Source organism: Exiguobacterium sp. s133, from assembly GCF_018618595.1.
In the GTDB taxonomy this organism is placed as follows: Bacteria; Bacillota; Bacilli; order Exiguobacteriales; family Exiguobacteriaceae; genus Exiguobacterium_A; species Exiguobacterium_A oxidotolerans.
In genome coordinates this window covers 57,672-115,342 of sequence record NZ_JACSMK010000005.1, presented here as the reverse complement: position 1 = coordinate 115,342, position 57,671 = coordinate 57,672, and the positions used below count along the sequence as shown (strand labels likewise).

The window sequence follows — 57,671 nt, the reverse complement described above, 5'->3', positions numbered from 1 at the left end:
ATGAATCTCAGAGAAGGTGACGAAGGCATTAGGTTCGACAGAAGAAACAATTTCCTGAAGACGAACGATTTCATTATTCTGTACGACGACATAAACCATCTTCTTTGTCCGGTTGGAATAGCCACCGCGCGCATCGAGAATCGTGACACCACGACCAAGTTCTTTTGTGATGACGTCGTTGATTTCATCTGCTTTTTCACAAATGATAATACATTGTTTAGAAGCAGAGTAAAAACTATAGACCGTTTGCAACGCCTTGGCGCGAACGAAGCTCATAATTAATGCATACATAACATGTTTTAAGTCGAAGACTAGCCAAACTAAGATATAGATCACTAAATCCTGCATTAAAAAAATACGCGGGAGCGGCCAGTTATGAAAGCGGGCATAAAAGAACTTTCCGAGGATGTCGAGTCCACCTGTCGAAGCGCCGCCAAAGAAGATTAATGCCATTGCGAGTCCGGAAACTAACCCTGCAAAAATGGAGGCGACGAGAGGATCGTTTAATGACTCAGGAACCACTTGTGTTGGAATCCAATCAATTAAAAATGAAGAAATAAGGACGATAATTCCTGAAAGTAGCATGAATCGTTTTCTTAAGAAGCGAAAACCAAGTAAGAAAAGCGGGATATTCAAGACAAGTTGGGTCAGTCCGATAGGCGTATTGAACAACTCTTGGAAAATAAGTGTGATTCCCATGATGCCGCCAGATCCAATGTCATTTGGAGATAATAAAAGGCTGATATAAAGGGAGTAAAGAAGTGTACCGATTAAAAGGAAACTGATTTTTTCTGTTCGTTTTTTCTTGCTCGTTTGTTTAGTCTTCATTGTGATTGATGAGAAATCCTCATGCTCCTCCTTTGTAAAGTATCTGCCTGCAAGAGTACGCCTATATAGCATTAAATTCAACCCCTCAACTGAAAAATATCGTAAAAAAAATGTGACGCGGGTCGAAAGGAATTGAGTGAATTGAAAAAAATCCTTTTATTTTTATGCTGTGCGCTCATTGGATTAAGCGCAGGTTCCGTTTTTATGTTGCATTACTCGAGGGAATCCCCTGACAATAAGTGGCGTGATGGAGCACTGGTCACCAGATATGTCGGAACATCGGTTACAAATACAAATGCAATGACAGGATTTATTGAACGATTTCCATTTTCAGACGCACTTAAACAAGTAAAGATTGAAGGGACTACCGTCTCCTTACGTTATGAAGTGACGGGTAAATCCAGAAAAGAATGGGTCGGGACAAATCATGAATGGATTGATCCGTCTACACCCTCTTTTATCAAAAGTCGATTTTCGCAACTCGTCATGCACCATACGCTGGCTCTTTTTTTAGCGATTCCTAATGTAATGACAGTTGAAATTCAATATACGGATCCTGTATCAATCCTTCAAATTAAAATCACGCGTAATGATTTTGAAGGGTATACACCACGCGATATTGAGCGAGCTTCGACGTCCACTAACCGCTTTAATCGTGTAGTTATTGACGACTATGTATTAGTTGAATCAAGACGAAAATCCTTTCTAGAATACTTCCGTTCACAACTCAAAATATACCCGTAAAGTAGTTGTATCTAGCAAGAAAAAGCTTTTTTCACAAACTTGACACAATGGTATCGTTTACATGTCATTCTTTCGTAAAAACCTTAAATAAGGGGTAGGCAGGGGTTGAACATCTTATAAGATGGAAGTATGATAATAAGTGAACAAACATTGTGAAGTGTTGAACAAGAAGAAAGCGAGGTTTCTACAATGAATGAAGTAGAAGCATTAGAAGGGCTAAGAAATAAAGCGGTTAAATCAACTAAAATGCTACAAATGCGTCCACTCGAATATTTAGTTCGTGCCATGCTTGCTGGGGTATTCATCGGTTTTGCTATCATATTTACACTCAAAGCAATCAACGGACTTTATCTAAATGAATCGGCTGCGATGACGCTCGTCGGTGGATTAACTTTTGGTGTTGCGCTTGTCTTAATTGTCTACGGCGGTGCAGAACTGTTTACAGGAAATACGATGTATTTTACTACGGCGACGATGCGTGGATACACTACAAAAATGGATACGTTTAAAGTATGGACGATTTGTTTGATTGGTAATGGTCTCGGAGGACTTGCCTTCGCGTTACTCTTTTCGCAAACTGGAATCATTCAAGAGTTAGGCGCAAACAACTGGTTGTTCGCTGTCTCTGAATCGAAAATCCATCACTCGACATGGGAAATTTTTACGCGAGCAATCTTCTGTAACTGGATGGTTTGTTTAGCGATTTTCATTCCGAAAAACATGAAAAATGAATTGGCACAAATCATGATGATGATGGTTTTAGTTGCTGTCTTCTTCGCATCAGGTTTTGACCATGTCATTGCCAATATGGCATTGTTCTCAATCGCGCTTGTCGTACCTCACCCAGAGGCGATTTCATTTGCCGGAGCAATCCATAACTTAATTCCTGCTCTCTTCGGTAACATCATCGGTGGAGCACTCTTCATGGGAATGGTTTACACGTGGTTGAATAAAGAAAAGCTAGAAGTGGATCAATCAAAACAACAAGCTGCGACAATCAACATCGCGACGAAAAAAAAAGCATAAAGAAAAGGTAAGGTAGCGACGGGTTTTCCCGCCTCCCTTACCTTTTTCTTTATTCGAGATGTTGGAAGCGATCGACATCTGCTGTGAGTTCTTCATAGATCGATTCGACGATTTGAGCATCATCGAACAGACCGAGAACATTTTCGTCAGGTAGTGCATCGACTGGGGAAGTAAAATAGAGCACAGCCGTCAATAATAATTGTTCTTGTTCTTCCTTCATCGAAAAACGTTTTTGATAAAGGGAACGTAACATCTCAAGTAACTGTTTAAGTTGGAAATACAGCACGAGTTCTGCTTCACGTTCGATATCAGACCCTTCTTCTGAAGCGATATCTTTTGTTAAATGTGCTAAGCCAACTTCTCCTCGAATCAATAAATCTTCCTGTGCTTTGTGATCTCCGACTAACGCCAATGCCTGACGGTGGAAATATGTGTAAGCGGATTTAAAATCTCCTGGTACGAATTCCATGTTCAACACTCCTTCTCTACACCTAGTTTCACCTTATTTCTTGCAAAATTGCAACTCTTTCGTGAAAATAAGAGTAAGAGACGAAAGGGGATTACATAATGCCGACTCAAGAACAACTCAAAAAGTATGCAGCACTCGCTGTACGTACAGGAATCAATTTGCAATCCGGTCAGCAACTAGAAATTCGTGCTGGCATCGAAAATGCACCACTTGTTCGTGAAATTACACGTGTTGCTTACGAAGTAGGCGCATCGAACGTTTACGTGCAATGGTCAGATGATGAAATGACGAAAATCCGTTATTTCGATGCACCGGAAGATTCGTTTGACGCATTTCCAGAGTGGTTAAAAGCACGGTTCGATCAGTTAGCTGATGAAAAGACAGCCTTCTTATCTGTCGTCAGTGAAGATCCAGATCTTTTAAACGGAGTCGAGTCGAGTCGTATCGCGCGCGCGAATAAAGCAGCAGGAGTTGCACTAGCCAATTGGCGTAAATTCGTCATGAGCGACAATGTAAGCTGGTGTGTCGTTGCTGCACCTTCAGATGCTTGGGCGGCTAAGGTATTCCCGGACTCGGAAAACGCTGTAGAAGAGCTATGGGAAGCGATTTTAAAGGCAACTCGTGTCGATCAAGCAGATCCAGTCGCTGCATGGGAGAAACATGATCACAATCTCCGTACGAAAGCGACATTCTTGACGGAGAAAAAATATAAAACACTTCATTACTCGGCACCAGGGACGGAATTATCGATCGAGTTACCAGAGCGTCATGTATGGCTCGGTGGTGGTGGACCGAATGCGGACGGTGTTGATTTCATCGCGAACCTTCCGACGGAGGAGGTCTTTACGTTACCGAAGAAGACAGGAGTCAACGGTCATGTCTCGAGTACGAAGCCACTCAGCTACAGCGGAAACTTGATTGATGGCTTTACGCTTTGGTTTGAAGATGGGAAAATCGTCAAAGCAGAAGCGAAACAGGGTCAAGCGGCATTAGATGAGTTGATTTCGCTCGACGAAGGAGCACGTTATCTCGGAGAAGTAGCTCTCGTGCCGCACCATTCACCAATCTCTGACTCGGGCATCTTGTTCTATAATACGTTGTTCGATGAGAATGCCTCATGTCACCTCGCGATTGGTCGTGCCTACTCGACGTGCCTTGAGAATGGACCAAGTTTATCGAATGAAGAATTAGCCGAGCAAGGGGCGAATGATTCGATGACGCATGTTGATTTCATGATTGGCTCAGCAGATATGGCAATCGATGGCGAATTAGCAGACGGTACACGCGAAGCGTTAATGCGTAACGGCAACTGGTCAATTTAAGGATGAGCCGAATGGAGGCTAAAAAAGTAACAGGAACGGGTATCCGTTCCTGTTACTTTTTTGTGTTTAAGGAAAGTATTCGTATTAAAGTTCTTCACCGATGATTTTTACTTCGGTCTCGAGGAGAATCCCGAATTTATCCTGCACCGTTTCTTGAACGTGGTGAATAAGCGAAATGTAATCAGTCGCCGTTGCATTTTCGATATTGACGATGAAACCGGCATGTTTTTGTGAGACTTCCGCTCCACCAATTCGTGTCCCTTGAAGTCCGCTGTCCTGGATTAACTTTCCGGCGAAATATCCTTCAGGGCGCTTAAAGACACTGCCGCAAGAAGGGTATTCGAGGGGTTGCTTCGTTTCACGCTTATTCGTCAAATCGTCCATGACTTCCTTGATGAGAACAGGATCCCCCTCCGTCAAAGAAAAACGTCCTTCGAGAATGATATATTCTTTTTTAGCGAAACAGCTTGTCCGGTATCCAAGTTCGAGTTCGTCGCGTGTGATGTTTAACAGCTCACCTTGGCGTGTTAAAACCGTCGCGCTCTGAAGACAATCTTTGACTTCCCCTCCATACGCACCAGCATTCATGATAAGAGCACCACCGACTGTGCCGGGGATTCCACAGGCAAACTCGAGACCACTCAATGCATGATCATAAGCGACGCGTGAGGCTTGGATGATGGCCGCGCCGCTTTGTGCGACGAGCTCATGTTCTTCGACCGAAATATCCGTTAATTTTTCAAATGATAAGACGATGCCACGAATCCCGCCATCACGTACGACGAGGTTCGATCCATTACCGAGTAATGTCAATGGGAGATCGTTCTCATAAGCATAGCGAACAGCAAAAGCTGTTTCTTCGTAAGAAGAAGGAATGATGAAAAGGTCGGCAATTCCTCCCATTTTCGTATACGTATGATATTTTAACGGTTCATTCACTAATACAGAGTCTTCGTTTAATCCCTCGTAAAGCCCAGTCAACAACTGTTCAGTCATATAAGTTCTCAGTCCTTTTTTTATGAATTCCATTCAGCGAAAGTACGCTCAAAATATATTTTACACTAATTACGTAATTGATGTTTAGCACATAGTTCCCAAAATACAGAGTTGACACGAAAAATGCAAGGTTTATCCGAAAACTGTCATCGCTTAGTAATGAAAATATATATCTGGAATTCCGAATTTCGAAAGGTGAACAAGACAAAATAAGGATTTAGGGTATGAATCGGTTAGAAAAGGGGGAATTATAAATACGTATATAGAAGGATGTTCGGAAAATTAGGAGGGGAATCGATATGGAGAGCGAACGTTTGAGAATGCGACCTTTTTCTCAGGAAGATTTCGACTTTTATAAAGAACTCGTTCAAAATGAATTGGTGATGCAGTATATTAACGGTGGTGTTTCATTGGATGAGACGGAGGCCCGTTTATGGTTCGACCAACAATTCGAGCGGTATGAAGATGATCGTCAGACGGGGTTTTTGCTGATTGAAAAAAAAGAGGATGAGGAACCAATCGGTTTTGCAGGACTCATCCTACAAGAAGTCGACGGAGTAGAAGAACTTGAAGTCGGATATTGGTTAAAGCCGAAGCACTGGAAAGTCGGATACGGGCGTGAAGCAGCGAAACGTCTGATGCGTGAGGCATTTGAACGTGGAAACGATCGTCTGATTTCAATCATTCATCCAGAAAATCATTCTTCTCAAAAGGTGGCTCGCGCCAACGGATTGGGTTGGGAAAAAGAAACGGTCTTTAAAGGGATACCCGTCGTCGTCTATTCATGCAGACTAACCCGTCTATTTAGAGGCTGAACATTAAAGCAGAGGAGTGTAATTCATGTATCATACAGAATTTATTCGGTTTAATCAGCTTGGTGCCTTGACGCTTTATCAGTTATTAAAATTAAGAACTGATATTTTTGTCGTTGAGCAGGAATGTGCCTATTCAGAGCTCGATAATCGTGATCAGGAGGCGATTCATGCACTTGCCTATGCAGATCAGCAGTTAATCGGTTGCCTTCGAGTACTCCCTAAAAATCAATCAGGTGCTGTAGCGATTGGTCGTGTCGCCGTCCACGCTGATTTTCGGTCGCACGGTATTGCACGTCGCTTGATGAATGAAGCAATCGAACACATCCGGACACAAGAAGAAACAGGGATTTATTTGCAGGCCCAGGCCCATCTAAAAAAGTTTTATGCATCGTTTGGGTTTGAAGAGACATCTGATGTGTATCTGGAGGATGGAATTCCACACCTTGATATGCATTTATCGCTTAAAGAAGAGTATTGAATGTTCCTTTACCTAGCAACTAAAGTTCTCATCTAGGTTGGGAAGACGTCTCTCCCTTGTCGTCCCAATGGTTGTAGACATGAGGAAACGCTTATTTTCGAGAAATACTTCAAAAAATAGCGGAGTGAACCGATGATGAGAGCAGAACGAATTTCATTCGGAGGTGAATCAGTCTATGAAAAAAGTACTGGTCATTCTCGCGTTAAGTCTGATTGGACTTTTATCTTTTGCGGTCGGAATTTCTTACGCAGAGCTTCAAAGCAGCCAACAGAACTCAGAAAAGCAGTTAAAGACGATGCTTGAAAAACATCATGGAATCAGTGAAGCATCATTTTTAGAAGTGAAGGCCTCGTTTTCCCTGCAACATCGACAGGTAATCCAGGTTCGATTGCGTGGAGAACCGGCCATTACTTATGAGTTCATTCAGCCGGAACAGACAATTGAATATAGCGGTTCAATTGGAACGAGTGTCGAAAAAGTCGGAAAGCAAGATGAGATTTTTCGATCGATGCCTTTAAAAGTAGGCGAGAATTGATAGATCCTGGTGGATTTCCTTATTGTGAGGAAGGCATCAGGATTTTTTTGGCTTTCAAGAAAAGATAATATTGCGTACACTACGAAGAGAAGCAGTATTCAGGGGGGCAAACCGATGATGAAACGATTTGTGAAAAATGAGGCAGTTGGTCAGGCAGTGCGTGCATTTAAAGAATTGAATCGAAAAGATTTTGAGTATTACAATGCTGAGTTGTCCGAACAAGAACGGGTCGCTTTAAATTTCGTGAAGCGAGCTTTTGACTTAGAGTCATCAGAGCACTTGGCGCTAGCGCTTGATACGAACCAACCAGTCATTGAACTCGATCGTCTGTTACTTAAGTTGGGGGCGATACAAGATAGAACGCTCTTTTTCCGTTTGTTGGTACAACATGGTGTAGATCTCAATCAATTAAAAGAGCTTGATGGACATCGTTCAATTGTCCGTCAACCGCTAGCATTTCCAGTCGGTCTATACAGTGCAATCAATCATGAACTTTTTCAATTGGCGATAGAGGCTGGTCTTGATTTAGACTACACGACATCCTTGCAACGGAGTGATCGTTTTTTAGAAACGCACGTGATTAATATGCTTGATCTCTATTTGTTGCTTGATTTAGAAGACGAAATGGACGTACGAAGCCTAGAATTTTTTACAGACCATCCGGCAACAATCGGTTTTGTTGAGCAGTTAAAGCGGTCGAATCCGTCAAGCATTCAGACAATCGTCGAGACTAAAAAATATCAAGTTGATTTTAAATATGCCAAACACTATCCACTCTTTTACGCGATGATCGGTCGGCATACAGAAGTATTTGAACAGTTGCTTGAAGCAGTTTTAAAAACGGAGAAGGAACAACTGCTTTTAGAAGATGCACTGTTAGCCTTTCATAACCACCAACCAGGTCAAGCGAGTGCGTTAGGAAATGACTATATCGACAGTCTATATCAGATGGGGGAGCAGCTAAGGATCCGAGCAAATATTGATTTCAAACAAGTGGAGGATGCCTACGTCCTGGCGGAATATCAAGAAATCGTTGAGCGGTTACGTAAAGATTCTCTAGAGTAAGTATGCCAGTGTGAGAAGAGTTGAATATCACAGAATGTATCGGGGTCATATAAACGAAGGGCTTCTTGATGTGTTGAAAAACAATACGTCTCGAATGTCCGAACTGTCGTGCGTTTTAATTTAGCTTGAAAGGTCTCAAGAATTCTTCGCCCGTATCCTTGATTCTTCAATTCAGGGATACACGTAATTTCGAGTAAACGAATCGTTTGCTTTTGTTTTTGGATGATGATTGTTCCGACGATTGTTTGTTGATCGTAGACAAGGTACGGCAATGCCCCCTGTTCAATCAAATATTCGATATGGGATACGTCATAGCTAAATAAAAAATGTGAGGATTGAATCGACTCGTTTCTGAGATTTAAGAACAAGGAACGGTTTCGGAGGGTAAGTGGCTTGAATTGAAGTGATGCGGCATGATCATTGATGAGACCGATGAAGCGAAATTGTTCAGAGGAGAGTGTATAACCGAGCGTGTTCCAAGTCGAGACCAACCCGAAGTCATGTGGTGGAATGATTTGAACGTCGATTTGATGAGGATGTAGAGAGAGCGCGTAATCATGGACGAAATGCGCCAAAGTGCGGAAAGCAATCAAGTCCGTGTAAGCGGCATTGATGATTTGAAGGGACGAGGCGAATTGGTTAAATCCTAATGTCGCGCAGACGGCATCACCCTTGATTAAAGCCCATTGATATTTTTCAGGTGGTTGGAATGAGAGGGACAGAGGAGATAAGCGGTTTTTTTGTAACAACTGATGGACGAGACGACGTTGACCGTGCGACAATTGCTCGTAACGTAAAATTTTCAAACGCTACACTTCCTTTTCTGATTAGGATGAAACAATATCTTAAGTATACTATAAGCAATAAAAGGAAAATAATAGTTTTTATCATAAAAGGTAAAAGTAATCTGGTAGAAACGGGGGAGGGATTAGATTGGGGAAAAAGTTTATCTATGTCTGCTTCTTTTTGTTTTTAAGTAGTATCCATCCCGTTCAAGCACAAGATTTAGATAAACAAGAAACGAGCGTCCGAGAAGCTGTGACGTATGGAAGCTATGGAACGATGGATGAACTCATCATTGATCGAAAAGAACCGACATATGATGGTTTTGACTCACCGAATGACATGGCATTTTTATTTGCCTGTATCGCACTGCTTGCAACTGTAGGACTTGGAATCGTCAATACATCAGATTGAAAGAGCCTCGGGAAACCTTTCCGAAGCTCTTTTTTTGTATTTAAAAATGAATATGTTTGGTTCGGCCAACGCGTTCAATCCGATCATGTTCTTCATCTAGACCCGCCTGTTCCAGCAAGTCGAGATAATAGCGAAATGGAGTCGAACGGTGTGAAAAATAAGGAATATATTCTGTGAAAAGCATCGTTTCGGCTCGTTCTAGTTCACGTAAAGCAATCAGGGCATGAAGTTCTGCGAAGCGAATCTCTTGATAGAGGATGAGCTTGTCTGCATCGATGCGAACGTTCATTTGAAGCTTTTTCGCATGCATGTTCAATAACGACAGGTAAGACTCACGCTCTTGTCGCGTTTCACAATGCTCGAGAACGGCAAGGAAAAGGTCACTGCGTTCTGTGTCGACGTCGATCGGTACCTTTAACGCCGTGTAGATAGCGCGCTTCATCCACGCATTATCGGATGTGTCGAGCTTGTAGTAACCAACGAGTTCTTGGAAGAGCTCAACTTGAGAGACTTTAATCAGTCGGAAGGGGTCGTTACTCAGGAAAAGAGGTTCTTCACCAGCGGCGGAAGACAGTAAAAAAAAGAATTCTTCGAAAGCAACACGCGTTCCGTTCTTTCGACCAACATAATGTCGCAGGTGTTTTAATAATCGTTTTGCTGTGACGTACCAGTTTTTTTGTTCGCGTACGGAAACGATTGTACTTGGTTCTAAATACTCACCATCGTAAGCGAGTTGAATGAATTGTTCAGTTTGCTCGATGGTTTGTTCGATTGTCGGTTGTTCTTGTTCTTTTTTTAGACCTTTATATTTTGCGAATTGCGACAGCATCAAATCTAATTCTTTATCTTCAATTGTTTGTTTAGGAAGTTGGCGATAGATCTCTACGATAATGTCGCGAAGGGTAGTATCGCCATATTGCTCCAGTAAAAGACGTAATTTTCGAATTCTCATGATCGCCCTCCTTCGACAAAAACACAGCACTTCATTATTCATTTCCCGATTTTTTCATAAAACGAACATCTTTCATTTGCTCTTTTACACAATCATTGCCTATTTTTAAAGGGAAAGATTAATTTAAGGGAGAGATTCAGATGAATGAAACGATTGAACATTTATTAAACCACCGCTCGATCCGGAAATTTAAGGAACATCAACTCGACGAACAGACGATTGAACTATTAATCCAATCTGCCCAGGCTGCTTCGACGTCTTCTTATCAACAAGCCTACGCAATTGTCGGAATTGAGGATTTAGAAAAAAAACAGCAACTCGTAGAAGTAGCGAGTGGACAAAGTTATGTAGCAGATAATAGCTACTTCTTCGTCTTCTGTATCGACTACCATAAACATATGTTGGCAGCAGAGATTGCGAATGGCTCAGTCGCTGACACAGTCGAAACGACGGAAGCGTTGATTGTCGGAGCGGTTGATGCAGGACTTGCCGCACAGAACCTTGTCGTAGCAGCAGAATCATTAGGATACGGGACAGTTTATATCGGTTCACTTCGTAATGACGCTCGAAAAGTGAGTGAACTTCTTGAGTTGCCAAGTCACGTCGTACCGTTATTTGGTGTTGCAGTCGGTTTGCCGGATCAACAGTCAGGTAAAAAACCCCGTCTTCCGATGGAGGCAATCTTCCATCGTAATACGTATACTAATGACAACAAGATGCGTGAGTTGCTAGAACAGTATGAGGCAGAAACCTCGTCATATTATGGAGAGCGGACGGATGGCGCACGAACTGAGGGATGGGTCTATCAAATGGCTACCTCGATGAAGGAACCGAAACGGACGTATCTACGTAAGTTCTTACAAGATAAGCAGTTATCGCAAGACTAAAACGGAGGTACTATTATGGATGAGTTTCAATCAGGTCGTTCTCGACTAGAACGAAAACGACAGGAAGAAGAGCAGATGCGACGTACTTCGACACATACACCAATTGAGCATCGAGCAGACCAGCGAATGCGGATTGACGCCTCACAACGGCAGAATCATCGATACGTCGAGGATGGACCAACTTTGACGTCGCGTTCAGTTCAACAAAATCACCGGGGCTCGCAGAAAAAAACACGGACTGGTATCGGAGGACGACTTTTCACCGTAGTCAGAAGGTCTGCCAAGCAAGTCGGAACGATTATGGCGGAGCGGACACGGTCGAATCGACGTAAAAATGGACGTTTGGAAGAAAAGGTACCACGTGAGACGAGGCAGGATGGTTTAAAGAAACAACCTGTTGAGAGAAAGAAACGTCGCTTCAAAACAAAAATATTTGGGCTGCTCTTAGTTCTATTGATTGGCTTTATCCTGTTTGCCTCACAGCCGTTTACCTTTTTATTGATCGGAAGCGACGCAAGACCCGGAGAATCGCTACGAGGTTCACGGTCTGATTCACTATCCGTCATGCAATTCGTACCGTTATCACGGACGATTCAGTTAACGTCGATTCCACGTGATACGTATACACCCATCAGTTGTGAGGATGGGAAAAAAGATAAAATCACGCATGCTTTTGCGTTCGGTGGGGAATCGTGTACGCAAAACGCCGTCAGTGAACTACTTGATGTAGACATCGATAGCAAAATCGTTATCTCTTTCGATAGTTTCATTGGTTTAGTTGATCAAATCGGCGGGATTGATCTTGTTTCGACAGGAACATTCTCGGAGCAAGACGCTAGCGGAAAAGCGAATCAATATGCGTTTCAAAAAGGAAAGGAATACCATATGGATGGAGCGATGGCTCTTGCCTATTCTCGTCACCGAAAAACAGACAATGATGGGGCACGAGCCAATCGTCAGTCAGAAGTCATTCAAGCTGTAGCGACGCATCTGTTGAAGCCGACAGGCTGGACTAAAATTTCATCAGCACATGCTTATATGAAAGAGGAGATGAGTTTAGACATCAGTTACCGTCAAATGGCGACAGCAGGCTTAGCCCTGGCATTGATGTCTGAGCGAGAATATCTTGAAATTGACGTTGTCAGTGATCGATTGAATGGCATTTTCTATGATTTCCCGGATGAAAAAGCCCTGACACAATTGAGAGAAAAATTACAGACGACGTTTTACGGTGTACTGGCGAATGACTGACATTAAAAAAATAGGTTCCTTTTTGAAAGGTTTCCTTCTCCCTATTGCGGGTATAAATTGATGTACGCAGTTGCGCTTTTGAGAACGGAAGATATCATAGCTGAAGACCTGTCCATATCTTCAATATTCATGCTTCTTTGGCCGGAATGAACATATCTTTGAGTAGGCGGCTTAAAAGACGACGTACCGAAATCCGAACACCTAATCGTCGGGATGATGAGAATTCTTGATTGCTTTTTGATATTTTTAACAGGAGTAAGCGATGAAGGAAGCTCTTATCTGCATAAGTATGAGTAGTTCAATAGAGGTGACTAGCTTATTGAGGAGGGACCTAGCATATGAATGTATTAGTTGTAGGTGCATCAGGTACAATCGGAGCTCGCGTCGTCAAGTCGCTTGCGAAAGGTCATCAAGTCACTGTCATCGTTCGACATAAGCATCTCGTCGATCGCTTCGAAAAACTCGGTGTCAAAGCACATTACGTCGACATTGAAACTGAGCTTGAAAAGGTCATTGATCTCGGGGTGGCAGGTCAAAATGCTGTGATTTGTGCAGCGACCGCGGGTGTCGATGGTGAAGCGACTGAAATTGAGTTGCTCGATCGAACGGTTGCTTTAAAAACGATTGATGCTGCGAAAAAGGCACGTGTCCGTCATTTTGTCCTCCTCAGTGCCTATGGCGCTGATCGACCAAATCAATTTAAAAAAGAAGTCTATCCATTCTATGCCGCAAAAAATGCGGCAGAAGAGCAAATTGAGCATAGTGGTTTGACGTATACAATCATTTGTCCGGTCAACATCGTTGACGGAGAAGGTCTTGGACTAATCGAAGCCGATGAGGATTTAAAAGATGTAAAAGATGCAACGATTTCTGAAATTGATGTCGCGTCGATTTTGGCGGCATCGGTCGATAATCGGGCACTTTTCAATCGACGTTTAGAGGTGAAACAAGGAAAAACGTCACTAAATGAAGCGCTTGGTGGAGACGAATCGTTTGAAAGCATTAAAGACAATCGTCGGGTTAAACAACAACTTCCTCGCTATAACTGACAGTAAAAAAGGATGTATATAAACGAGCATATCACTTCCGGGGAAAATGGAAGGGTATGCTCGTTTTTCATAGATTCAGAGGCTGATTCTGCTACACTAATAGAAAGAGGGAGTGGACAGCAGTTGAAAAAATATTTACTATACGTGATTGTCGGGTTAGCGATTAGTGGGATTGCATATAAAAGCTATGACGCCTATAAAGCACAACAGATTAAAGAATTTACTCAAGCGACGCAACAAGCGCAAGGCGGATTAGAGATTGGAATGAAGGCACCAAATCTCAAGTTGGAACAGGATGGAAAAATGGTGGAACTATCTGATTTGACGAATCGATTGATCGTAATCAATTTTTGGGCGACCTGGTGTCCACCATGTAAACAAGAAATACCTGAACTGAACGCTTTTTCTAAAGCGGTGGACGTGCCCGTCTATGGCATCAACGTGACGACATCCGAACGAAAGGTTTCAGATGTAGCCGATTTTCTGAAAGAGACTCCTGTTGATTACGGGGTGCTCTATGATACGCAGGGCCAATCAGAAAATGCTTATCGATTAGTCGCGATGCCGGCGACTTACGTCATTGATACGGATGGAGTCATCGTCGCAAAACACATTGGTCCTGTTACATCAAGTATGCTAAAAGAGATGGTAGGGAAAAAGGGAGGATGAGGGAATGGAGATTCACTGCCGCGACTGTTCTTATCACATCGTCGCTGAAATCGGTCAGCGGGAGGAATGGGGGGAATTCCCTTCGATGCTAACCTATGGACTAGAACAGTACAGAACAGCATTGCCTTTTTTATTCGTGCCGCCTTATCAGGAACCACTCATTAGCCGAGCGCACATCGATGATCAAAACCGGGCGATGTTAATTAAGAACTATCATGCACATATCGATGCAATTGAAGGCGGGTGGGTCCCGCATCAATACGATTTGTTTCAGTGTCCCTGTTGCGATACGATTTCAACACGCTTTTGGTGTGCACTCTTCATTCCTTCAGCTATCATCGAACCGATTCATCGCTGTGAACGAGATGAGACAGTACTACATCGAATTTCGATTGACGATTTGCACCAAGCGAAGTGTCCCGAATGTAGGCATCAATCCTTGTACGTAAGGAATGATTAAACGCGAAAAAGCCATTTAGAAGATGGAAAGACTGACGTGGGCAAGGACGCTCAAGTAGTCAATTCATTGTCTAAATGGCTTTTTAATTATCATCAACCCATTTGCCGAAAGGAAAACGTCTGAAAGGACGATTGGGATGTACTCGATGCATCAATTGAATACGTTGTACCATCAAAAAGTATTGTGTCACCTAATCGTGCCTCAGTCGGTAAATAGCGGCGAGGGATAAAACTTGAACCGTTCTCCCAGAGAAGAACAGCATATTTACCATCAAGCCGTTCAAGCGTACCACGTTTGATCATATTGGACTCCTCCTACAATTACATCGAAGGCAACCATTTTAAAAGGGTTGCAGTATCTCTCTCTAGTTCTCTGTAATTTTAATCTTATGTTTGGTATATTCCCACTTCGTTTTATCTTTACACTTATTTATCTAAATTAGTCGAGAATCGCTTGAATATCCCTCTTTCACATATAGAAGTGAGAAAAAAGAGGCATACCATTCGACTTATGAATGGTATGCCTTACTGATAATAGATTTACGTCACGCGACACTTTTCGTGACTTGTTTTTTTGTCGGTCGTGTAAAGGCGAAGATGAAAGTGAAGAGGGGAGATAAAATTAAGAAAAAGGCAAATGGCACATACGATGTGACGGGCACACCGAGTGTCGAGGCAAAGAATGCCCCGGATACACCCCAAGGAATCAAAGGATTAACAAGTGTGCCGCCATCTTCAAGCGCACGGGATAAAAACCGTGGGTCAATTGACCGTTCTTCAAAAATTTTCTTGAAGGCTTGTCCCGGTAATAAAATAGACAAGTATTGTTCACCTGCCATGAAGTTAACGCCGATTGCAGCAAGTGCAGCAGACGAGATGATACTCCCGTCACGTTGCAGTTTCGAAACGGTTTTTTCGATAATGACATCGATGACTCCGATACCACGTAAAACACCGCCGAACGCTAACGCGAGCATGACGAGGGAGACGGACCACATCATTGATTGGATGCCACCTTTACTAATGATGCTCGCAACCGTTTCATTCGTTGTTTCGAGCTTGAGACCATTTTGGATGACAGACATCCATTGCGCGATGTTCCAATTTCCTTGAACGAGACCTGTGAGTAATAATCCGCTTAAAACGCCTGCAATCAATGTTGGAATGACTGGCATCTTCCGAATAGCGAGTACCATCACGAGAAGCGGAGAAAGCAATGTCCAAGGAGATAAGCGGAAAAGGCTGTCGAGTGCTTGTTGTGTTGCTCCAATCGCTTCTGAATCAATTGATCCTTCACCTCGTCCAAAAATAAGGAAGAGAACAAATGTGATCGCGATAGCAGGAATCGTTGTTCCCATCATAAAACGAATATGATCAAAAACAGAGACGTTGACGATACCTGGTGCGAAATTCGTCGTATCCGATAAAGGAGACATTTTATCTCCAAAACAAGCACCGCTGATGATTGCACCTGCAGCAAGGGCGGGATTGACACCAAGGACGACGGCGATTCCCATCAAGGCGACACCGACCGTACCAATTGTAGTAAATGAACTGCCTGTAAAGGTCGAAACGATCATCGCGATGATTAAAGCGGTTGGCGCGAACCAGGTCGCAGATAATGTCGACAAGCCATAATGGAGCAAGGTTGGAACGGCACCACTCATCATCCAGACGGCGATTGTCATGCCGACGAGTAACATGATTAAAATCGGTTTAATCGCTTCTCGAATACCGTTAATCATATGTTCTTCAAGTTGACTGAAAGGGAAGCGGCGATACACGGCATACCCTACAACAAAAATAAGACTGGCGAGTATAGCGAGATGTGGTTCGGCCTGTGCACCGAATAATGCGGACAATAAGATAATGATACTAATTCCTAGGATAGCTGCGGATTCACGAAAGGACATGCGCATGCTTCCACCTCCTTATATCTTTGTTACGTTTATGCTTGTTTGCTTTTATGTGTGAAAGTAATGAACAAATGCAATCTTATCGAAGATTCCTGACTGCGTCAACTAAGAAAGTTTTACAGCATGTAGACAAAGTAACATGGGGTGAAAAAAGCTTTTCCCTTTTTCGTTGCTTTCCTCAGGCGAGGGCAAGGCTGACCCTACGGACAACAAGCAGGGTCTTGTCTACATCTGGCAGGTCGTGTTAAAAACGTACTTTTTCCCGTAGGAATCAACGGAAAAGCGACGCTTTTTAGGCCGTAGCACAGGGAAAGGCAAACCGTACAGCCGTTTTAGAGCGCGCTCGGTCTTGAATCGCTTTAAATTGCGAAAGCAACTTTCCGCGATCCCCGGCAGCTTTGAAGACGAGGTGAGGCAAGGAAGCGTGAACGGACAGCATTTCCGTGTAGAATTTTTGCTTTTCATAAGAGTTTGTCTACATCCTGAGTTTTATTTAGAAATATAACCAGGAATACAAAAAAATGTGACGATTTTTTGTCGTAAACGCTTTCTTTTTTATAAAAAATCTTGCACAATAAGAAAGTAGTGATGTCGATTTTGTGAACAAGAGGAGGATACATATGTTTACAGCGATTTTTGTTGTTGTTATTGCTTTGATGGGGGCAAGCGTTTTTGGAATCGATCATCTCGTCGCACAACGTGCTGAAAAAAGATGAGAAACATGAACTAAAAAGACTTTGACCAGTTACATCTTACTGAAAGGTGTCATCGGTCAAAGTCTTTTTTTGTTTATAAATTAATAAAAATACATTTGACAGTATAAATATACATATGTTTAAATCAGTTTATCATTATTAACGAAGGAGTATCCGACATGAAATGTACAATCATAGGTGCGACGGGATATACAGCAGTCGAATTGATACGAATGATTGAGCAACATCCCCATTTAGAAATCGTCTCTCTCGTGAGTGATTCGAAGGCAACTGAATCGATTACGGAAATATACACATTCATGAATAAAAAAAACTATTCCCTCTTACAGGAGTTCTCACTTTCCCATTTAGAGGAGGTTGGAACGGAACTCATTTTTTTGGCGACTCCAAGCGGAATTTCAAAACAGTACTTAGAGCAGCTGAGAGATTGGAAAGGGAAAGTCATCGATTTGAGCGGCGATTTACGTCTCGACCAAATATCATATGAACATTGGTACGAAAAACCAGCGGTCGAGCCAATGATTCAAGCAACAGCAACATACGGACTATCAGAATGGAACCGTGAAGCGATAAAAACGAGTCGTTTGATTGCCAATCCAGGGTGTTATGCGACGGCCGTACTCCTGGGTCTCCTACCATTTTTAAAAGAACAGGTCATCGAGCCGGTGCCGATTATCATTCATGCCAGTTCAGGGTTATCGGGAGCCGGGAAATCCTTTAGCGAACAGACACATCATGTGCGATCGAATGAAAACATGCGTCTGTATAAGATGAATCGCCATCAGCACATCCCCGAAATCGAATCGGTCATTCAAACCGTGACGGGGCAAGACGCCATCGTTTCGTTCGCGACATATTTAATTCCAATCAATCGCGGAATCATGGCGACGATGACATTGACTCCACGCATCAATAAATCGGAAACGCAATGGCGTGAGTGGCTCCATGCATTTTACGAGAACGAACCCTTCGTCCGAATTAACGGAAATGATCCGGAAATTAAATCGGTCGTCGGCAGTAACTACTGTGATTTAACGATATACGCTGACGCGAGAACAGGACATCTGACAGTCGTTTCAGTCATTGATAACATGCAAAAGGGTGCAGTCGGGCAAGCGATTCAAAATGCGAACTTGATGTGCGGATATGAGGAAGCACTCGGTTTGACCCAGCAACCATTATTCATTTAAAGGAGGAACGAACGTGTTGAACTTACAAACCGTGTCACCGTTGACGCTGACGACACCAAAAGGCTTTAAGGCGACAGGTATACATGTTGGACTCAAACGAAAACGGAAAGATTTAGGCTTGTTGGTATGTGAAGGAGGAGCGAGTGCGGCGGCTGTCTATACGACAAATCAAATGCAAGCAGCACCGATTATAGTGACAAAACAAGCGATGGAAGCCTCAGAGGGGCGTATTCATGCCATTTTAGTCAATAGCGGGAATGCTAACGCCTGCACCGGTGAATTAGGTTTGACCCATGCCTATACGTCGCAACACGCAATCGCGAATCACTTACAGATTAAACCGGAACAAGTCGCAATCGCATCGACCGGAATCATTGGTCAAACGTTGGCGATCGACACGTTAGTAGCTGGAGTCGATCAACTGGTGGCGAGTGAGGCGGAAGAAGAAGCGGATGCTTTTGCCCATGCGATTTTAACGACTGACACAGGTATCAAAACGGCCGGGTATCAATTTTTGATGAATGGAAGTGAAGTTTCGATTTGCGGTGTTGCGAAGGGGTCAGGAATGATTCATCCAAACATGGCGACGATGCTCGGATTTTTAACGACCGATGCGACCGTCGAACCAAACGTCCTGCAAACGATATTAAAACGCTCAATCGACCGGACGTTCAATTGCATTACGGTCGATGGTGATAGTTCAACCAATGACATGGTCATGATGTTAGCGAGTGGTGCGGCAAAAACGCCGACAATCATGCTTGATACGCAAGAAGCGGAGCAGTTTGAGCAGGCGGTCACGCATGTCTGTCAAGAACTTGCGAAGCTCATTGCACGAGACGGAGAGGGCGCAACGAAGTTGATTGAAGTAACGGTTCAAGGAACGGACGAAGAACGATTGGCACGAAAAATCGCCAAACAAATCGTTGGTTCTTCGCTCGTTAAAACCGCGATTTTCGGAGAAGACGCGAACTGGGGACGAATTGTAGCAGCAATCGGAAGCATCGATGAACCGATTGATGTCTCGAAAATTGATATTCGGATTGGTTCACAGTGGGTCTTACGACAGAGTATGCCGATTTTGTTCGATGAGACACTTGCTTCAAATGAACTTGCGGCGGATACGGTAGCGATTGAAATCGATTTAAATAGTGGGTCGGCCGTCGGACGTGCCTTCGGATGTGATTTGACGTACGACTATATCAAAATCAATGCGAGTTACCGGACATGAAACAACGAAAACTGATCAAACTCGGTGGGAGTATTTTTGAACAACTCGATTCCCGTTATTTTAAAGAATGGAAAGACTGGTGCGATGCTGGTCACGAATTAATCATCTTGCATGGTGGCGGCCCCGCTTTATCAGCTTATTGTGAAACCTTAGAAATCGAATCCGTCTTCCGGGAAGGCGTCCGTGTGACGACCGAGGAGGTCTTACTCGGGGCAGAACGTGTCCTCGGGGGCGAGGTTCAGTCAAAAATCGTTTATCAGCTCAATCGATCAGACCTACCTGCAGTCGGATTGACGGGGATTGACGGTGCAAGCATTGGCGGAGAGCAACGACAAGGGTTAGGGGCAGTTGGTGATATTCGCTTCGTAGATAAAACCTTATTTGAAACGCTACTCGGCGCAGGCTATATTCCGGTCGTGACGTCGCTGATTACCGGTCCGTCCGGTGCGCTTAATAGCAATGGCGATACATGTGCGATTGCCGTCGCAAACGCACTCGATGTCGATGCGTTTGAGCTATTGACGGATGTCGAAGGAGTCCGGTTAGATGGTGCTTATCAAGCAGTCGTCACGCGAGAAATGTTGGAAGGCGGCATAAAGACAAATGAGATTCATGGTGGCATGATTCCGAAAGTAGAAGCGGTGATTGAAGCATCAAAACAAGGGATTCCAGACGTTCGGATTCGGTCCGGGAAATACGTGACGAGTCAGGGGACTCGCGTCAAGGAGGAAACAGATGAGCGCATTACTACCAACTTATCAACGTCATAATATCGAATTAGTCGAAGGGACGGGATCGTTCGTCAAAGATACGCAAGGCATCACGTATCTTGATTTTATGATGGGGATTGCCGTTTGCAACACGGGACATAGGCATCCTTACGTAGAGCAACGCCTCAAAGAACAACTTGGTCAGCTTTGGCATACGTCAAATTTATTTGAAAGCAGTAAGCAGGAACGTGTCGCGACGCTACTGACGGAGAACAGTCACTTGAGTCATGCTTTCTTCTGTAACAGCGGAACAGAAGCGAATGAAGGTGCGTTTAAATTAATTCGCAAATGGACGCAAAAAACAGAAATCTTGTCATTCAGCCAATCGTTCCACGGGCGGACATTCGCGATGATGGGAGCAACAGGTCAAGAAAAAGTCAAAGAAGGGTTCGGTGAAATGGTAGCGGACTTTAAACACCTCGTGTTCAACGACTTAAGTAGTTTAGATGCCATCACGGAAAAAACGGGCGCCGTTTGGCTCGAAATCATCCAAGGTGAAGGTGGTGTCATCGTCGCGGACGATGCTTGGTTGGAGGCGTTAATGAAACGGACAAAAGCGTATGGCGTCAAAATCGTCGTCGATGAGGTCCAAACGGGGATTGGGCGAACTGGATCACGTTTCGCTTTTGAACAGACGCCACTAAAACCAGATATCATTACAGTCGCGAAAGGGCTCGGAAGCGGTTTTCCGGTTGGAGCGATCATCACGACTGCGGAAGCGGCAACCATATTTACACCGGGGACACACGGCTCAACATTTGGCGGGAACCCGCTAGCAATGACAGCAGCGGAAGCGACACTCGACCTTCTCTTAACAGACGAGCTTTTACACGAGGTGCAGGAGAAAGGAAATTACTTGATGAGAAGACTCGCAGCAGAGTTGCCTGAAACAAGTCTGCATAGTGTTCGAGGACGTGGTTTGATGATTGGAATTGAATTCGAACGACCGGTCGCTGGAATTGTCCAAGCGCTTCAACAAGTAGGGATGCTCGTCGTCAGTGCCGGACCACACGTAGTTCGTTTATTACCGTCTCTATTTGTGACACGACAGGAACTAGATCTTGCGCTAGAAAAAATAAAACAAGTCTGCCAACAGGAGGTCATGGTATGAACGGGATAGGTACATTAACGCTTGCAAATGGGACAACGTATTCAGGAGAGCTGGTCGGTACATCATCCGCTAAAGGAGAAGTCGTCTTTTTCACCGGTATGACCGGTTATCAAGAAGTATTGACGGACCCCTCTTACCGTGGACAAATCCTTGTTTTCACGTATCCGCTAATTGGGCAATACGGAATCGCCCATGATGAAGCAGAAAGTAATCAGATTCAAGTCGCGGGTGTCATTGTTCAAACGCTCGCACAAAACGGAGCACGAACGGATTTTGCCGACTGGTTAGCAGAAGCGGATATACCTGTTCTGACAGGAGTCGATACACGGGCGCTTGTCCATCAACTTCGATCATCTGGCGATCAAATGGGAAGTATTGAGGCAGACGCTCTACACGAGAAACGCCATCAGACAGGAATCGCATCCGTCTCCGTCAAAACGATGAAAACATATGAACTCGAGAATGCTGATGGACATATCGTTTGTCTGGATTATGGCGTCAAAAAATCGATGATTGAAGCTTTACTGGCACGGGGTATGCGCGTGACAGTTGTTCCATTCGATACAGAAGCGTCCGCCATCAAAAGATTGCAACCGGACGGGCTGTTGTTCTCGAATGGTCCTGGAAATCCGGATCAACTTGAACCATTTCTCTTAGAAATTAAACAGCTCGCGATGGATTATCCGACGCTCGGCATTTGTATGGGGCATCAAATCATCGCGAAAGCCTTCGGCTGCCAAATCACGAAACAACATCACGGGCATCGGGGGGCAAACCACCCCGTCCGTCACCTTGCTTCCGGTCGTGTTTTCATGACCTCGCAGAATCATGGGTACGTCGTTGAGGCAGAGAGTGTTGCGGCGTCAGAGCTAGTTACGGCATACGAACATATTAACGATGGTTCGATTGAAGGATTGATTCATCCATCGCAACCAATCATGACAGTGCAGTTTCACCCAGAAGCAAATCCGGGACCGACAGAAGCAATGGTCGTGTTTGATCAATTCGTCGCCTCGGTTTTATCACAGGAGGTAGCCCATGTTGGATAACAAAAAAGTCATGGTCATTGGATCGGGACCAATCGTCATTGGTCAGGCGGCGGAATTTGATTACTCCGGAACGCAAGCATGTCAAACACTTCGGGAAGCGGGCTGCGAGGTCATTCTCATGAATTCGAATCCGGCTACGATCATGACGGATCCGTCGACGGCGGATCAAGTATATATCGAAGCGATGACACTCGAAAAGGCGACAGAAATCATCGAACGAGAACGCCCGACGCATTTACTTGCGACCGTTGGAGGACAGACAGCTTTGAACCTGTCGCTCACGCTGGATGAAGCGGGCATCCTCGAGCAATATGGTGTTTCGCTGCTCGGAACATCGCTCGAAACGATTCGGGACGGAGAGGATCGTGAACGTTTCAAACAACGGATGATTGAATTACATCAACCACTCCCGGATAGTCAAACGATTGAAACGATTGAGGAACTGGAGAATTTCATGGAGGACCACGGTGTACCCCTTGTCATCCGTCCTGCATTCACATTAGGGGGAACCGGTGGTGGAATCGCGACGACGAAGGAAGAAGCACGTACGCTTGCGATGAACGGTCTGCAAGCAAGTCCGATTTCCCAGTGTTTGGTCGAAGTCAGTATCGCAGGTTACAAGGAAGTGGAATATGAAGTGATGCGTGATGCATACGATACGACGATTATCGTTTGTAACATGGAAAACATCGACCCAGTCGGTGTCCACACGGGTGACTCGGTTGTCTTTGCTCCAATCCAATCAATTTCTGATCGAATGAATCAACTTCTTCGGACCGAGGCACGTCGCATCGTTTCCGTACTCGGTGTGATCGGTGGTTGCAATATCCAATTCGCGATTCATCCGACAGAGCACCGGTATTTCGTCATCGAAGTCAACCCGCGTGTCAGTCGTTCTTCCGCCTTGGCCTCGAAGGCAACAGGGTATCCGATTGCAAAACTAGCGACACGTCTTGCGCTCGGTGAACGCTTGGATGACTGCATCAACCCTGTGACGAAAGAGACGATGGCGAGTTTTGAGCCGGCACTCGATTATATTACGGCGAAAGTACCATGTTTCCCATTTGATTTATTTTCAGGGTGTGACCGTGCGCTCGGAACACAGATGAAGGCGACCGGTGAAAGTATGGCAATGGGGAAAACGTTAGAAGAAGCACTGCAAAAAGCATGGCGTGGTGCAGGGGTCGAACAGGCACCACTCTATCCATCGTGGATGCGTGAGGCGACGAGTGAGCAGTTGTGGAAAGAAATCACGACTCCAACCGATTTACGGTTGTTGGCGATGCTCGCCTTGCTCGATCGTCAGGCGACGACGCAGGACGAACTAGCGGCACAGACAAGTATCCAACCGCTCTTTTTAGAACTGTTTGCTCGGTTGCTGACGATGCGCGACTCGCTCGACCTGACGAAACCTGTTTCCATTCAACAAGCGAAACGGCACGGTTTTACCGATCAGCAGATTGCTGACATCACAGGTGTGGCAGCGGAAGATGTCCACGAACTGCGGATAGCGCATGACATTACTCCCGCCTTCCAAATGATTGACACGTGCGCAGCAGAATTCGTCAGTACGACTCCTTGTTACTACGGAAGTTGGTCTGGGCGAACTGAAGTACTACCATCGAATCAACAAAAGGTCGCAGTCATCGGAGCGGGTCCGATTCGAATCGGACAAGGCATTGAATTTGATTACTGCTCCGTCCATGCGGTCCGCGCTTTACAACGTGCCGGGTACGAAACCATCATGATTAACAACAATCCGGAAACCGTTTCGACGGATTTCGAAGTGGCAGATCGCCTCTACGTTGAGCCGTTGACGATTGAGGATGTCGTTCATGTCTTAGAAGCAGAACAATGCCAAGATGTCCTTGTTCAGTTCGGGGGACAGACGGCAATCAGCTTAGCAGCCGATCTCGAAGCACGTGGGTATCAGTTATTAGGCACGACCTCAGACACGATTGATGCGATGGAAGACCGCCACCGGTTTTACGATTTTCTCGATCAATTAGACATCAAGCATATTCCGGGAGAAGAAGTCATGACAGTTGATGCATTGAAGAAAACTGTGATGGCACTTGGTTATCCTTTAATCGTTCGTCCATCGTATGTGATTGGCGGGAAAGGGATGCATATTTTAAACGACGACGCGATGTTAGAAGCGCTTTTACCATGGCTGACATTCCCCGTGCTCCTCGATGCTTACATCGCTGGTCAAGAGTTTGAAGTCGATTGTATTTCAGATGGGACGACGAGTTACGTTCCAATCATTATGGAACAAATTGAGGCGGCAGGCGTTCATTCAGGTGACTCGACGATGGTTCTTCCGCCAAAGTCAGCCTCAGCTCAGCTACAAAATGAAATCGAGCGGATCTCTAAAAAAATCGGTCAGCATCTCTCATACCGTGGAGCGTTCAATATTCAATTCGTCGTCACGGGACAACAGATCTATGTTCTAGAAATTAATCCTCGCGCGTCACGGACATTACCGATCGTCGCGAAGGTAACGGGACAACCATTACTTGAATGGGCTGTAAAGGCAGCAATCGGTCAAAAAATCGAATTGCCGTCAGAGCGGATGGAACTCTCTTTCCATGCGGTCAAGACACCGGTCTTCTCGACGTTGAAACTGACACATGTCGATCCAAAAACGGGTCCGATCATGCGTTCGACCGGAGAAACGTTACAGTGGACAGAAAATGGTCATGCAAAGGAGCGTTTCTTATTCGATGAAACAACGAAACGTCACATGACCAAACCTGCGCATACGATTGCTGGTCACGGGACAGAAGCGTGGGGACAAGCGACGCCGCTCGGAGATTTCCCTGTGTTTGACGAGTGTGTTGCCTTTTTTTCTTTCATTCCTGAAGAAAAAGGACTCCGGGAACAAGCCCTTGCAAAAGGCGTTCATGTCATTACTGAGCAACATCTAGCCGAATATTACGAAGCGGTTCGTGATTGTGCATCGATTCCAGTCAAACCGTTAAGCGAATGGATGATCAAGCAAAAGGAGTGGATGAAAGGATGAAGACGAAGCACAAGTTACAACATATGTTGACGCTGGAAGAATTGACGGCTGAAAGTTTAACAGAGCTACTTGAGCTTGCAAAAGCAGTCAAACAATCCCCAAGCGACTATCAAACGGCACTGGCGGGAAAAAAGGTTGCGCTCTTATTCGAAAAAGCATCGACACGGACGCGGATATCATTTGAAGTCGGTGTCGTCGAACTAGGCGGATACCCGGTCGTCCTAAGTGGTGCTGACATGCAAATCGGACGCGGAGAACCGTTAAGCGATACGATCAAAGTCATGAGTCGTTACGTAGATGCATTGATGATTCGGACGTTTGCCCATGAGACGGTCGAAACGCTTGCTACGCATGGAACGATTCCCATCATTAACGGCCTGACGGATCTACATCATCCGTGCCAAGTACTCGCAGATTTGCTGACGATTGAAGAACACTTAGGTTCTCGTCAAGGCAAGATTTTGACGTATATCGGTGACGGAAACAATATGGCGCACTCCTTATTGCTCGGTGGAGCACTGAGTGGGATGGAAGTACGTATTTGTAGTCCGGATGCGTATGCGCCGAACGAAAAAATCGTTGCACAGGCGATAGAAATCGCGAAGGCGACAGGTGGAACAATCCAGCTCTTTACGGATCCCGTAGCAGCTGTAAAAGGTGCAGAAGTCATTTACAGTGATGTGTTTACGAGCATGGGGCAGGAGTCAGAGTCGATTGAGCGCCTGAATGCCTTTGCAGGCTATCAAGTGAATCTATCTTTGCTTCGCGAGGCAGCAGATGAAGTCATCTTCTTACATTGTTTGCCGGCACACCGTGGGGAAGAGGTGACGGCTGATGTCATCGATGGGACGCACTCCGTTGTGTTCGATCAAGCAGAAAATCGTCTTCATGCTCAAAAAGCACTGATGATTGAGCTGCTGGGCAAGTAAGTGACAGACGTTGGTTTGTTGCTTGAAAAATAAAATCAAAAAGGAATCATTCTTTCATGCGCTTTTCTCAGGGGAGGTGCCCTCTTGCCCTTTTCCTGTAGAAGTTGCGTGAAGCGAGTGTTTCCTTATCCTTTCTACAAGAGATGAGCTCCGTGTCCTAAATAAGCGGACGCCATGATTGAAAAGAATATGCATTGAAATGGCCGATGATCCCATGAGAAAAGGGAGTATCGGCCATTTGGTTGATGTAGGACGGAAACGTCCGTTGTGAAAATCGATATCGGACTGCCGCATGATTCAGTCCCCCTTTTCCGGTGAAAGAAACGAAGGGAATTAATCGAACTGCCGTCGTGCGAGACGGGCTTCATGCTCTTTATTGACCTGTCGTTTATTTTTTTCATGGAGGCGATGCATGAAGGGAGTTCGTTGCCAAGATGCAGACCATTCCGACTCTTTTCCGGCACGGAGGCCGAGAATATAATCATAACTATGATGTAGACGTTCAATCATATCCGTCCGCACATCACAGATATGTCCGTGACCTGGTACGAGCAATTTCACCTCGTATTCATAAATGAACGATTCAAGTAGTTCGAGCGTCGTTAAATATTCCGTCGAGTCATGTTCAATCAAGGGGATTTCAACATCTGACGCATAATCCCCACAAATGAGTAAATTCATTGGCATGACGACGAAGGATAGGTGTGTTTCTTCATGACCCGGCGTCAAAAAGAAAATAAGTTTAGTCGATCCGATGGTGAGTGTTGTTTCCGATTCTTCAATGATATGCGTGATCTCCGGAAAGAGGACAGGAGAATCGATATAGTATTCATCATTAAAATTTTGAACTTCTTCTAAAGCGACTTGTGTGTCAGTTTCGATGAACCGACGCGATGCAACCGCGATGGCGTCTTTAAAAGCATAAGCTCCTAAAATATGATCAAAGTGAGCATGGGTGTAAACGATATAGAGCGGACGTTCATGGCGGATGATTTCAACATCTCGGCGAATCGTCGCAATTTCATCCGGCAACCAGCCGGGGTCGACGACAATCAAGCAATCCGGCGTTTCAATCAAGGTTGAAGTTGTTTTCATCAATGTACTTTGATAGACGGTCACGCCCGGCATCTTCATCTGGATCATGAAATCCCTCCTTTTATATCGAACTATACCCTGAAACGATGAGGAATTACCCTAGAAGACAACAAAAAAGACGGCTTGCATCGCGCAAGCCGCCTGCCCTCTAGAGGGATTATGGTCGTTGACCTATGTTATGTCTTAAAATTGGAGCGGGTGAAGGGAATCGAACCCTCATCATCAGCTTGGAAGGCTGAGGTTTTACCACTAAACTACACCCGCATGAGTGCTACATGAAATATAGTAGCATAGCAAAGCAGTTATTTCCATAACTTTTATGAAAAAAAGCTATTTCGGTTGATTTTATGTGTACAATAATAATAGCTAAATCGTTTACATGAGCTTCCTGTAACGATTGTGAATGGCTGAAGATGGATAGAGGAGCGTATGAGTAGTGAACAAAGTTCAAGTTTGGAGCGAACAGCCGATGGGAAAAGGATGGAGGGCACAATGCCATCATCAAATCGATCGTCATCGCTTCACGACAGGAGAGTGGTTCCTTAACGCAAGCTTACTTGCCTTTTCGATTGAACAGGATGCGGATATGTTACCGGACGTGCTTCCGAACGTGTTGAACATCCCGCTGGTCTCTGAACGGATGAAACAGGCGCTTGAACAGTTTACACCGTTTTCTGTTCAATGTCTTCGGGTTCAACTTCAAACGAGATCGGGATGGAGCAACTACTATCTCATCAATATACTAGCGGTCAGACGGGTGGAACATCTACATAAGACGAACATTTTCCGACCAATCGGAAAAAAGTATGTCTACTTCATGACAGAGCGACTCGTTCAAGATTCGCTCGGTGTCCATCATCTATTACGAGACGAACTGACAGATCGAATTTTCGTCTCCAGTCAGCTAGCACGGTATTTAGAACGATTAACCGTGACCGGGATACAATTTGACGAGATAAATCGAATGGAGGAATTAATATGAAACAATACACGGTCGATAATTGGATTACACTTGAATATCCACAAGCATTTGAATATCAAGAAGAAGAGACTTTTGTCAGTTTTTATTCGACAGAAGAAAATGCGATGGGAACCTTACAACTTTCGATTTATGAATCGGAATCGGAGGAATTGACGCCATTCGAAGCAGCCGAACAAGAAATCAACTTGTTGGTTGAAGAATTTGATATCGAATTGACGAGTCCACTTGAAACGCGTCGTAATTCAACAAAAGAAGCGTTGCTCGCAGTAGATGGAAAAGAGGAAGGAATTTTCCTTCGCATCTTTGCGTATTCAGATGGAGAACGCCTTGTATTATTAACGTACTCAGCGGATCGCGAATCGCTCGAGTTAGAAGAAATCGAAACAATCATGACATCTTTAAAATGGATTTCTTGAGTTGAAAAAGGTGCTAATTCAAAACGATTCCCTTCACAATTCTTTGTGATGGACCGTTTCGTCCTTAGCATAAGAAACGCCGATGATTCCGTTTTTCATACGGAGTCATCGGCGTTTTTTTTGCTTCATCTCGTTCATGATGACTGGATGCACACTTGGTTCCCGTAGCGAAAAGCCCTTTTTCTTTGAAATACAGTAAACAAGTGTTTTACGCACTTTTCAGGGGGGACACGCCAACATGCTCTTCACTCGTCCTAAAAGTTTATTTACAGCCGGAGCTGACGTTAACGTCAGCTCTTTGTTTCGATTAAGAGCCCTGTTTTCGAATAGAAGCAGGATATGGAGCATTGATATGATTATTCAACCAACCGGCAATGTCTGCGAACACACGAATGCGTTCGAACTCATGGAAGAGTTCATGACGTAAACCGCGATAGACGGTCAGTTGAGTATCTTCAACGCGAACGCGATTGTAGGCATCAAACAATGCGTGAATTCCTTTTCCATCAAAGGCGACCGGATCATCTTCTCCGGCGACGAGTAGAAGGGGGAGATGCCGTGGGTGCTGATAAAGATTTGCTAGCGCATTGACGGATTTGGTTGCCGTCAAGAGCTCATGGAAAAATCCGAGTGTTACGGTCTGCCCTGAAAGTGGATCTTCATCATACCGCAAGACGGATTGTGGGTCCGAGGATAACCAGGCATTCGACGAAAGGGCGGGGAAAAAACGTAAGTTGTATCGACCGAATACAGCACGCCCCATCCCTTCAGCTGGTTGTTTGGCGGAAGTATTAGCAATCAACCGTTTAACGAGTTGTTTACTGACTGTTCCTGAAACTCCAGCATCGGTAGGTGGACCACTAGCGATGACGCCTGCTAGCACATGCCCAAGCGTTTGACCAAGGCGTCGTGAGATGAGGGAACCAAAACTATGTCCGAATGCGAAAACCGGTAATTCAGGATACTGTTGCTTAATATCTTGTACGAGCTCCTCTGCGTCCTGAATGAGTTGTTCAAACCCTTGGTTCGGCTCTAGATGACCGAGGGCATCTTGCTGCTGCGCACGTTCACCAAAACAGCGAAGATCGGGAATGAAAGTATGGAAGTGGTGAGCATTGAGAAATTCTGCGAATTCGTCATAGCGTGCCCCGTGTTCCATCATGCCATGGAAAACGATGACGACTCCCTTTGGTGCTTGTGCTTCTAGGATCCGCATATTTGTTGTATAGCCATCAGAAGCAATCCAGTGTGTATGATTAATTGTCACATGTCTCATCCTCTCTTGATTACGAAAGACCAAAGATTGTTCCGTCTTCAGAAATCCCCATCTGATTAGCAGCCGGTTTTTTAGGAAGACCCGGCATCGTTAATACATTCCCGGTTAGAGCAATAATGAATCCGGCACCGATGGCCGGCTTGATTTCACGAACGGTGATGGTAAATCCTTCGACCCGACCATATTTTGATGGATCATCCGTTAAAGAAAACGGTGTTTTCGCCATACAAATCGGCAGGTCATTCAGCCCGCGTTCTGCACAACGTTCAAGTTCGCGCAATGCTTTGTCTTCAAAATGTACGTCAGCAGCACCATAGACACGCGTTGCGATTCGTTCGATTTTTTGCTTGAGGGGTAACTCTGCTGGATACAACGGTTTGAATTGACTCTCTTCCTCGAGTGCCTCCATGACTTGACTGACGAGTGCTTCGCCACCAGCACCACCTTGGCTGAAGACTTCGCTCTCTGCGACGCGAATGTTTCGTTCGCGACACCATGTTAAGACGGTTTGCCGTTCTGTTTCTGTATCAGTGAAAAATCGATTGAGTGCGACAACAGCGGGAACACCGAATACATCCATCGTCTCGACATGTTTTTCGAGCAACGCCAGTCCTTCTGTTAAGGCGGCTAGGTTTTCTTCGACGAGTTGATCTTTTGCGACGCCACCATGCATCTTAAGTGCTCGGATCGTCGCGACAATGACAACAGCATCTGGATGGAGATTACCAATTCTTGATTTGATGTTGAAGAATTTTTCAGCCCCTAGGTCAGCGCCGAATCCAGCCTCTGTCACGACATAATCACTTAACTTAAGTGCAGTCCGTGTTGCGATGAGTGAGTTACAGCCGTGGGCGATATTTGCAAATGGCCCGCCGTGAATTAAAGCGGGTGTTCCTTCGACGGTCTGGACAAGGTTCGGACGGAACGCTTCTTTTAGCAGTAATGTCGCAGCACCCGACGCTTCAATGTCTTTGACCGTGATTGCTTGCTGATCATAAGAATAAGCGACGACGATCCGGCTGATCCGTTCTTCTAAATCTTTTAAGGAGTCGGCTAAGCATAAGACGGCCATGATTTCGGAAGAGACTGTAATATCGAAACCGTCTTGTCGTGGAATGCTGTGTGCGGGTCCCCCTAGACCAATCGTAATGTTTCGGAGGGCGCGGTCATTCAAGTCGAGAACGCGTTTCCAGGTGATGCGACGTGGATCGATGTGAAGCTCGTTTCCTTGATGCATGTGATTATCGAGTAAAGCACTAATCGTATTATGAGCCGAAGTAATCGCATGCATGTCTCCAGTGAAATGAAGATTGATTTCTTCCATCGGTAACACTTGACTATACCCACCGCCACAAGCGCCACCCTTTAATCCCATAGTTGGTCCAAGGGAGGGTTCGCGTAAACAAATCATCGTTTTATGATTTTGACGATGGAGTGCTTGACCTAAACCGACGGTCACAGTTGATTTTCCCTCACCGGCAGCCGTCGGGTTGATGGCTGTGACTAAAATGAGCTTCCCATCCGTTTTAGTTGCGAGGCGAGTTGCTAATCCATCACTTAACTTTGCTTTGTACTTTCCGTAGCTGTCGTAATCAGCCTCCGTAAGTCCGATTTGATCAGCAATCTCAGAGATTGGTTTTAAAATCGTTTGTTGTGCAATTTCTAAGTCAGAACGAATGGTTTTTTCCATGGCAGCTTCTCCCTCTCCAATTATAGATTTCTCTCTATTTCCTTATAGTAGCGTATCTAAAACAGACACGCCAAATAATCGTTCAATATTTTCCACCCAAAGAGTCAAATCGTTACGTTTTCATTTTTTGTCGAATTTCGTAATGTAAGGTAGAGGAGGGATGATAAATGGCATCAGGCAATAAGAAAAAACTAAAACGCGGACTGGATTTCTGGATGTTCGTAGGACCGGTTTTTTTGGTTTTCGCGGTCATTGTTCTTGTTCCATTTTTTAATGGCGTTATGTATTCATTCACGGATTGGAACGGGATTACAGGTGAACTGAATTGGATTGGTTTTGACAATTATGTTCGATTGTTTACGAGTGATGAACAGTTCCAACAGTCATTTTGGTTAACGACGCGCTATACAATTGTTGCTGTTGTCTTGACCAATCTAGTTGGATTCATCCTGGCATTTTTATTAACACAAAACATTCGGACTCGTAATTTTTTACGAACGATTTTCTTTATGCCGAACTTGATTGGTGGATTGATTCTTGGGTTCATCTGGCAGTTTATTTATGTGAAAGGTTTTTCTTCGATTGGCGAGTTAACGGGTTGGAGTCTTTTTGAATTACCATGGCTCGGAGATGCCCGAACAGGTTTTTGGGGAATCGTCATCGTCTCGATTTGGCAAGGTGGCGGGTACATCATGGTCATCTATATCGCTGCGTTACAAAATGTACCGCAAGAATTGGTTGAAGCGGCAAAAATTGATGGAGCGAATCGCTTATCGACACTGCGTAATATTACGATTCCATTGATCATGCCGTCGGTGACGATTTGCTTATTCTTAACGATTTCCTGGTCATTCAAACTGTTCGACACGAACTTATCGTTAACGAACGGTGGTCCGTTCAAGTCGACAGAGATGCTCGCTTTGAACATCTACAAAGAATCCTTTACAAATAATAATTTAGGACTTGGTTCAGCGAAGGCTGTCATCTTCTTTGTGGTCGTTGCGGCGATTACAGTCACACAGGTCTACTTAACGAAAAAGCGGGAGGTGGAAGCATGAGTACAGCCCAACCTTTACCGACGCCAAAAAAACAAACGCCAAAACAAAAACCGAAAAAAAAGGGACGCTATTCGATTCGACTTGGAATGGTCGAAATTGCGGCGCTCATCATGGGACTGCTCTATATGATTCCCTTTTACTACGTACTTTCGAATTCGTTTAAGTCGAGAGGGGACATCTTTACGAATACATCCGGTCTTCCAAAAGAGTGGATGGCTTCAAACTACGTGGATGCCTGGGAAGCGATGAACTTCGGAAGAGTATTCTTGAATTCCGTCATCATCACGGTCGGTGCGAATGCAATCATCGTTATTTTCTGTTCGATGGCGGCATGGAAACTCGTTCGGACGAAAACACGCTTGTCGACGATTATTTTCTTTTTGTTCGTCGCAGCGATGATCATTCCGTTCCAATCGATCATGATTCCGTTATCGAAGTTATCGGGTCAGCTCGGTTTGCAAAATAGTTACTGGGGCTTAATCTTGATGTATCTCGGGTTTGGATCAGGATTATCGATTTTCTTGTATCATGGGTTCATGAAATCCATTCCGGAAGAAATCGAAGAAGCGGCCATTATCGATGGCTGCTCACAGTGGGGTGTCTTTTGGCGGATCGTCTTCCCGCTCCTTAAGCCCATTACGGTCACAATCGTCATCTTGAACACGCTTTGGATTTGGAATGACTTTTTGTTACCATCGCTGATGTTACGTGATGTTGATTTACGGACGATTCCACTGGCGACTTTCTATTTCTTCGGTCAATACACGAAACAATGGGACTTGGCGCTTGCCGGACTCGTGCTTGGTATCATCCCGTTACTGCTCTTCTTCTTCGCGATGCAAAAGCAAATCATTCAAGGAATTACGAGTGGTTCCATCAAATGATTTTTGAAAGCGCGTTCTCGCTTCTGCGGGAACGCTTTTGCTTGATAAACTTAATCAGACTAATCAGACAATTTTATTTTTTTGAAAAAAAAAGCTTTTCAAAGTGTGACGGCATAGTGTACGATAATCTCAATTCAATTGTAACAACGACGTTGAAGGGAAGAGTAACACCTTGAAAAACCGTATTAGCGAGCTGGGGACGGTGAGAGCCCAGTCGGAAACAAGTTGTGAAGAACATCCTGGAGTCGCTACCCGAACACGATTGTCAGTAGGCGTAGCCGGAAATGCCTGTCCGTTATCATATGGCCGAAGATTGAGATGATGATTCATCAAGTCTTTTGAGTGAGTAGCTTTGCTACTAACATGGGTGGTACCGCGGAACCGAGTCTTTCGTCCCATATTCTTGGGAGAGAAGGGCTCTTTTTTATGGCTTCTTTTTCAAAACACAATTGAGGAGGAAGAAAACCATGACAACACTCGTATCGATGAAACAGACACAGGAAGCCATCACACTCGTAAAAAAACGCTTTGAGGACCAGTTCTCTAAAACACTCGGATTGACACGTGTAGAAGCACCTTTATTCGTAGAAAGCACACTAGGTGTCAACGATCACTTAAACGGAACGGAGCGTGTCATTCGCTTTGATGCAATCGATCATCAAGTAGAACTTGAAATCGTTCAGTCACTCGCGAAGTGGAAACGCCAAGCGTTGCACACATATGGGTTTGCAGAAGGCGAAGGGCTATATACATTGATGCATGCGATCCGTCGGGATGAAGTACTCGACGCGACACATTCGATTCATGTTGATCAATGGGACTGGGAACGGATCATCTCAAAAGAAGCTCGGACAATCGATTCATTAAAGACAACGGTCTTATCCATCTATGAAACAATTCGCCAAGTTGAATTAGAAGTTCAAGAGCAGTTCGGGATTGAAGCGACGTTACCGAAGACGATTCATTTCATGACGACACAAGAGCTCGAAGATTCGTATCCGAGCCTATCATCAAAAGAGCGGGAAACGGCAATTACAAAAGAGTACGGTGCGGTCTTCCTTATGCAAATCGGCGGAGCTTTAGCTTCTGGAGAAAAACATGATGGCCGAGCAGCTGATTACGACGACTGGTCACTAAACGGTGATATTTTAGTTCATCACCCGGAAATTGGTGCTTTTGAGTTATCATCGATGGGAATTCGCGTCGATCGGGCGGCACTCTTGTCTCAAATCAAGACGACAGGAGAACACGAAAAATTAGAGTTTCCTTTCCATCAAGGTGTTCTTTCAGAGACACTCCCGTTGACGATGGGAGGAGGGATCGGGCAATCACGAATGGCGATGTTCCTATTGAAGAAACGTCACATCGGGGAAGTCCAAGCATCCGTCTGGTCAGAGGAAACGCGTCGTTCGTACCGCGAGCAAGGTGTGCACCTCCTGTAAGCGAGTGACTATATTATATAGAAGAAATGAAAATGAGATCTCACAAACGTGGGGTCTCTTTTTTAGTATGAGTAAGTTCATAAGACCTTAGACGGAGGGAAAACGTGTTGAATTGACGTATAATGGGCATAAGAATAAATAAGAAAGAGGTGAAGACATGTCTGCATTACTCATTACAGGACTGGTATTTGCGTTATTATTTGTTCTATTTCTTTGGTTTAACATTAAAGGACTTCGAACGATGTGGCGTGATTATAAAGAAACAGGCTCAATGGTAGCACTAGGTTTCTTTATTGTAGGTGTGATTGGTATTTTCACTGGTGTATGGACGACACTTGTCGTCATCATCTATTATCTCCTCCGTCCGCGAGGTTAAAAAAGAGGAGGGGTCAAGCGTGTTAGAGTGGTTATTTGCAGCTGGAGAGTCAAATCTCTGGCTTTTTTTAGGGATTATGATTCTTGGATTAGGTACTGAATTAATTCCGGCAGAAGTCGGGTTACCCTTACTGGGTCTGTATGTCTCAAACGGAACACTCGGCTGGACGACGGCTGTCTTAATCGGCTTCTTTGGTAGCCTGATGGGAGCGACATTATTTTATTTTTTAGGTCGTTATGCTGGACGACCATTACTCGTCCGTTACGGGAAATGGTTATTGATTAAAGAACGGGAAATCGATCAAGGGGAACGAATTGTTTCGAAATACGGAACGTGGTCAGCACTATTTGGTCGTTTCTTTCCTGTCGTTCGGTCGGTTGTCTCGATTCCCTGTGGACTATTTAATCTTTCCTTCAAGCGTTATATCCTTGCTTCGAGTGTCGGATTATTTCCGGTCTCGTTCTTCTATATTTGGCTAGGAGAAAAATTTGGGGTAGCACGTGCAGAGTCGATGTTAAAAGCACTTGAAAAAGAACTGTGGTGGATTCTCGGGATTATCATCATCGGAATCGTCGGTTACATTATTTATCGTCGGAAATCGAAAAAAGGAGAATCGTAAACACGATTCTCCTTTTTGTTATGACGTTTTAGGGAACAGGAAGCGTTTTAACGTTTTAATCCGGTGTTTCGGTGTCAACAACAACAGTTGATCATTTCCTTCGAATACAGTATCACCACGCGGCGTAATGATTTGGTCGTCACGGATGATTGCCGTGATCAAAAATTCTTGAGGGAGTTGAATATCTGAAATCATTTTTCCGATGAACGGATGGTGACGTGGAATCGTTAATTCAATGATTTCAGCGTTTGGTTTTCCAATCGACATAAATTCGATGACGGTTTGAATTGTTGATGAGCCCGTTTCGTTTAAGTGTAAGCGGTCAGCTAATAAACTTAACAAACTCCCTTGAATCAATGTCGAAAGTAGCACTGTGAAGAAGACGATATTGAAAATCATCGAGGCATTATCAATTCCTGCAACAAGTGGATAAGTAGCGAGAATGATTGGAACAGCACCCTTAAGACCTGCAAACGAGATAAAAATCTTCTCACGCCAACTGTATTTAAACGGCAGTAAGCTTAACCAAACAGAAAGTGGACGAGCGATGAAAATCAAAATCAAAGCTAGCGCGATAGACGAAAGAATGACTTGAGGATCAAGCAGCTGTTTCGGGAAGACGAGTAGACCAAGTACGATGAACATTCCGATTTGAGCGAGATGGGCCATGCTCATCGTGAAACGGACGAGTGTCTGCCGATAGACAAGTTCATGGTTGCTGATGTAAATGGCTGTGACATAGACAGCTAAGAATCCGCTTGCTGAGAAAGCAGAAGCAATACCGAATGAGAGGAAACCAAATGACATCAAGAGAATCGGATAAAAACTAGAAGAACTTAAATCGATTCGGTTGATCACGGCAGAAGCGACCCAACCAATCGCGAGTCCAAGTAACAATCCGATAACCATCTCCCAAGTGAGTGAAAACAAGCCGTTTAAAAGAGAGGCATCTTGCGGATTGGTGACAAACTCAAGAAAGAGAACCGTCAAGAATACAGCCATTGGGTCATTTGTCCCTGATTCGACTTCGAGGGTTGAACCCACTTTACGCCGGACGGATTGACCACTCAGCACAGAAAAGATAGCAGCCGCGTCTGTCGACCCGACGATGGCTCCGAGTAAAAAGGAATTGGGCCAGTTAAAGCCAAGAATATAGTGGGAAGCAACGGCAACGACAGTCGTTGCGATGAACACACCGAACGTCGCGAGGGACAAAGATGGGGCGAGCTCTTTTTTGACATCTTTCCAGACCGTTTGAAGACCACCTTCAAACAAGATGACGATTAAGGCAATCGTACCGAACAACTGTGCCAACTCTGCATCGTCAAAACGAATGAAGCCCGTGACATCACTACCAGCAATCATTCCTAAAGAAATGAAAATAAGTAAAGCAGGTATGTTAAAGCGGCTAGATAATTTTGTTGTCCAGACAGCGATGAACAACAAAGAACCAATCAGTAAAATAATCGAAGGTAAGGACATTGCATCAAACTCCTTTGTTAAAATTTAATTCTAACTTCATTATACACTAATCCCGAGTTTTTCGGTCGGATAACGACTGTTCAATATTTTCCACCACACCCGACAAAATTATCTATCTTATTTGGTAGCGTTTTCATTTATTGTAAAAGCGTAGCACGATTATCAACTCGAAATCAGGGAGGTATCCGAATGCGTAAACGTAAATGGGCAACAGTACCAGTCGTCACTACGGCAATGGTCGTCGCATTAGCAGCATGTGGTGGTGGGACGCTAAATAGCGACGATTCTAAGGACAGTGATTCTTCCAAAGATGGAAAGACGCTTAATGTATTCCAGTTTAAAGCGGAGATTGCGAAAGACATGGAACAAATGGCGAAAGAGTACGAAAAGGAAACAGGAACGAAGGTCGTCGTTCAAACAGTCGGTGGTGGATCGGATTATGGTGCAGCCTTGAAGTCACAGTTCGCGTCAGGAAATGAACCGGATGTCTTCAATAATGGTGGTTTTGCTGAAGCAAAAACGTGGCAAGATAAACTTGAAGATTTATCAGACGAGGAGTGGGTCAGTGACTTAACTGATCTTTCAAAAGAACCGATGACGATTGATGGAAAACTATATGGTATGCCGATGAACTTAGAAGGCTATGGTTTTATTTATAATAAAGAAATCTTTAAAAAAGCTGGCATCACAGACTTACCAAAAACGTTAACGGAACTGACGGATGCTTCTAAAAAACTTAAAGCAGATGGTGTGACACCGTTCTCGATCGGATATGGCGAGTGGTGGGTACTCGGAAATCACCTCTTGAATATTCCGATGGCGCAACAAGATGATCCCGACCAGTTTATTGCAGATTTAAACGCAGGAAAAGGGAAATTCGAGGACAACAAACAGTTTAAAGAATTTATTGATCTCTTTGACTTAACGATTGAATACGGGAATAAAAATCCGTTGACGACAGACTATAATACACAAGTCACACAGTTTGCTGAAGGAAAAACAGCGATGATTCAGCAAGGGAACTGGGCGCAACAGTTGATCACGGATGTGAACCCGGACATCGAAATGGGCTTCATCCCGATGCCGATCAATGATGATAAAGAAAAAATGGACCGTCTTCCGGTTGGTGTCCCGAATAACTGGGTCGTCAATAAAAACTCGAAGAATAAAGAAGAAGGTAAGAAGTTCCTCGAGTGGATGGCGACATCGGATACAGGAAAAGACTATATGGTCAATAAATTTAAGTTCATTCCGGCCTTTAAATCCATCGAAGCGACGGACTTAGGACCGCTTGCAGAAGATATTCAAGCTTACTCGAAAGAAGGCAAAACGATTTCATGGAACTGGTTCAAATATCCGGATGGTGCTGTAAATGAATACGGAGCAATCATGCAAGCCTATATCGGTAAACAAAAAACGTCAGAAGAGATGTTACAGGACTTCACGAAGACATGGATGAAAATGAAAAAATAAGCAGTAACTACAGCGATCTCAGACCAGTGGTTTACATGGTGGGGATCGACATGAAAAACTCCTCTTTCCTATCGAATCGATGATAGGGAAGAGGAGTTTTTTACATCTTATAAGAAAAATAACTGGATAAAGAACAGGATGGCAAATAGATAGATTAAGGCATGGACCCGTTGCTTTTGTACGGCTTTCATGATCGGATAGACGATGAATCCGAAGGCAATTCCGGTCGCGATGCTTCCTGAAAGCGGCATGATGATGATGATTAGAAAAGCAGTGAAGGCCTCACTGAAATCTTCCCACGCAATTTGCTTGATGTTTTGAAGCATCAATGCACCGACAAGGATTAAAGCGGGTGCCGTAATCGAAGGAACACCTGAAATCGCTTGGACGACTGGTCCGAAAATCGCTGCGAGCGCAAAGAGCAGACCGACTGTGACCGACGTTAAACCAGTACGTCCTCCGGCAGCAACACCAGAAGCAGACTCAACATAAGCAGTCGTAGGACTTGTACCAAAGATCGAACCGACGACCATCGCCGTTGAATCAGATAATAAAGCACGATCACTATTTTTAAGTGAACCGTCCTTCTCAATCAGTCCGGCCTGTTCACCGACTGCGACCATCGTACCTGTCGTATCAAACATCGTTACGAGGACGAACGAAAGGACACCACTAAAGAGTCCGTATTGAAAGACATCTTGAATCGCTGTGAAAGGGTTTGTGACTAACAAGCCTTCCGGTAATGTTGGCCAAGCCGTGAGTGTATTTGAAAATTTGAGTTCTCCCGTGATGAAAGCGAGCGCACCCGCAAGAATCATCGCGTACAGTAATCCACCTGGAACACGTTTGACAGTTAAGATGGCAGCAGTCATCAAACCAATGAGTGTAATAATAGCTTCTGGTGAAGACAGTGAGCCAATCGTAATCAAAGTCGCTTCATCTGCAACAAGAATACCTGACATCTTCAGTCCAAGTGAAGCGATGAAAAGTCCAATTCCACCAGTGATCGCTAACTTGAGTGTCAGTGGAATGATTTCAATCAGTTTCGTCCGGATTGGAGACAACGAGAGCAATAGAAAAATGATTCCGGATACAAAGACGACAGAGAGTGCTGTTTGATAAGGAATTTTTTCACCGATGACGAGAGTATACGTGAAGTACGCATTCAGTCCCATGCCCGGTGCAACGGCGATAGGGAGATTCGCATATAACCCCATTAAAAGCGTTCCGACGAGTGTAGCGATAATGGTCGCAGAAAATGCTTGTGCTTGCGGAATGCCCGCGTCAGCTAAAATCGTTGGGTTGACAACTAAAATATAGGCCATCGTGATGAACGTAATGAACCCGGCTTGGATTTCACGTTTCACGGTCGTATTATGGGCAGAAAGCTTAAACATAAATAGAGAACCACCTTCGATGAGTTTAATTAAAAAACGAACATTAACGATACTATATGATTATTCATTCGGAATCAAGGATTATTTTTTAAGTATATTATGGATAACTTGATCTATAAACCATCGTAAGCGCTAAAAGGAAGTGGATGTAAGCGGATACAGTTGTGCTATACTATTTATTAGAAGAAAAAGGGTGGAAGGTGGCAAAATGAAGAGCATCCGGACGCGTCTTATATTACTTGTAGCCCTCGCTATCTTGGTTCCGACAACACTTGCTACAACTGCTTCTTATATATATGTACGTCAGCAAAACATTGCAGAAGCCGAGCGTTCGAGTTTAAGCGCTCTCCAACGCGGAAATAGTCAAATCAGTCATTATATGGAAGACGTGAAACGGTTATCAACAAGTCTCTACGCTAATCGTTCATTGATGAATATTATGAATGCTGGTGCCGATGCTGAGCTTGGTGAGTCAGATAGTGTCGTCGCTCGTTCCTTACTCGGTCTCTTTTTATCAAGACAGGATGTTGAACAAATTCATTTTGTGATTTTAAAAGGGTACTCGGAATACTCTGTCTATAATATGAAGACTTCCGGTCGTGGCAAATTTGATTGGTTACAAGAGACTGATTATTTTCGATTGATGCAACAAGAAAATGGTTGGTTGATAGACCCGGAACATGTGATTACAGCATATAATTCTCGGACGATGATTCTTGATGAAAAAGAAGTCGTCAGTTTTCGTTACCGGATTGATCGCGTCGAAACGAGTGAACCCATCGGCTTTTTGTCAGTAGACATTCCAGTTCGGGTATTTGAACAACAACTACAGCTGTTTGAAAATTCACCGGACGAATCATTATGGTTAATGAGTGGGAATCACTTAATCGCGAAGACAGGAACGACATTACCGGTGACGACTGAAAAAATGACTGGAAAAAGTGGGAGCATGCACGTCGGTAGCTCGTTCATCGTGTATGTGAAGACCGAAAAGCAAGGCGTGCCGATTACACTGATCAAGAAAATTCCTTATGCTTCTGTCATCAAGGGAGCAAATGAAACGGCAATCATTTTATTGGTGATTGGTTTAGTGTCACTTCTATTAATGATTATGGCGGCAAGTCTCGTCGCACTCGAAATTACAAAACCGATCAAACAATTGACGGCAAATGTCTGGCGGGTCGAGCAAGGGGACCTCTCCACACGTTTTGTCGCGACGACAAATGATGAAATCGGTTTATTGAATCGCCAGTTTCAACGAATGGTGCACCGGATGGATCGTTTGATTAAACGAGAATACCGGTTAGCACTTGAAAATCGGACGAACGAGCTACGTGCGTTGCAATCACAGCTCAATCCACACTTCTTATTTAATGCGCTACAATCAATCGGAACAACGACGTTGCAAGGGGACCGGAAAGTCGCCTACCGTTCGATAACCGGTCTTTCACAAATGATGCGTTATTCGATGAACAACGAACAGACGATTGTCACATTAAAGCAAGAAGTCGACCATCTTCAAGGGTATATGCGCTTACAACAACAGCGTTTCCCAGAAAAATTTCGTTATATCGTCGATGTCCCGTGGCACATGAACCCGATTGAAGTACCAAAAATGATTTTGCAACCGTTCGCTGAGAATTACTTTAAACATGCCTTTAATCAGCAAAGTGATGCGTTAGAAAATTACTTAGCGTACAAAATTAGAACCGATGGGGACCAACTGATCATTAGCGTCGAAAACAGCGGACCGATCATGTCTGAGGCAGATCTTGAGATGATTAACCAAAAAATGCGGGCACATCGCGCTCCTGAAGACCGGCAAACATCTGGCATCGGCTTACACAATATATACGAACGTCTTCAAATTTTTTACGGTGAACGCACAAACATGACGCTCCAATCTCCAATAGAAGGTGGATTCAGAATCACTATCCGAATTCCAATCGAACAGGAGGAATTGTAATGAATGTACTAATCGTTGATGATGAACAACATGTTCGTGACGCTGTAAAGTTACTTGGTGAATGGGGTGACTGGAAAGTATCGCATATTTTTGAAGCGGAGGATGGAGCAGCTGCGAAAAAAATCTTAAATGAAGAAAAAGTCGGATTGATGCTGACCGATGTTGAAATGCCGGGAGTAGACGGATTAAGTTTATTAGAATGGACAAAAAATCATCATCCAAAGGTCGTCACGATCGTGTTGACAGGTTATGATGATTATACGTATATGCGTCGTGCGATCTTACATCAATCGTTTGATTACTTATTGAAACCGATCGATCCAGATGTTTTAAATGATGCGCTTTCCCGAGCGATGGAGCTGATTTGCCCAGTTCAAGAGCAGGGAGAGGCGATTGATCAAATTGCGAAGTATATCGAGACACATTATGCGGAAGAGTTAACGCTCCAGCTCATGAGTGAGCGCTTCTATTTAAGCCGAGAATATATATCAAGGCGCTTTAAACAGCGTTTTTTGGTTAACTTATCGGATTATATCCAAACGATTCGTCTAAATCGGGCAAAGGAATTGCTGGGAGAGACGAACGCCCGTATATATGAGATTGCCGTTGAAGTCGGGTATCAGGATGATAAATATTTTCGAAAAGTATTTAAGAAGCAATTCGGCATGACACCGAATGAGTTTAGAGAGTTGTTATCTATTTAATTAAACGAACGTCAAGGAGGAAACGTACATGAGCGTACACATTAATGCAGCAGAAGGTCAAATCGCAGAAACAGTTTTACTTCCGGGAGATCCTCTTCGCGCGAAGTACATCGCCGAAACATTTTTAGAGGACGTTGTTCTTTATAATGAAGTGCGTGGGATGTATGGCTTCACAGGAACATACAAAGGGAAAAAAGTATCCGTTCAAGGAACAGGTATGGGTGTTCCGTCGATGTCAATTTATGCAAATGAACTCGTTCAATCGTATGGTGCAAAAAACTTGATCCGTGTCGGTACAGCAGGCGGGATTACACCGGATGTAAAAGTACGTGACGTCGTCATCGCGATGAGTGCTTCACACGACATGGCTCAAAATCGTGTCCGTTTCAATGGATTGGATTATGCGCCGACAGCTTCATTCGAGTTATTGCATAAAGCGTACACAATGGCACAAGAACACGGAATCGACGCAAAAGTCGGTCAAGTCTTCACGACGGATCAATTTTATCAAGATGATTTCCACCACTTCAAAAAATGGGCGGACTTCGGTTGCCTCGCAATCGAGATGGAAGCAGCAGGTCTCTACACACTCGCTGCAAAACATAAAGTCAATGCCTTGACGATTTTGACGATTTCAGATCACCTCCTAACGGGAGAAGAAACAACGTCTGAAGAACGCCAAACGACGTTCAATGATATGATGAAAGTGGCACTTGAAACAGCGATTCAGCTGTAATCAATCAGATGAAATAAGACGATGCGGATGGTAAAATCACTGTCTTCATGAAACGAACACAGCAGGACTCGCGTTTCGAGTCCTGCTTTTTTGTCTAATCACAAAGAAGAGGGAGCATACGATTGAATCATTGCTCATTCGCTATGATAGAATGAGGAAAAGAAAGCCTAGACCATGAGGAGGAACACGAGATGGAATCGACGATGACTGAATCAACAATTTCGAATCTTGTTCAAACGCAACGTAATTTCTTTAAGACAGGCGCGACGCGAAGTGTTGCGTTTCGTCTAAGTATGTTGACGTTTTTAAAGCAAGCGATTGAAACGCATGAAGAAGCAATTTATGAGGCATTAAAAACGGACTTGAATAAAGGACGTCAAGATGCGTTTACGACGGAAATCGGATTCGTCTACGGCGAACTCGCACGGATGGAGAAGAAACTTCGCCGACTTGCTAAACCGAAACGAGTCGGGACACCGTTGTTACATATCGGGTCAAAAAGTGACATCCATTATGAACCATACGGAAACGTGCTCGTCATCGCGCCGTGGAACTATCCTTTCCAGCTCGCTGTTGCACCAATCATCGGGGCGATCGCTGCCGGAAATACGGTTGTCTTGAAACCATCAGAACTAACACCAAACGTCTCGCGTGTTCTCCGTGAAGTCTTTGAAACGGCATTTCACGAACGATTTGGACTTGTCATCGAGGGGGATGCGGACGTCAGTTCAGCTGTTCTTGAAGAGAAGTTTGATTACATCTTCTTTACGGGGTCGACGCGTGTCGGAAAAATCGTCCATCAAGCAGCGGCGAAATATTTGACACCTGTCACGCTTGAACTCGGCGGGAAGTCTCCGACGATCGTTCACCGTGATGCGAACTTAAAGCTTGCTGCAAAACGAATTGCTTGGGGCAAATGGTTAAACGCAGGACAGACGTGTATCGCCCCTGACTATGTTTTTGTCCATGAAGACGTCCGCGAGGAATTTTTACGCTTGATTGAAAAGGAAGCTTTTGCCCAGTATGGTAATGGTGTTGGTGTGAATTCTTACGTCAAGATTGTTTCAGACAGTCATTTGGATCGATTGAGTGGCTACTTGCCCCAAGGTGAAATTTTATTTGGTGGTCAAGTCGATGCAGCGACGAGAAAGATGGCACCAACCGTCATGACGGACGTTGATCCAGAAAGTCCGTTGATGCAAGAAGAAATCTTTGGACCGATTCTTCCAGTCTATTCTTATCGTGAAGTGGAAGAGGTCATCCGTTTCATCAATGACCGTGATAAGCCGTTGGCGCTCTATCTCTTCACAGAAAGTAAAGCTGTTCAGCATCGTGTACTCGATCGTGTGTCATTTGGTGGTGGATGCATCAATGATACGTTGATGCATGTTGCGCAACATAACTTGCCATTTGGCGGGGTCGGCGGAAGTGGTATCGGTGGCTATCATGGGAAATTCAGCTTTGAGACGTTCAGCCACCGTAAAGGAGTCGTCAACAATACGACGAAGTTCGATTTGCCGTTCCGCTACATGCGCTCGAATACCGATTCAAAATGGATGCGTTATTTATTATAAATGGGACTTAAACGGAGCCAAGAGTAGATCCAATCGGTCTACCTTGGCTTTTTTTTGTTTATTTAATTTGTGAAATATTGAACAAAGTTTGACAATCTTTTGAAAAAACGCTATTTTCCCTTGTGATGTTCTATACTGAAGGCAGAAGCTACGGAAAGGAGAATGCGAGATGCTTACTTGTGGGACGACAGAAGCCAATACGTTCGTGTTGTCGAGTGAGACACGTGAATTACTTGAAGAGTTCATGACTGAGGTATCTTTTAAAAAAGACTCAATCGTCTGTTGGGAAGGGGAAATGAACGATAAACTTTTTTATGTGAAACAAGGTGGTGTAAAACTATCAAAGCTCACGAAAAAAGGTAGCCCGCTAATGATGTTCTTATATTTCAAAGGTGACTTATTTGGTGAATTCGATGTCGGAGAAGCATTTCCAAGCTCCTATAGTGTCGAAACGATGGAGGACAGTGTCATTGGCTTCATCTCGAAATCGACACTCGAAGATTTGATGAAAAAAGATGGAACATTCGCATTAGATATCATGCGCTGGCAAGCCTTGATGCGAAAACAAACGGAAACGAAGTTACGTGACCTCTTATTGTTCGGGAAACAAGGGGCACTCGCTTCGACACTCTTACGACTAATCGCAATGGACGGAAAAAAAGTCGATGACGATTACGTGATTTCAAAGCGACCGTCGGATACTGAACTCGGTCAGTTGATCGGGGCACCACGTGAAACGGTCAACCGGATGTTTTCTCAGTGGAAAAAAGACAATGTCATTTCGATGACGACGACTAAAATCATCGTTCATGATGCCAACTATTTACGCGATCTTTGCCACTGTGAAGGGTGTCCTGTCGGTGTCTGCCGGATTTAAACTTAACTTGAGCGTTAGCTTACGGAGCCATACGCTGGAGCTGACTTAAAAATTGCTCCAACATCATCCTTTTGATGGAACCGCAACACGTCAAACTTTAGAAGAACTTATCAGCAGTCTAGGATCATATTCTTTTTGAATGTGGTCCTTCAGGATGTAGACAACGTGCTATCGGGAGATCAAGCGTCTTTTTTCGTTGCTTTCCTCGGGCGAGGCGCAAGCCGTTGCTCCTTGATCCTCACGGACAACGAGCAGGGTCTTGCCTGCCTCTGAACGTGCGTTAAAAACGCACTTTTTCCCGTAGGAGTCAACGAAATGTGACGCTTTTTATAGGAATACCGTGACGGAAAGCCTGGCATGCAGACGGTTTAGCACGCGATCCGTCTCGAATCGCTTAGAACCGCGAAAAGCAATCGGTCGCGACCCTGCAGCTTTGCTGTAGCGGCGCGGAAGGTTGCCGCTTTGAAGACGATGCGAGACAGGGACGCGCGAACGGATTGCCTCTCGTTATAGTATGTTCACTCTTCATAATAGTTTGTCTACACGCTGTAGGATCACATTCTTTTTGAATGCGGTCCTTTTTTGTGTCGCATAACAGTAGCAGTTCAAAATATGTTCAGTACGTAACAAGTTGTGAACTTTATGTGTGTTTTATAAAAGAAAAGCGCGAAATCGTCACAATTGGTGTGACGTTTATCACATATTACGAAGGGTGTCTTTTTCTAAAATAAAGGTAGGTTAAGTCACCGATTCAACGACGGAAGGGAGCTACTGATCATGCGTCAGAAATCAGATACAGAACTGAAGGGAACGTTTATCGCTGTATTTATCGTTGCCGGAGTCATCATCGGAATGTGGGGATCAATCTTTTTATTATTCACTTCAAGATAAGGGGGAATCAGGGTGCATATTCATCGTTTAGAAAAAATATGGTTAGTATTCGGTTGTATCATGTTGGCAGTCTTTTTAATCATCATTGGCGTATCAGCATTCGCTTCTGATAATCAACCACCGTCGGATGCAACATTGATTGACCCGACGCAAGTCGATCAGACGAAGCCATTTGATAAACCGGGTCTAAAAAAAATTGACGACAATAAATATGAGGCCGTCATGGTCTCACAAGCTTTCCAGTTCACACCGCAAGACATGATTATCAAAAAAGGCGCGACCGTCGATTTTCTGGTGACGTCGAAAGATGTCGTCCATGGATTTGAAATCGTCAAGACGAACGTCAATATGATGGTCGTTCCCGGACATATCAATTCAATCGAGTACACATTTAAAGAAGCTGGTGAATATTTAATTGTCTGTAATGAATATTGTGGATCGGCGCATCACATGATGTCGACTAAGATTAAGGTGGTGGAATAAATGAATGCGATTTCGAAAAAATTAATGGAGTTTGAGATGGAGCGGGGAATCCCCGCAGGAGAGATTGGATTAAAAGAAGCAAAACTCGGATTTGCCTACGTCAGTTTTTCACTTGTGGCGTTACTGATCGGTGGACTATGTGGTCTACTACAGACACTCGTCCGTACTGGAGTCATTCCAGAAATTGCTGGAGTCGGTTATTATGAATTGCTGACGGCTCACGGACTAATGCTTGCGATTGTCTTTACGACATTATTCATATTTGGACTTTTATTTTCATTTTTAGGACAGTCGTTCGGGCGTTTTGAAGAGTTTCCGAGACGCTTGGGCTGGGTTGGATTCTGGTTGATGATTGTCGGTGTCCTCCTTGTCACATGGATGGTGTTAGCAGGTGAAGCATCCGTTCTCTACACATTTTATGCGCCGCTGAAGGCACACCCTGTTTTTTATATCGGACTCGTGATTTTCGTTGTTGGAACATGGGTTTCTTCTGCCGCAATGTTCCGGATGTACGCGGATTACAAACGAGAACATAAGGATGTCCATCCACCACTTCAAGCCTATATGAGCATTATGACGGCTTTGTTGTGGGTCATCGCCACGCTAGGTGTCGCAGCGACGATTCTCTTTCAACTCTTGCCGTTATCACTCGGTTGGACGGATAAGGTCGGGATCGAATTATCCCGGACATTATTTTGGTATTTTGGTCATCCGCTCGTCTATTTTTGGTTATTGCCAGCCTATATCGTATGGTACACGGTCATTCCAAAGATTGTTGGGGGTAAGATTTTTTCAGATGCTTTAGCACGAATGTCATTTTTACTGTTCTTATTGTTCTCGTTCCCTGTTGGTTTTCACCATCAGTTGCTCGAACCCGGTATTTCAGCATTTTGGAAGTACATCCAAGTCGTCTTGACGTTCCTTGTCATCATTCCTTCATTGATGACAGCATTCTCGATGTTTGCGACATTTGAACTAGCAGGTCGTCGTCAAGGTGCGACCGGACTATTTGGGTGGATCAAGAAAATGCCGTACCGGGATGTCCGCTTTCTTGCACCGTTCGTCGGCATGTTGTTCTTCATCCCGGCTGGAGCCGGTGGTGTCGTCAATGCTTCTCACCAATTGAATATCGTCGTGCATAACACTTTATGGGTGACAGGTCACTTCCATATCACAGTCGGGGCTGCAGTCGCGTTGACGTTCTTTGGAACGGCCTATTGGCTTGTTCCATTATTACGAGGACGGACCTTAACAAAACGGATTAATACAATTGGTCTCATCCAGACGGCGACGTGGACGATTGGTATGCTCTTTATGTCGACTGCGATGCATATTTCAGGCTTGCTTGGCAATCCGAGACGGACGGGTCCTGCGGCATATTTCAAAGATTCGCTCGTCGCAGATTGGATTCCCTATCACGTTGCGATGGCAATCGGTGGTACGATCCTCTTTATTTCAATCCTCTTATTCTTGTTTGCGATGTTCCAACTGGCCTTCCGGACACCGAAAGGAAGTACTGAATTTCCTGTCGCGGAAACAGAGGAAGCAGCGATGAAGACACCACTCTTCTTTGAGAACTGGAAACTTTGGATTTTCGTGACGTTTGCTTTGATTGCGTTTGCTTACACAGTACCGATTTGGCACATGATTGATAATGCGCCTCCTGGAGCTCCAGGTTGGAAACTCTGGTAGCCCTATCGAAAAGTGCTGATAGCTTACTAGCACTTTTTATACACGCTGAAGGGTGAAAATGCTATATTGAGAAGCAATCCGTTCGTGCTTTCCTGTCTCGCCTCGTCTTCAAAGCGGCAACCGGTCACGCCGCTACAGCAAAGCTGCAGGGTCGCGACCGATTGCTTTTCGCTTTAAAAGCGATTTGAGACGGATCGCGCTCTAAACCGTCTCCACGCCTGGATTTCCTTCACGGTATTACTTGAAAAGCGTCACTTTTCATTGACTCCTGCGGGAAAAAGTGCGTTTTTAACGCACTTTCAGAGGCAGGCAAGACCCTGCTCGTTGTCCGCTAGGATCCAAGGAGCAACGGCTTGCGCCTCGCCCGAGGAAAGCAACGAAACACGACGCTTAATCTCCCAATCGCACGTTGTTTACAGTCTGAAGGGCCAGCTTTGATAAGCTGACCCTTTTTTTAATGAATGGATGCGTAGACGAGTGCAAAAACTAAGTAAAAGATTACTTCACGATGTGGTGCTTAAAGGCATAGACGACGGCTTGCGTCCGATCGACGACATCGAGCTTTGATAAAATGTTGGAAACATGCGTTTTGACTGTTTTTAGGGAGATGAACAGTTCGTCTGCAATCTCTTGATTGGCCATACCGCGCGCCATCAACTGTAAGACTTCTTGTTCACGCTCCGTTAAATCGTCGTGGAGTTGACTAGCAGGTTTGCGCAGGCGTTCCATCATCTTACCTGTCACTTGAGCTGCCATGACAGATTGTCCGCTCGCTGTCTTGCGAATTGCTTCCGCAATATCAAACGCGCTTGCCGTTTTTAGGACGTAACTCATCGCACCGGCTTCAATGACGGGATAAACTTTCTCATCATCTAAGAAACTTGTGACGACTAAAATTTTAGCTTCCGGCCACTCGGCGCGAATCAGACGTGTTCCTTCGACACCATCGACCGGCTCCATGACTAAGTCCATCAAAATCACATCAGGGCGATGTTCAAGAGCAAGTTTCGCTCCGATTTGTCCGTCAGCAGCTTCTGCGACCACTTCAATATCAGGTTGGGTCGATAAAAAGGCAGAGACTCCAGCGCGAACCATTTCATGGTCATCGACTAATAATACGCGTATCATACTTGCACCATCCGTTCTTTTCTAAGTTTGACTTCAATCTGCGTTCCTTGACCGGGCACACTGACGAGGCGAATCGTCCCACCGATTTCAGCCGTACGTTCGCGCATCGAGTTGATCCCGTACGAGGCGAGTTTTTTCTCGTCGACGATAAAGCCGACACCGTCGTCATTCATACTCAAGATGATCGTCTCATTGAATTGACGCAATTCGATATTCATGTGCGATGCTTTCGCGTGGCGTAAAGCATTCGTTAAGCCTTCTTGAACGATGCGGAATAATTCATTTTCAATCGGACGCGGTAATTCAATCGGTTCGAGTTTCCAGCTCAATTGCGTCGATTGTTTTCGTGATAGTTCTTCGAGCAGTTGGGTTAGTCCTTGTTGCAACGTCATCCCTTCGAGTTCAACGGGACGTAGTTGGAGCAATAAAGAACGCATTTCTGATTGCGCCGTCTGTGCCATCGTCTCGACTAAGTCAATTTGTTTCGCTGCCGTTTCCGGTTGCGTCAAAATCGTTTGTTTGGCAGCCGTCGTCATCATCGAAATGGCATAAAGTTGTTGGGAGACGGAGTCATGGAGATCACGTGCGAGCCGTTTCCGTTCTTCCGTGATGGCTTGGACACGAACTTGTTCGACGTGTTGCGGACGTGTACTGATTTTTTGAACCGTCTCGACCTGTTCATCGATTCGTTTCCCAATTCGTGAGAGGCGGGTCAGTGTGTGGAAGTAAGGTCCGTTGACAATCGTGACTTCTTTTCCTTGCTCGAGTTCGATGATGGCAGTTGTGACACGTTTGAAGTCACGACGTAAAAAGAAGTAGTGGATGCTGCCGATTGCGAGCGGAAGTAACAGGGATAATCCGACGACAAGCAATAAGACAGGTAAATCTTGTTGACGGACGAAAAGTACATGCCAATCGACTTGGCGTGTACTTAAAAACAAACCAGTCGTCACGACGGCTGTCAGAAATCCGGTCAATACTTGGAGCGCGATGACACCGAGCGGGAAGTGATCACGTTTCATATCGAGGTCACCTCCACGTTACCGATGCCAAGCATGACGTGAATGCGGACTTTTCGAGTCGCTTCTTCATATTGTGGTGCCCGGAACTGAATGCGACGGTTAAAAAATGTCGGGATCCGGCGGACATCTGTTTTGACGCTTCCAAAACCAATCGACGTATCAAGCGTATAGTCATATCCTGAAGGTAATAAAATACGCACATCTCCGACGACACCACTGATGACGATGAGTGTTTCACCTTCTGGGACATAGGCATGCGTTAAATCGATTTCTAAATCTTTGACGATGAACTGTTCACTCAAGTCTTTTAACACGTAAGGTGTTTCAGACTGCGTCGAAAACGAGTAAGCAGGTTGGATCGTAATGCCTTCTTCTTCATAAAGACGTGGTGAAATCTTCGAAAAGAAAAATTCGCGGACGGAGTGTCGGGTGACAAGGATAATTCCGAGATATAGCAAAATTCCGGCGATGACGAATCCGACAGCTGCCGAGCTCAAGACGACTCCAGCTAAGATAATCGTACCGACGATATAAAACAGGATGGCCAGTTTTTCATGACCGCGACGCCGAAAATGAATCCCGACATAATACAACAAGAACGGGAATAAGATTCCAAATAAGACGTTTCCGGCTCCAGTCATCAAATCATAAAATAATCCGAGCGCGAATAGGATCGACACGTAGCCGACTAATTGTTTTGTACTTAATCGTCGCACGATCAATCTCCTCCCTGACATGACAAAGGGAGGCAAGGGCCTCCTTCGTCAAAATACTTATTTTTGGAAGCGACGTTCGAGTTCCGCAATACGTGAATCGATGTCGTCTTCTGGTGTTTGTTCTGCGACATCCGGTTCTGCTACCGTAAACGGATGTTCTTCTTGTTTAATAGTAGCATTTGGTTCGCGTTCTAGCACCTGGTTCATCTTTGATTTTAAATTAGAAACGTTTTCCCGCATCATCCACTCATAGCGTTTATTTTGCAAGTCTTCGAGTTTAAGTTTCAACTCGAGTGCTTCCCGTTCAAGTTGCGTCAATTCCCGTTTCGTTTCAACAATCAACTCTTCGAAGAAACGGAACTGTTCACCGTAATGTTTGGATTCGATAGCGGCGCGTTCTGCAAGTTCCTGCTCTTCAGCTTGTTTAGCAATTTCGACTTGGGCAAACCGCTTATCAGCTAGTTCTTTTGCTTCATCTTGTTTTTGTGTGAGTTCGCTTAGGAGTGACCGTTGACGTTCGAGTAGCCGGTCGATTTCTTTTAAATCAGATTCGGTAATCCGGATATGACGGACTAATTTTTTAGCCGGGACTTCACCTTGCTCGGCTGCCTTTTTGACTTCCGTCATCATTTGGTTAGCAAAATCATTGAGTTGGTCGAATACGTTCTTCATTGTGAATTCCTCCTTGAGTATAAGTAGCGATTAAAAGCGTTTTTGATCGAGGTCTTTCCAATCTGCCTCAAAATGAGACGCGTTTGACCGACGACGGCGAGAAAATAAATCGTTTGGGTTCACACGTTCCATCTTCATCCGCATGTAACCGATGTAGAGGGCAAGTGCTGCCGCGATACCGAATACCGCCCAAATGTTTGAAAGGGCTAAGCCGATTCCGACTGCTGCGAGTAAACCAAAACCGATTTTTGCGATGACTTTTGTTGAACGGATAAACTTACTGATGGCGTAAAATGCAAGCAGTCCACCGAGCCCGAGTCCAATCATATGTGGGAGTGTCCCGATGACGACTGCGAGAAGAGCGATACCAGCAAGTATCATCAAAGCCTGTTTGCCTTTTGATTGCTTCATGATGAAGCCTCCTTTTACTTGATACCTTTATGATAAGGGATGGTGAAAAAAACGACGACGCCCCTCGGACCGTATTCGTCTCGGCCTTGAGGCGGAGTAGTAAGGTCTGACTTTATCGCCCAACGGTTTTTGAAGTGGCTACATATGATAAAATACAAAGGAAGTTACTGGAGAGGAGTGAGGTTTATGAATGTGCAAATCAACGTAAATCAAACACGTACTGGAGAACAGGGAGGGGTTTCCCTCCCTTAAATTAGAGGAGGAAACCATTTGAACGAATGGGGTAAACCACCTGCACATGAGGCAGGAGAACATGAAAATTTAGGACGGATCACTGCAGTCTTTCAAAAACAGTATCGTGTCATGACGGCTGCTGGCGAGACGCTTAGTGAATTATCTGGAAAGATGCGCTTTGAGGCATTGACGAAAGCAGATCTTCCCGCAGTAGGGGATTGGATCATCCAGACAGAGCGAGAAGCGGGATTAGGACGGATTGAGCAAGTTCTTCCGCGGACCTCACAATTCTCAAGAAAAGCAGCGGGTACGGAAGTCGAAGAACAAATCATTTGTGCGAATGTTGACGTAGCTTTGCTCGTCATGGCATTCGGTCACGATTTTAATGTCCGGCGGCTGGAACGTTATTTAACGGTCGCCTGGGAAGCTGGCGTCAAGCCGATCATTGTTTTGACGAAACGAAGTCTGATGGAATCCGTCGAGTCCGAGTTGGCTGAGATTGAAGGAATTGCCTTCGGGACACCTTATGTTGCGATTGATTCGTTGACCGGTGACGGGTTGGAAAGTCTTCGAGATGTTCTCGAACCACGTGAGACGATTGTCCTCGTCGGTTCATCCGGTGTCGGGAAATCGACACTCGTTAATGTGTTAGCAGAGGAACAGTTGATGGAAACAGGTGGCGTGCGAGAAGACGATCAACGCGGACGGCATACGACGACGCACCGTGAACTCAAACGATTAGCGAACGGTCTGTTGCTCGTCGACACACCGGGTATGCGTGAACTGGGACTATGGGACGGAAGTGACGGTCTGACTTCGACTTTTTCTGATGTCGAGTCGCTCGCTGAAAACTGTCGTTTCCGGGATTGCCAACATGGCAATGAACCCGGGTGTCGAGTCCGCCAAGTATTGGAAGATGGAAGTCTTCCGCACGAACGCTGGGAAAGTTATCTGAAGCTGCAACGGGAAATTGCCTATGCTGAACGGAAGCAAAGTGTAGCGCTACAAGCTGCCGAAAAAGAAAAGTGGAAGAAGATTCAGAAAAACGCGCAGGCACATACAAAATTAAAGTATCAAAAAAGATAAGTAAACGAAACGCCGATGTTCCCCTTCTTTACAGGGAATCATCAGCGTTTTTTTCGTTCGCGGTAATTAGATACGCATGTGGGAGGCGCATGGAAAAGTACCGTATTTCTTTTTAAGTTAGCATGCTTTTATCATCGTGCTAAAAATCAGTTCGTGATGTGACTTCCGTCAATTACACATCAAAGTCGATTTCACCGGTCAGTTCATTCAAACGCCGTAAGTCAGCCCGGATTCCATCCGAATCAGAAGCACGTTGTTCCCGTAAAGCCTTTGTTCTGACAGGATGGACTGTGAAGTCACCGGTCAAGGAAATCGTTCGGTTTGATAAACGATCGGTAAAATAACGGTCATGGGAAACAAACAGCAACTCACCGGGAAAAACTTCGAGTGCCGCTTCGATTTGTTCCCGTGTCGCAAGATCAAGATAATTCGTCGGTTCGTCGAGGATGAGTAAATGCGCGCCGGAAAAATAGAGACGTAAAAAGGCGATCCTGCATTTCTCGCCCATACTCGCTTCAGCGATTGGTTTATAGACGGTCTCCCGCCGAAATAAAAAGCACGCGAGTAGTGTCCGGGCATCTGTTTCCGAAATCTCGCTCGTCTCAAGCAAGGCATCAAGTAGTGTGCCGGTATTCGGTAAGGTGGATAGAACTTGAGAAAAGTAACCGACTTTTAAAGTCGGGTGCCGTTTGATGATACCGGCAGATGGCACCAATTCTCCAAGTAAAAGACGTAATAACGTCGTTTTCCCAGAACCGTTTCGACCAATCAACGCGATTCGATCGCCACGCTGGATGGAGAACGACACATCCTGAAAGAGCCGGCGATGCGGATAGTCGAATGAGAGAGCATCGACTGAAACGAGACGTTTCGCTAAAAAATGTTCTCCTTCGAATCTGACATGGACGTGGGACGGCGTTTCCGGTTTTTTGACCCGGTGTTCCAGTAGGCGTTCGAGCTGATTTTCTTTTGCTTTGACTTTTGTCGCATGTTTTGCAGCCTTTTTTTTCGCGTACGGATCTCGTTCACTTGCACTAGCCGTCGCTTTTTGATGCCAATTTTGATATTGACCAATCATCCGGGTGAGTTCTTTTCGTGTTCGTTCTTGCTTCTCATATTGATGCCACTGTGCAGTCCGTTCTTGTTCCTTTAACGTACGGTAAATCTCATAGTTTCCTTCGTAACGTGCCGCTCCTGCTTCAGTCAATTCAATGACGGCGTCAGCCGTCGCATCGATAAAGGCACGCTCATGTGAAACATAGAGCATCGTCGTCTTCGTTTGACGCGTCCACACGACGAGCCACTCGAGTGTGTCTTCATCTAAATGGTTGGTCGGTTCATCAAGCAGGATGAAGTCCGGTTTCTTCAACAGTAGACATGCAAGTTGAATCCGGGTCTGTTCGCCGCCGCTCAGTGTGTTCAAAGGCTGAAACCAAAGAGATTGCTCGAGTTGAACTTCTTTCAGGACACGTCTCGCATCGGCTTCGAGCGTGAAGGCATCTGCGTCAACGGCAGCCTGGTAGTCGGCCACGGCTTCAGTGGTTAAGGCACGTTCACGTAAGTCGTAACGGGTTACATCCGCCTGTTCGACGATTTGAATTGCTACACTTGTCGAGGGTTCGATTTGTTGGGCTAAGAGCCCGATCCGGTCATACGTGCGATGGATTGTTCCGGTCGTCGGGATGATTTCTTTTAGGATGGCGCGCAAGAGCGTCGTTTTTCCAACGCCGTTCGGTCCGACCAAGGCGACGTGTTCGCCGTCGCGGATGGAGAACGTGACATCGTGGAAAAGACACTGCCCGGCAAAATCGATTTGTAAATCATGGATGGATAATACTTCAGTTGGCATAAGCTCAGCTCCCTTTGTTTCATTTCGGTTGAGATGAAATGAAAACACACCATCCTGAGCGTACGGATGGTGTGCGGGAGTGCAATTCAAAGAAGGTATCCACCTGAAATAGGGATATACCGAAATTGAGCAGACTCGTAGCGTCAGTCATCCGCAAGCGATTGCGAAAGTGATGAGTTCATTCATCATTAGACGTTAGCGAGTGATTGCTTCATTTCGGTATTGTACCTCCGTTTCATAGACTATGTGTTCAGTCTATCAAGTCACATCAATCATGACAAGTACGAGTTGAGTAAATCTTGCGCGGCAAACGTTTCCTCCGCGGTAGGCGGTAAGACATCTTTTAGCGCATATTCGAGCCCGAGTGCCTCCCATTTATAGACACCTAATTGGTGGTAGGGGAGGACTTCAACCCGTTCGACATTTCCGAGTGTTCGAATGAATTCACCTGTTTGGCGTAAAAACGTTTCCGTCATCGTCACGCCGGGGACAAGGACATGGCGAATCCAGACGGGAATGTTTCGTTCTGCGAGCAATTTTGCGAAGGTTAGTGTATTGACGTTACTTCGCCCGGTCAAAATCCGGCACGTCGCATCATCGATGTGCTTGATATCGAGTAAGACGAGATCTGTATATTCCAGGATTTGATCCAGGTTTTTCGGGACGACCGAACCTGCTGTATCGATGACGGTATGCAAGCCGTTTCGTTTTGCTTCACGCAGCGAGGCTTCTAAAAACTCGGGTTGAGCCAACGGTTCGCC

At 44.8% G+C, this 57,671-nt stretch carries 56 protein-coding genes, 1 tRNA gene and 1 other annotated feature (2 of these 58 cut by a window edge); of the genes, 37 read left to right on the top strand and 20 right to left on the bottom strand.

The annotated features are described in order from the left end of the window. On the bottom strand, nt 1-828 hold the 5' portion of the coding sequence (locus KNP96_RS08950; protein WP_088836353.1) for a YitT family protein. It extends 42 nt beyond the left edge of the window; only the first 828 of its 870 coding nucleotides appear in the window; it begins with the start codon at nt 826-828; its stop codon lies off the left edge, out of view. Nucleotides 829-960: 132 nt separating this feature from the next. Here KNP96_RS08950 and KNP96_RS08945 point away from each other — a divergent pair, with 132 nt between their 5' ends. Continuing rightward, nucleotides 961-1,572 carry a hypothetical protein gene (locus KNP96_RS08945; protein WP_157898461.1) on the top strand — a complete coding sequence of 204 codons (612 nt, stop codon included), beginning with the start codon at nt 961-963 and terminating at the stop codon, nt 1,570-1,572. Between the two features lie 189 nt (nt 1,573-1,761). Further along, nucleotides 1,762-2,598, top strand: coding sequence for a formate/nitrite transporter family protein (locus tag KNP96_RS08940; protein ID WP_088836355.1), 837 nt, complete (start codon nt 1,762-1,764; stop codon nt 2,596-2,598). Between the two features lie 49 nt (nt 2,599-2,647). On the opposite strand, the gene KNP96_RS08935 is transcribed toward KNP96_RS08940, so the two are convergent. Further along, on the bottom strand, nt 2,648-3,067 hold the full coding sequence (locus tag KNP96_RS08935; protein ID WP_214770053.1) for a DUF1232 domain-containing protein: 420 nt from the start codon (nt 3,065-3,067) through the stop codon (nt 2,648-2,650). Between the two features lie 98 nt (nt 3,068-3,165). On the opposite strand from KNP96_RS08935, the gene KNP96_RS08930 reads away from it, so the two are divergent. Beyond that, nucleotides 3,166-4,389, top strand: a complete 1,224-nt coding sequence (locus KNP96_RS08930) for an aminopeptidase (RefSeq protein WP_214766694.1) — start codon at nt 3,166-3,168, stop codon at nt 4,387-4,389. An 84-nt stretch (nt 4,390-4,473) separates the two neighbouring features. On the opposite strand, the gene murB is transcribed toward KNP96_RS08930, so the two are convergent. Continuing rightward, nucleotides 4,474-5,385 carry a UDP-N-acetylmuramate dehydrogenase gene (murB, locus tag KNP96_RS08925; RefSeq protein WP_088836357.1) on the bottom strand — a complete coding sequence of 304 codons (912 nt, stop codon included), beginning with the start codon at nt 5,383-5,385 and terminating at the stop codon, nt 4,474-4,476. A 299-nt stretch (nt 5,386-5,684) separates the two neighbouring features. On the opposite strand from murB, the gene KNP96_RS08920 reads away from it, so the two are divergent. From KNP96_RS08920 to KNP96_RS08905, 4 genes are all read left to right on the top strand, one after another. Next, the gene (locus tag KNP96_RS08920) at nt 5,685-6,200 is read left to right on the top strand and encodes a GNAT family N-acetyltransferase (RefSeq protein ID WP_088836358.1); all 516 of its coding nucleotides are present in this window, start codon (nt 5,685-5,687) and stop codon (nt 6,198-6,200) included. A gap of 25 nt (nt 6,201-6,225) precedes the next feature. Further along, the gene (locus KNP96_RS08915) at nt 6,226-6,678 is read left to right on the top strand and encodes a GNAT family N-acetyltransferase (protein WP_088836359.1); all 453 of its coding nucleotides are present in this window, start codon (nt 6,226-6,228) and stop codon (nt 6,676-6,678) included. Nucleotides 6,679-6,853: 175 nt separating this feature from the next. After that, a complete protein-coding gene (locus KNP96_RS08910) occupies nt 6,854-7,213 on the top strand; it encodes a hypothetical protein (protein WP_088836360.1) in 360 nt (119 codons plus the stop codon). Nucleotides 7,214-7,327: 114 nt separating this feature from the next. Next, nucleotides 7,328-8,278, top strand: a complete 951-nt coding sequence (locus KNP96_RS08905) for a hypothetical protein (RefSeq protein ID WP_239456819.1) — start codon at nt 7,328-7,330, stop codon at nt 8,276-8,278. Here KNP96_RS08905 and KNP96_RS08900 read toward each other — a convergent pair. Next, nucleotides 8,236-9,084 (bottom strand): GNAT family N-acetyltransferase, encoded by an 849-nt coding sequence (locus KNP96_RS08900; RefSeq protein WP_088836361.1) that lies wholly within the window; start codon nt 9,082-9,084, stop codon nt 8,236-8,238. The genes KNP96_RS08905 and KNP96_RS08900 overlap by 43 nt on opposite strands. 127 nt (nt 9,085-9,211) lie before the next feature. Between KNP96_RS08900 and KNP96_RS08895 the strand changes: the two genes are divergently transcribed. Then, nucleotides 9,212-9,475 carry a hypothetical protein gene (locus KNP96_RS08895; RefSeq protein WP_029332686.1) on the top strand — a complete coding sequence of 88 codons (264 nt, stop codon included), beginning with the start codon at nt 9,212-9,214 and terminating at the stop codon, nt 9,473-9,475. A gap of 40 nt (nt 9,476-9,515) precedes the next feature. On the opposite strand, the gene KNP96_RS08890 is transcribed toward KNP96_RS08895, so the two are convergent. Next, a complete protein-coding gene (locus KNP96_RS08890; protein ID WP_088836362.1) occupies nt 9,516-10,427 on the bottom strand; it encodes a hypothetical protein in 912 nt (303 codons plus the stop codon). A gap of 140 nt (nt 10,428-10,567) precedes the next feature. Here KNP96_RS08890 and nfsA point away from each other — a divergent pair, with 140 nt between their 5' ends. The 5 genes from nfsA to KNP96_RS08865 all read left to right on the top strand — a co-directional run bounded on the left by nfsA (nt 10,568) and on the right by KNP96_RS08865 (nt 14,743). Next, a complete protein-coding gene (gene nfsA, locus KNP96_RS08885) occupies nt 10,568-11,314 on the top strand; it encodes an oxygen-insensitive NADPH nitroreductase (RefSeq protein ID WP_088836363.1) in 747 nt (248 codons plus the stop codon). A 15-nt stretch (nt 11,315-11,329) separates the two neighbouring features. Continuing rightward, on the top strand, nt 11,330-12,565 hold the full coding sequence (locus KNP96_RS08880) for an LCP family protein (RefSeq protein WP_214766688.1): 1,236 nt from the start codon (nt 11,330-11,332) through the stop codon (nt 12,563-12,565). Between the two features lie 338 nt (nt 12,566-12,903). After that, nucleotides 12,904-13,614 (top strand): NAD(P)H-binding protein, encoded by a 711-nt coding sequence (locus KNP96_RS08875; protein WP_029332690.1) that lies wholly within the window; start codon nt 12,904-12,906, stop codon nt 13,612-13,614. A gap of 123 nt (nt 13,615-13,737) precedes the next feature. Continuing rightward, complete coding sequence (locus tag KNP96_RS08870) at nt 13,738-14,283, top strand: TlpA family protein disulfide reductase (RefSeq protein WP_088836364.1); 546 nt, start codon at nt 13,738-13,740, stop codon at nt 14,281-14,283. Nucleotides 14,284-14,287: 4 nt separating this feature from the next. Then, nucleotides 14,288-14,743 (top strand): hypothetical protein, encoded by a 456-nt coding sequence (locus KNP96_RS08865; protein WP_088836365.1) that lies wholly within the window; start codon nt 14,288-14,290, stop codon nt 14,741-14,743. Nucleotides 14,744-14,835: 92 nt separating this feature from the next. Here KNP96_RS08865 and KNP96_RS08860 read toward each other — a convergent pair whose 3' ends face one another. Both KNP96_RS08860 and nhaC read right to left on the bottom strand, forming a co-directional pair. Beyond that, nucleotides 14,836-15,045: a DUF3006 domain-containing protein gene (locus tag KNP96_RS08860; RefSeq protein WP_029332693.1), complete on the bottom strand. Its 210-nt coding sequence runs from the start codon at nt 15,043-15,045 to the stop codon at nt 14,836-14,838. Between the two features lie 242 nt (nt 15,046-15,287). After that, a complete protein-coding gene (gene nhaC / locus KNP96_RS08855) occupies nt 15,288-16,661 on the bottom strand; it encodes a Na+/H+ antiporter NhaC (RefSeq protein WP_214766686.1) in 1,374 nt (457 codons plus the stop codon). An 871-nt stretch (nt 16,662-17,532) separates the two neighbouring features. On the opposite strand from nhaC, the gene argC reads away from it, so the two are divergent. Genes argC through argF form a run of 7 tightly spaced genes read left to right on the top strand, consistent with a single transcriptional unit; the run spans nt 17,533 to nt 26,679 of the window. Beyond that, nucleotides 17,533-18,564, top strand: a complete 1,032-nt coding sequence (gene argC, locus KNP96_RS08850; protein WP_214770050.1) for an N-acetyl-gamma-glutamyl-phosphate reductase — start codon at nt 17,533-17,535, stop codon at nt 18,562-18,564. A gap of 13 nt (nt 18,565-18,577) precedes the next feature. Next, nucleotides 18,578-19,795 (top strand): bifunctional glutamate N-acetyltransferase/amino-acid acetyltransferase ArgJ, encoded by a 1,218-nt coding sequence (argJ, locus tag KNP96_RS08845; RefSeq protein WP_214770047.1) that lies wholly within the window; start codon nt 18,578-18,580, stop codon nt 19,793-19,795. Continuing rightward, the gene (gene argB / locus KNP96_RS08840) at nt 19,792-20,565 is read left to right on the top strand and encodes an acetylglutamate kinase (protein WP_088836369.1); all 774 of its coding nucleotides are present in this window, start codon (nt 19,792-19,794) and stop codon (nt 20,563-20,565) included. The genes argJ and argB overlap by 4 nt, the downstream gene beginning before the upstream one ends. Beyond that, nucleotides 20,531-21,676, top strand: a complete 1,146-nt coding sequence (locus KNP96_RS08835) for an acetylornithine transaminase (protein WP_088836370.1) — start codon at nt 20,531-20,533, stop codon at nt 21,674-21,676. The genes argB and KNP96_RS08835 overlap by 35 nt, the downstream gene beginning before the upstream one ends. After that, nucleotides 21,673-22,725, top strand: coding sequence for a carbamoyl phosphate synthase small subunit (locus KNP96_RS08830; protein WP_214770044.1), 1,053 nt, complete (start codon nt 21,673-21,675; stop codon nt 22,723-22,725). Before KNP96_RS08835 ends, KNP96_RS08830 begins: the two co-directional genes overlap by 4 nt. Then, nucleotides 22,715-25,750: a carbamoyl-phosphate synthase (glutamine-hydrolyzing) large subunit gene (gene carB, locus KNP96_RS08825; protein WP_214770041.1), complete on the top strand. Its 3,036-nt coding sequence runs from the start codon at nt 22,715-22,717 to the stop codon at nt 25,748-25,750. The genes KNP96_RS08830 and carB overlap by 11 nt, the downstream gene beginning before the upstream one ends. After that, nucleotides 25,747-26,679: an ornithine carbamoyltransferase gene (gene argF / locus KNP96_RS08820; protein ID WP_088836373.1), complete on the top strand. Its 933-nt coding sequence runs from the start codon at nt 25,747-25,749 to the stop codon at nt 26,677-26,679. The genes carB and argF overlap by 4 nt, the downstream gene beginning before the upstream one ends. Before the next feature lie 333 nt (nt 26,680-27,012). On the opposite strand, the gene KNP96_RS08815 is transcribed toward argF, so the two are convergent. Further along, nucleotides 27,013-27,822, bottom strand: coding sequence for an MBL fold metallo-hydrolase (locus KNP96_RS08815; RefSeq protein ID WP_214770037.1), 810 nt, complete (start codon nt 27,820-27,822; stop codon nt 27,013-27,015). Nucleotides 27,823-27,964: 142 nt separating this feature from the next. Beyond that, nucleotides 27,965-28,038 (bottom strand) — tRNA-Gly (locus tag KNP96_RS08810). Nucleotides 28,039-28,210: 172 nt separating this feature from the next. Here KNP96_RS08810 and KNP96_RS08805 point away from each other — a divergent pair. Together KNP96_RS08805 and KNP96_RS08800 are read left to right on the top strand one after the other, a co-directional pair. Next, complete coding sequence (locus tag KNP96_RS08805; RefSeq protein WP_235195200.1) at nt 28,211-28,756, top strand: imm11 family protein; 546 nt, start codon at nt 28,211-28,213, stop codon at nt 28,754-28,756. Further along, nucleotides 28,753-29,172 (top strand): hypothetical protein, encoded by a 420-nt coding sequence (locus KNP96_RS08800; RefSeq protein ID WP_088836374.1) that lies wholly within the window; start codon nt 28,753-28,755, stop codon nt 29,170-29,172. Before KNP96_RS08805 ends, KNP96_RS08800 begins: the two co-directional genes overlap by 4 nt. A 307-nt stretch (nt 29,173-29,479) precedes the next feature. Here the strand turns inward: KNP96_RS08800 and KNP96_RS08795 are convergent, their stop codons facing one another. Both KNP96_RS08795 and KNP96_RS08790 read right to left on the bottom strand, forming a co-directional pair. Next, entirely contained in the window at nt 29,480-30,448 is a 969-nt protein-coding gene (locus KNP96_RS08795; RefSeq protein ID WP_088836375.1) for an alpha/beta fold hydrolase, read from the bottom strand. Nucleotides 30,449-30,458: 10 nt separating this feature from the next. Further along, nucleotides 30,459-32,138: a formate--tetrahydrofolate ligase gene (locus tag KNP96_RS08790; RefSeq protein WP_214770034.1), complete on the bottom strand. Its 1,680-nt coding sequence runs from the start codon at nt 32,136-32,138 to the stop codon at nt 30,459-30,461. Between the two features lie 167 nt (nt 32,139-32,305). On the opposite strand from KNP96_RS08790, the gene KNP96_RS08785 reads away from it, so the two are divergent. From KNP96_RS08785 to KNP96_RS08765, 5 genes are all read left to right on the top strand, one after another. Continuing rightward, nucleotides 32,306-33,196, top strand: a complete 891-nt coding sequence (locus KNP96_RS08785; protein WP_088836377.1) for a carbohydrate ABC transporter permease — start codon at nt 32,306-32,308, stop codon at nt 33,194-33,196. Then, nucleotides 33,193-34,080, top strand: coding sequence for a carbohydrate ABC transporter permease (locus tag KNP96_RS08780; protein WP_214766670.1), 888 nt, complete (start codon nt 33,193-33,195; stop codon nt 34,078-34,080). The genes KNP96_RS08785 and KNP96_RS08780 overlap by 4 nt, the downstream gene beginning before the upstream one ends. A 143-nt stretch (nt 34,081-34,223) precedes the next feature. Further along, nucleotides 34,224-34,481 (top strand) — a binding site (T-box leader). Nucleotides 34,482-34,547: 66 nt separating this feature from the next. Continuing rightward, complete coding sequence (gene asnA, locus KNP96_RS08775) at nt 34,548-35,522, top strand: aspartate--ammonia ligase (RefSeq protein WP_214766668.1); 975 nt, start codon at nt 34,548-34,550, stop codon at nt 35,520-35,522. 157 nt (nt 35,523-35,679) lie between these two features. Next, a complete protein-coding gene (locus KNP96_RS08770) occupies nt 35,680-35,898 on the top strand; it encodes a hypothetical protein (RefSeq protein WP_214766666.1) in 219 nt (72 codons plus the stop codon). 19 nt (nt 35,899-35,917) lie between these two features. Beyond that, nucleotides 35,918-36,517: a DedA family protein gene (locus KNP96_RS08765; RefSeq protein ID WP_214766664.1), complete on the top strand. Its 600-nt coding sequence runs from the start codon at nt 35,918-35,920 to the stop codon at nt 36,515-36,517. An 18-nt stretch (nt 36,518-36,535) separates the two neighbouring features. Here KNP96_RS08765 and KNP96_RS08760 read toward each other — a convergent pair whose 3' ends face one another. Next, entirely contained in the window at nt 36,536-37,999 is a 1,464-nt protein-coding gene (locus tag KNP96_RS08760) for a potassium/proton antiporter (protein ID WP_088836382.1), read from the bottom strand. Between the two features lie 189 nt (nt 38,000-38,188). Here KNP96_RS08760 and KNP96_RS08755 point away from each other — a divergent pair, with 189 nt between their 5' ends. Further along, nucleotides 38,189-39,472: an ABC transporter substrate-binding protein gene (locus KNP96_RS08755; RefSeq protein WP_088836383.1), complete on the top strand. Its 1,284-nt coding sequence runs from the start codon at nt 38,189-38,191 to the stop codon at nt 39,470-39,472. 107 nt (nt 39,473-39,579) lie between these two features. On the opposite strand, the gene KNP96_RS08750 is transcribed toward KNP96_RS08755, so the two are convergent. Next, nucleotides 39,580-40,869 carry an NCS2 family permease gene (locus tag KNP96_RS08750; RefSeq protein ID WP_088836384.1) on the bottom strand — a complete coding sequence of 430 codons (1,290 nt, stop codon included), beginning with the start codon at nt 40,867-40,869 and terminating at the stop codon, nt 39,580-39,582. Nucleotides 40,870-41,077: 208 nt separating this feature from the next. Here KNP96_RS08750 and KNP96_RS08745 point away from each other — a divergent pair, with 208 nt between their 5' ends. The 8 genes from KNP96_RS08745 to KNP96_RS08710 all read left to right on the top strand — a co-directional run bounded on the left by KNP96_RS08745 (nt 41,078) and on the right by KNP96_RS08710 (nt 49,792). Further along, a complete protein-coding gene (locus KNP96_RS08745) occupies nt 41,078-42,835 on the top strand; it encodes a sensor histidine kinase (protein WP_214766662.1) in 1,758 nt (585 codons plus the stop codon). Continuing rightward, on the top strand, nt 42,835-43,539 hold the full coding sequence (locus KNP96_RS08740) for a response regulator transcription factor (RefSeq protein ID WP_088836386.1): 705 nt from the start codon (nt 42,835-42,837) through the stop codon (nt 43,537-43,539). The genes KNP96_RS08745 and KNP96_RS08740 overlap by 1 nt, the downstream gene beginning before the upstream one ends. Nucleotides 43,540-43,567: 28 nt before the next feature. Next, entirely contained in the window at nt 43,568-44,275 is a 708-nt protein-coding gene (gene deoD / locus KNP96_RS08735; protein ID WP_029332717.1) for a purine-nucleoside phosphorylase, read from the top strand. A gap of 191 nt (nt 44,276-44,466) precedes the next feature. Then, nucleotides 44,467-45,849 carry an aldehyde dehydrogenase gene (locus tag KNP96_RS08730; protein WP_214766660.1) on the top strand — a complete coding sequence of 461 codons (1,383 nt, stop codon included), beginning with the start codon at nt 44,467-44,469 and terminating at the stop codon, nt 45,847-45,849. 169 nt (nt 45,850-46,018) lie between these two features. After that, nucleotides 46,019-46,726: a Crp/Fnr family transcriptional regulator gene (locus KNP96_RS08725; RefSeq protein ID WP_214766658.1), complete on the top strand. Its 708-nt coding sequence runs from the start codon at nt 46,019-46,021 to the stop codon at nt 46,724-46,726. A 777-nt stretch (nt 46,727-47,503) separates the two neighbouring features. Then, nucleotides 47,504-47,617 carry a cytochrome C oxidase subunit II gene (locus KNP96_RS08720; RefSeq protein WP_152638917.1) on the top strand — a complete coding sequence of 38 codons (114 nt, stop codon included), beginning with the start codon at nt 47,504-47,506 and terminating at the stop codon, nt 47,615-47,617. 12 nt (nt 47,618-47,629) lie between these two features. Beyond that, nucleotides 47,630-48,100 (top strand): cytochrome c oxidase subunit II, encoded by a 471-nt coding sequence (locus tag KNP96_RS08715; RefSeq protein WP_088836389.1) that lies wholly within the window; start codon nt 47,630-47,632, stop codon nt 48,098-48,100. Then, complete coding sequence (locus KNP96_RS08710) at nt 48,101-49,792, top strand: b(o/a)3-type cytochrome-c oxidase subunit 1 (RefSeq protein ID WP_088836390.1); 1,692 nt, start codon at nt 48,101-48,103, stop codon at nt 49,790-49,792. It abuts the gene before it with no gap. A gap of 498 nt (nt 49,793-50,290) precedes the next feature. Here KNP96_RS08710 and KNP96_RS08705 read toward each other — a convergent pair whose 3' ends face one another. The 5 genes from KNP96_RS08705 to KNP96_RS08685 are packed head-to-tail and all read right to left on the bottom strand — an operon-like array spanning nt 50,291 to nt 53,741. Beyond that, nucleotides 50,291-50,920, bottom strand: a complete 630-nt coding sequence (locus KNP96_RS08705; protein WP_029332722.1) for a response regulator — start codon at nt 50,918-50,920, stop codon at nt 50,291-50,293. After that, nucleotides 50,917-51,942, bottom strand: coding sequence for a sensor histidine kinase (locus KNP96_RS08700; protein ID WP_034801180.1), 1,026 nt, complete (start codon nt 51,940-51,942; stop codon nt 50,917-50,919). Before KNP96_RS08700 ends, KNP96_RS08705 begins: the two co-directional genes overlap by 4 nt. Further along, nucleotides 51,939-52,658, bottom strand: a complete 720-nt coding sequence (gene liaF / locus KNP96_RS08695) for a cell wall-active antibiotics response protein LiaF (RefSeq protein WP_029332724.1) — start codon at nt 52,656-52,658, stop codon at nt 51,939-51,941. The genes KNP96_RS08700 and liaF overlap by 4 nt, the downstream gene beginning before the upstream one ends. 57 nt (nt 52,659-52,715) lie before the next feature. Beyond that, nucleotides 52,716-53,330 (bottom strand): hypothetical protein, encoded by a 615-nt coding sequence (locus KNP96_RS08690; protein ID WP_214770031.1) that lies wholly within the window; start codon nt 53,328-53,330, stop codon nt 52,716-52,718. Nucleotides 53,331-53,360: 30 nt separating this feature from the next. Next, nucleotides 53,361-53,741 (bottom strand): lmo0954 family membrane protein, encoded by a 381-nt coding sequence (locus KNP96_RS08685; protein ID WP_029332726.1) that lies wholly within the window; start codon nt 53,739-53,741, stop codon nt 53,361-53,363. Nucleotides 53,742-54,011: 270 nt separating this feature from the next. Between KNP96_RS08685 and rsgA the strand changes: the two genes are divergently transcribed. After that, nucleotides 54,012-55,061: a ribosome small subunit-dependent GTPase A gene (gene rsgA, locus KNP96_RS08680; RefSeq protein WP_214770028.1), complete on the top strand. Its 1,050-nt coding sequence runs from the start codon at nt 54,012-54,014 to the stop codon at nt 55,059-55,061. A gap of 172 nt (nt 55,062-55,233) precedes the next feature. Here the strand turns inward: rsgA and abc-f are convergent, their stop codons facing one another. Both abc-f and pflA read right to left on the bottom strand, forming a co-directional pair. Further along, nucleotides 55,234-56,910 (bottom strand): ribosomal protection-like ABC-F family protein, encoded by a 1,677-nt coding sequence (gene abc-f, locus KNP96_RS08675; RefSeq protein WP_214770025.1) that lies wholly within the window; start codon nt 56,908-56,910, stop codon nt 55,234-55,236. 272 nt (nt 56,911-57,182) lie between these two features. Further along, nucleotides 57,183-57,671: the 3' portion of a pyruvate formate-lyase-activating protein gene (pflA, locus tag KNP96_RS08670; RefSeq protein ID WP_214770022.1), read on the bottom strand. The gene runs 231 nt beyond the window's last position; 489 of the gene's 720 nt are visible here — the last part of the coding sequence; its start codon lies off the right edge, out of view; the stop codon is at nt 57,183-57,185.

Excerpts from the sequence above, each read along its gene's own strand:
- KNP96_RS08835 (WP_088836370.1), top strand. The coding sequence starts at position 20,531 with ATGAGCGCATTACTACCAACTTATCAACGTCATAATATCGAATTAGTC.
- KNP96_RS08865 (WP_088836365.1), top strand. The coding sequence starts at position 14,288 with ATGGAGATTCACTGCCGCGACTGTTCTTATCACATCGTCGCTGAAATC.
- argB (WP_088836369.1), top strand. The coding sequence starts at position 19,792 with ATGAAACAACGAAAACTGATCAAACTCGGTGGGAGTATTTTTGAACAA.
- deoD (WP_029332717.1), top strand. The coding sequence starts at position 43,568 with ATGAGCGTACACATTAATGCAGCAGAAGGTCAAATCGCAGAAACAGTT.
- KNP96_RS08745 (WP_214766662.1), top strand. The coding sequence starts at position 41,078 with ATGAAGAGCATCCGGACGCGTCTTATATTACTTGTAGCCCTCGCTATC.
- KNP96_RS08780 (WP_214766670.1), top strand. The coding sequence starts at position 33,193 with ATGAGTACAGCCCAACCTTTACCGACGCCAAAAAAACAAACGCCAAAA.
- KNP96_RS08750 (WP_088836384.1), bottom strand. The coding sequence starts at position 40,869 with ATGTTTAAGCTTTCTGCCCATAATACGACCGTGAAACGTGAAATCCAA.
- KNP96_RS08760 (WP_088836382.1), bottom strand. The coding sequence starts at position 37,999 with ATGTCCTTACCTTCGATTATTTTACTGATTGGTTCTTTGTTGTTCATC.
- asnA (WP_214766668.1), top strand. The coding sequence starts at position 34,548 with ATGACAACACTCGTATCGATGAAACAGACACAGGAAGCCATCACACTC.
- KNP96_RS08875 (WP_029332690.1), top strand. The coding sequence starts at position 12,904 with ATGAATGTATTAGTTGTAGGTGCATCAGGTACAATCGGAGCTCGCGTC.
- argC (WP_214770050.1), top strand. The coding sequence starts at position 17,533 with ATGAAATGTACAATCATAGGTGCGACGGGATATACAGCAGTCGAATTG.
- KNP96_RS08880 (WP_214766688.1), top strand. The coding sequence starts at position 11,330 with ATGGATGAGTTTCAATCAGGTCGTTCTCGACTAGAACGAAAACGACAG.
- KNP96_RS08930 (WP_214766694.1), top strand. The coding sequence starts at position 3,166 with ATGCCGACTCAAGAACAACTCAAAAAGTATGCAGCACTCGCTGTACGT.
- KNP96_RS08720 (WP_152638917.1), top strand. The coding sequence starts at position 47,504 with ATGCGTCAGAAATCAGATACAGAACTGAAGGGAACGTTTATCGCTGTA.
- KNP96_RS08890 (WP_088836362.1), bottom strand. The coding sequence starts at position 10,427 with ATGAGAATTCGAAAATTACGTCTTTTACTGGAGCAATATGGCGATACT.
- KNP96_RS08790 (WP_214770034.1), bottom strand. The coding sequence starts at position 32,138 with ATGGAAAAAACCATTCGTTCTGACTTAGAAATTGCACAACAAACGATT.
- KNP96_RS08940 (WP_088836355.1), top strand. The coding sequence starts at position 1,762 with ATGAATGAAGTAGAAGCATTAGAAGGGCTAAGAAATAAAGCGGTTAAA.
- KNP96_RS08795 (WP_088836375.1), bottom strand. The coding sequence starts at position 30,448 with ATGAGACATGTGACAATTAATCATACACACTGGATTGCTTCTGATGGC.
- KNP96_RS08800 (WP_088836374.1), top strand. The coding sequence starts at position 28,753 with ATGAAACAATACACGGTCGATAATTGGATTACACTTGAATATCCACAA.
- KNP96_RS08755 (WP_088836383.1), top strand. The coding sequence starts at position 38,189 with ATGCGTAAACGTAAATGGGCAACAGTACCAGTCGTCACTACGGCAATG.
- murB (WP_088836357.1), bottom strand. The coding sequence starts at position 5,385 with ATGACTGAACAGTTGTTGACTGGGCTTTACGAGGGATTAAACGAAGAC.
- KNP96_RS08700 (WP_034801180.1), bottom strand. The coding sequence starts at position 51,942 with ATGAAACGTGATCACTTCCCGCTCGGTGTCATCGCGCTCCAAGTATTG.
- nfsA (WP_088836363.1), top strand. The coding sequence starts at position 10,568 with ATGAATGAAACGATTGAACATTTATTAAACCACCGCTCGATCCGGAAA.
- carB (WP_214770041.1), top strand. The coding sequence starts at position 22,715 with ATGTTGGATAACAAAAAAGTCATGGTCATTGGATCGGGACCAATCGTC.
- KNP96_RS08705 (WP_029332722.1), bottom strand. The coding sequence starts at position 50,920 with ATGATACGCGTATTATTAGTCGATGACCATGAAATGGTTCGCGCTGGA.
- KNP96_RS08815 (WP_214770037.1), bottom strand. The coding sequence starts at position 27,822 with ATGATCCAGATGAAGATGCCGGGCGTGACCGTCTATCAAAGTACATTG.
- KNP96_RS08725 (WP_214766658.1), top strand. The coding sequence starts at position 46,019 with ATGCTTACTTGTGGGACGACAGAAGCCAATACGTTCGTGTTGTCGAGT.
- KNP96_RS08935 (WP_214770053.1), bottom strand. The coding sequence starts at position 3,067 with ATGGAATTCGTACCAGGAGATTTTAAATCCGCTTACACATATTTCCAC.
- KNP96_RS08920 (WP_088836358.1), top strand. The coding sequence starts at position 5,685 with ATGGAGAGCGAACGTTTGAGAATGCGACCTTTTTCTCAGGAAGATTTC.
- argF (WP_088836373.1), top strand. The coding sequence starts at position 25,747 with ATGAAGACGAAGCACAAGTTACAACATATGTTGACGCTGGAAGAATTG.
- KNP96_RS08730 (WP_214766660.1), top strand. The coding sequence starts at position 44,467 with ATGGAATCGACGATGACTGAATCAACAATTTCGAATCTTGTTCAAACG.
- KNP96_RS08710 (WP_088836390.1), top strand. The coding sequence starts at position 48,101 with ATGAATGCGATTTCGAAAAAATTAATGGAGTTTGAGATGGAGCGGGGA.
- KNP96_RS08770 (WP_214766666.1), top strand. The coding sequence starts at position 35,680 with ATGTCTGCATTACTCATTACAGGACTGGTATTTGCGTTATTATTTGTT.
- KNP96_RS08910 (WP_088836360.1), top strand. The coding sequence starts at position 6,854 with ATGAAAAAAGTACTGGTCATTCTCGCGTTAAGTCTGATTGGACTTTTA.
- KNP96_RS08740 (WP_088836386.1), top strand. The coding sequence starts at position 42,835 with ATGAATGTACTAATCGTTGATGATGAACAACATGTTCGTGACGCTGTA.
- KNP96_RS08905 (WP_239456819.1), top strand. The coding sequence starts at position 7,328 with ATGATGAAACGATTTGTGAAAAATGAGGCAGTTGGTCAGGCAGTGCGT.
- abc-f (WP_214770025.1), bottom strand. The coding sequence starts at position 56,910 with ATGCCAACTGAAGTATTATCCATCCATGATTTACAAATCGATTTTGCC.
- KNP96_RS08690 (WP_214770031.1), bottom strand. The coding sequence starts at position 53,330 with ATGAAGAACGTATTCGACCAACTCAATGATTTTGCTAACCAAATGATG.
- KNP96_RS08830 (WP_214770044.1), top strand. The coding sequence starts at position 21,673 with ATGAACGGGATAGGTACATTAACGCTTGCAAATGGGACAACGTATTCA.
- nhaC (WP_214766686.1), bottom strand. The coding sequence starts at position 16,661 with ATGCGCATGTCCTTTCGTGAATCCGCAGCTATCCTAGGAATTAGTATC.
- KNP96_RS08915 (WP_088836359.1), top strand. The coding sequence starts at position 6,226 with ATGTATCATACAGAATTTATTCGGTTTAATCAGCTTGGTGCCTTGACG.
- KNP96_RS08685 (WP_029332726.1), bottom strand. The coding sequence starts at position 53,741 with ATGAAGCAATCAAAAGGCAAACAGGCTTTGATGATACTTGCTGGTATC.
- KNP96_RS08860 (WP_029332693.1), bottom strand. The coding sequence starts at position 15,045 with ATGATCAAACGTGGTACGCTTGAACGGCTTGATGGTAAATATGCTGTT.
- KNP96_RS08785 (WP_088836377.1), top strand. The coding sequence starts at position 32,306 with ATGGCATCAGGCAATAAGAAAAAACTAAAACGCGGACTGGATTTCTGG.